The sequence below is a fragment of the Mesorhizobium sp. B2-7-2 genome (genome assembly GCF_006440775.1).
Classification (GTDB): Bacteria; Pseudomonadota; Alphaproteobacteria; order Rhizobiales; family Rhizobiaceae; genus Mesorhizobium.
The window spans coordinates 54008-109355 of sequence record NZ_VFTZ01000013.1; the positions used below are offsets into that span (position 1 = coordinate 54008).

A 55348-nucleotide genomic window follows, 5' to 3' on the forward strand; every position below is an offset into this window, starting at 1 on the left:
AAGCCCCGGCATCCGGCGATGAAATCGCTGGGCGCCCAGGCGACGAAGGCGTCGTCGCCATTGGTGTAGACGGAGACTTTTATGTCGATGGCCATCTGTCGTTCCTCCCATCCGTCGTTGTTCCCGAAGTGTGGCCGGTATGCCCGGCCATCAACGCAGCCAACAAGAATCCGCCCCGGAAGCACGGCCCCGGATCAGCTGAAACAGAATTGTCGAAAGAGTGACGGCGATGATTATGTGGCGGCAGAAGATCGGATGTCAATGTTTTGCAGCGTCAAGTATAATTCTATGAACTGCTTCACATTGTGTTTTGTTTGCCAGCAAAACAAAGGCCCGAAAGTTCGGGCCGGCCTGGAGCAATTCCAGGAAAAGCGAGAGCGGCGAGGTTGCCATTTGTCGGGCAGGACGTTCACCGTTCCCCTTCCGTGAAATCGGCGCAAACGCAGGCGATTGGCTGAAGCCTCCCAACCTCGTCATTCCAGGGCGGAGCAAGGAGCGAAGCGACGCGCGGAGACCCTGGAATCCATTCCGTGACCTTTGCCGTAGGGCACAACGGTGCAGAATTCTGCACCGTGAGCGACGCTCATACGTCACGGAATCCTCGGGTTTGCGCGCGTCGCTGCGCTCCTTGCTCGCCCGCGGATGACGATCGCGATGAGCGTTTCGGCCAATCGCCAAGGCATGCCGCCTGCGGACACAGACCCAGCGATCGAAAGATCCCAGCCTCGTCATTCCAGGGCGGAGCAGCCGCGAAGCGGCGTCGCGCAAACCCTGGAATCCATGCCGCGACCCTTGCCGTAGGGTACAACGGAGCAGAATTCTGCACCGTTGCGGCGCTCATACGTCACGGAATGGATCCTCGGGCCTACGCGCGTCGCTTCGCTCCTTGCTCCGCCCGTGGATGACGACGAGTGGGTGTCTCGTCAGCTCTTGCTGGAGGCCAGCACCAGCGCCGGCTTCTCGCTGTAGAGCTTGGGGAACAGCGTCTTCAAATTCTCGATCTTGGGCAGGTCGTTGTAGACGATATAGGGATAGGTCGGGTTCAGCGTCAGGAAGTCCTGATGGTAATCCTCGGCCGGGTAGAAGGTCTTGCCGGTCTCCAGCGTGGTGACGATCGGCTTGCCGAACACCTTGGCCTTGTCGAGCTGGGCGATATAGCTCTGGGCGACCTTCTTCTGCTCGTCGTTCTCGGCGAAGATCGTCGAGCGGTATTGCGTGCCTTGGTCCGGACCCTGGTAGTTGAGCTGCGTCGGATTGTGCGCGACCGAGAAATAGACCTGCAGCAGCTGGCCGTAGGTGACCTTCGACGGGTCGTAGGTGATCTCGACGGATTCGGCGTGCCCCGTGCGGCCGGTGCCGACGACTTCATAGACGGCGTTTTCGCCGCTGCCGCCGGTATAGCCGGACACCGCCTTGCTGACGCCCTTGACATGCTGGAACACGCCCTGCACGCCCCAGAAACAGCCGCCGGCGAAGATAGCCTTCTCGGTGCCGCTCGCCGCCTTCTCGTCCAGAGCCGGCGGCGGGATCACCACCGCGTCCTCGGCCGAGCGGGCCGGTGTCTGCCACAGAGCCGCTGCCGCCACGGCCGCAAGGCCGAGCACTGCCAACGTGCCGCGGGCGAAGAATGGCGATCGCCGCGCGGCCTTTGCCTTTATGCCGTTCATGTCCTGATCTCCTGTTGTTGCTTCATTATATACGAACGCAGCCGCGAAGTGGTTCTCACTTTGCCGTGCGGCTGTTCTTGTGAGCGGCGGCGCTCCCCCGGCCCTTCGGGCCACCTTCTCTCCGGTGGGGAGAAGAGATTGGCGCCGGCGCCGAAAGCCTCCTCTCCCCATCGGGGAGAGGTCGGATTGCCTCGAATTGCTCTTGGCAATTCGGTTGGCAATCCGGGTGAGCCAAGCTCGCCTTACTGAGCGGTGGTGTCCGCTGGCTTCATGGCATCCGTCACAGGCTTCATCGCATCCGCCGGCTTCATCGCATCCGCCGGCTTCATCGCCTCGGTGCTCATCGCGTCGGGCTTCATGGCGTCGGCCGGCTTCATCGCGTCCGTCGCCGGCTTCATCGCGCCCGCCGGCTTCATGGCGTCGGTCGCCATCGCGTTGGCGGGCTTCATCGCATTGGTCGCGTCGTCGGCGCGGGCGCCGGCGACGAAGACGGACGCTAAAAGCGCGAGGGCCAGCGCCGGCAGCGTGAGGAACTTGGACATAGGTAGTCTCCTTGGGTTTGGCGCGCGGAGGCGGGCCGGGTTATGCGTTGCCGCTGTCTACGGCCCCGCGCGTAGGGGAAAAGATCAGTTGGCGGCCGCGGCCAGGATGGGTCCGCCGCGCGCCGCCTGCACCAGCACCGCGGTGCTCCAGCCCCCGGTGGCTGCCGGCAACGGCAGCGTCGTCGCCGCGCCGTTCCAGCTGCCGAGCTTGGTCAGCGAATGCACGACATTGGCGTGCGGCAGCGTGCGGCCGGTGTTCTCGCCGCGCGCCACCGGCACCTCGACGATGCCTCTTGTGTAGCGCACAAGCCAGATGTCGGCGCTGCCGCCCGGCGCCTTGCCGGCGCCGATGCTGACCTTGCCCTGCCCAAGCGAAAGCTCCGGCCCCTGCGTGCGGCCGCCTTTGGCGATCAGGCCCTGGATCTCGCCCGGCGAGGCGCCCACGCCGTCGCTTCTGCCGTTCACCACCACTTGCGGCGTGAACGGCCCGTCATGGCCGAGCGACGGCTCGTAGGTCACCTGGCGTTCCGTGAATTCCTTGCGGCCGAACGTGTCCTTCCAGCCGAGATAGTCCCAGTAGGTGACGTTGAACGACAGCGCCAGCACGCCGGGCTGGTCCTTGACCTTGATCAGGTTGGCGTTGGCCGGCGGGCAGGACGAGCAGCCCTGGCTGGTGAACAGCTCGACCACGGTGAGCGGCTGCGCGGTCGCCGCGCCCATCGTGGCCGCGAGCATCGCGCCGGCGAGCAGGACGGTCCTTGTTGTCGTTCCGGTCATGGGAAGCAGTCTCCGTTGCGGGGTCATGCTTCATTTCGTCGGGGTGGAGAGGTTCGTTACAGCTTCACCGGTTTGTGATTGGGGCCTTCCCTTCGCCCCTTGTGGGAGAAGGTGGATCGGCGCGCAGCGCCGAGACGGATGAGGGGTGCTCCAGCGGAGTGAGACGTCTACCCGCTCACCGCCACGGCTGCAGGCCGGGATCCTTCACATAGGCGATGATCGTATCGCAGACGCTGTCCAGATCCTTCAGCACATCATCATTCCAAAAGCGCAAGATCCGAAATCCTCTCGCCTTCAATTCAGCTCCGCGAGCCAAATCCGACTCCGAGTCCGCGTGCTGGCTACCATCCAGCTCGACGATGAGCCGCGCCTCGAGACAAGCGAAATCGGCGACGTATTTTCCAATGGGCACCTGTCGGCGAAACTTGATCCGATCGAGCCTGCGGTCGCGCAATTCCTGCCACAGCTTGTGCTCAGCCTCCGTCATCTCACGGCGGAGCGTCCGGGCAAAACTGCGCTTGGCTTGGGTGACGGGCTGGTGCGGCATTGCGCCAGACTAGCTGGCCGCTGAGTTCCGTCCAACACCCCTCATCCGTCTCGGCGCTGCGCGCCGATCCACCACCCGGCCCTTCGCAGGCTCAGGGCGTTCGAAGCTCGAAAAGCCAAGCAATTGGCTTTTCGCCCGCTGACGCGGACCGCTTCTCACCCCACAAGGGGAGAAGGAAAAAGGCGTTCCGCTTGCCCCTCAACCCCGCCCCTGCTAAAGCGCGCCGCATGACCACCCCGCTCGACCACATCCGCAATTTCTCCATCGTCGCCCATATCGACCATGGCAAATCCACGCTTGCCGACCGGCTGATCCAGCTCACCGGCACGCTGGAGGAGCGCGACATGAAGGAGCAGGTGCTGGACTCGATGGATATCGAGCGCGAGCGCGGCATCACCATCAAGGCCCAGACCGTTCGGCTGAACTACCGCGCCAAAAACGGCGAGGACTATGTGCTGAACCTCATCGACACCCCCGGCCATGTCGACTTCGCCTATGAGGTGTCGCGCTCCTTGGCCGCCTGCGAGGGCTCATTGCTGGTGGTCGACGCTTCCCAGGGCGTCGAGGCGCAGACGCTGGCCAATGTCTACCAGGCCATCGACAACAACCACGAGATCGTCGTGGTGCTGAACAAGGTCGACCTGCCGGCGGCCGAGCCCGAGCGCATCCGCGAGCAGGTCGAGGAAGTGATCGGCCTCGACGCCTCCAATGCGGTGCTGATCTCGGCCAAGACCGGGCTTGGCGTGCCGGACGTGCTGGAGGCGATCGTCCACCAGCTGCCGCCGCCGCGCGAGGGCGACATCGCGGCGCCCCTGAAGGCAATGCTGGTCGACAGCTGGTACGACGCCTATCTCGGCGTCATCGTGCTGGTGCGCATCATCGACGGCGTGATGAAGAAGGGCCAGACCATCCGCATGATGGGCACCGGCGCGAAATATCTCGTCGAGAGGACGGGCGTGTTCAAGCCGGCCCGCGTCAATGTCGACGAGCTCGGCCCCGGCGAGTTCGGCTTCTTCACCGGCTCGATCAAGGAAGTGGCCGACACCCGCGTCGGCGACACCATCACCGAGGACCGCCGCCCGACGCAAAAGGCGCTGCCCGGCTTCAAGCCGGCGCAGCCGGTGGTGTTCTGCGGCCTGTTTCCGGTCGACGCCGCCGATTTCGAGGATCTGCGCGCCGCCGTCGGCAAGTTGCGCCTCAACGACGCGAGCTTCTCATACGAGATGGAAACCAGCGCTGCGCTCGGATTCGGCTATCGCTGCGGCTTCCTCGGCCTGCTGCATCTGGAGATCATCCAGGAGCGGCTGGAGCGCGAGTTCAACCTCGACCTCATCGCCACGGCGCCCTCCGTCGTCTACCGCCTGAACCTCAATGACGGCTCGGTCAAGGAGTTGCACAACCCGGCCGACATGCCAGACGTGGTCAAGATCGCTTCGATCGAGGAGCCATGGATCCGCGCCACCATCCTGACCCCCGACGACTATCTCGGCGGCATCCTGAAGCTTTGCCAGGACAGGCGCGGCATCCAGGCCGATCTTTCCTATGTCGGCAAACGCGCAATGCTGACCTACGATTTGCCGCTCAATGAGGTGGTCTTCGATTTCTACGACCGGCTGAAGTCGATCTCCAAGGGTTATGCGTCCTTCGACTATCATCTGACCGATTATCGCGAGGGCGACCTGGTGAAGATGTCGATCCTGGTCAATGAGGAGCCGGTCGACGCGCTGTCCATGCTGGTGCACCGCACGGCGGCGGAAAAGCGCGGCCGCGCCATGTGCGAGAAGCTGAAGGAGCTGATCCCGCACCACCTGTTCAAGATCCCGATCCAGGCGGCAATAGGCGGCAAGGTCATCGCCCGCGAGACCATCTCGGCGCTGCGCAAGGACGTCACCGCCAAATGCTACGGCGGCGACGTGACCCGCAAGCGCAAGCTGCTCGACAAGCAGAAAGAGGGCAAGAAGCGGATGCGCCAGTTCGGCAAGGTGGATATCCCGCAGGAGGCGTTTATCCAGGCGCTGAAGATGGGGGATTGAGGGGGCCACATCCCCTCGTCTGCATCAACTGCTGACCGTAGATCCTAACGTAATTGAAAGATTGTTGACCTGATCTTTCAAATCACACAAACTACCCTCTATGGGGGGTTCCTTGAGTATAAAGCCATTTCTAAAATGGGCCGGCGGCAAACGCTGGCTGGTTGATCGTGCCGAATTTCGTATACCCAGATACGATGGTCGGTATATAGAGCCCTTCCTCGGGGGCGGAGCTGTATTCTTTCATCATAGACCGGCCCAAGCTATCCTTTCGGACATAAATTCTCGACTAGTAGAAACGTATTGTGCGATCCGGGACGACTGGCATTCCGTGTGGGTTGCTCTTTCGGCGCATCAATTAAAACACAGTAAGACACACTACTACACAGAACGCTCCGCTGTGAAAAAAGATATAAGCGAACGCGCGGCTCAATTTCTATATCTAAACAGAGCATGCTGGAACGGGCTATATCGCGAGAATCTCAAAGGTGAGTTTAACGTGCCGATTGGCACAAAGTCGAATATCATCCTGGATTCCGATGATTTCGAAGAGTCCGCCCGCATTCTGTCCAAGGCTGAGATAACCAGCCAAGATTTTGAGCTTACTATAGATCAGGCGAGAAGTGGTGACTTTATATTTGTGGACCCGCCATATACGACTGCTCACAATTATAACGGGTTCGTAAAGTATAATCAGTCAATTTTCGACTGGGATGGTCAGATTCGGCTGCGCGACAGCCTTGTTCGAGCAAATTCGAGGGGCGCTTCGATACTGGTCACCAACGCCAATCATAAGTCGATACACGACCTTTATGGCGATCACGCCGATATATACGAAACGGCGCGTGCATCGGTGATAAGCGGCAAGTCCGCGGGCCGCCAGTCCACGAGCGAAGCCATAATCGTGTTTAGATGAACTGTTTGAAGAACATACTCCGACGCATTCCGCTCTTCGGGCAGCTCGTAGACGCGCGTTGGACATCCATCCGGTCATCATTGTACGAACTCTTGGTTGGAACCGTATTCTCCACCTTGCCGATTTGGTTTTTCCCGATATTTGTCTCTCACGCCATAACGGGTAGCCCGTCCATGGGTGTACTGATGACGAGTTCCATTGAGCGCGCCGACCTATTTATCTACTCGGCGGCGCTGATTGGCCCGCTAATCTACTCGATAACCAAGGACTACGCCGAAATAAAGGACGACGAGGAAGTCAAGAAAAACAACAGATTCAGAGGGATCACGTTTAAGTTTCCGTACGGCTCTCTATTCTTTGTATTTTCTATCGTCGTTTGCATGATAGCTGCATTTTGCTACGGTATTTCCCTGCTATCGACGTTCCCTGCGTCGAACATAACGATATCAGGCGGCTTTCTCGTGAAATCGTCTATTATTGTTTATATCTTTTCACTGGCTTGCTTGTTTGCAGTGTCCGTATACAGAAATGAGCTCGAAGACTTGAATAAAGATCTCTCCAGTGACGAGAGAGAGTTCATGAAGAAATGGGCGCAAAGGGAATGACCGAACAGCTCAATCTGGTTGACCCCGATAAGGTGGAGTTTGTTTTCGACTGTTTGCGAGCCAAACAGCCGGTTGGTGATATTTTTATCGCTTCGATCCCCTTCAATGTTATCACCAAGATCGCCTACTTTGACGTTCGCAGGGTCCTTCAGGAAAACAGAGACGTAGAGCGATATCTTGGCATTCAGCGCCCATTGGATCCGCACCGGGTCGCTGATTTGGAGAAGTATGTCAATTTCTACGATGCTTCATTCCCCACGGCTATAATAATAGCAGTCGATGAACCGTATGCGACTTATGATGAGAAACATAAGCGACTCATCATCTCTAATGTGCCGAAGGGAGAGAAACAGCCGACGATAGCCATTAGTAATTTGGCCCGCGTGATCGACGGGCAGCATCGCATCGCCGGATTGTTCAAGTTTCGCGGAGATCAATTCGATGTCCCCGTATCGATCTTTGTTGGTGCGGATGTTGCGGATCAGGCGCATATTTTTTCGACAGTCAATCTGGAGCAAACCAAGGTCAATAAGAGTCTTGTGTATGATCTCTACTCGTTGGCTAAGTCACGAAGCCCGCAGAAAACCTGTCATAACATAGCTGTAGCTCTTGATCAGGATCAGAATAGTGCATTCTATCACCGTATTAAGCGCCTAGGCACGACTACCATTGAAGGGAGATTCGAGCCTATTTCACAGGCAGGATTCGTTGAGATGCTTATCAGGTATATTTCCGCAGATCCGAAAGGAGATCGGGATGTTATCCTTAAGGGGGGTTCGCTCACTCAGGCCAAGGGCGACGACGTGTGGCGGTATCCATTTAGAAACCTCTTTATCCAACAAAACGATATAAAGATTGGCGAGGCGATATTTGGCTACTTCAACGAGGTAAGGGACCGGTGGCCCGCAGCGTGGCGCAATACCTCTCGAGAGGGGCCAATGCTCAACCGAACGAATGGTTTTAGGGCCCTGATGCGTGCATATAGCGCAATATTTAAATTGCAGGGTGTCCCTGGCGGATCGATTTCAAACGATTTCCTGCGAACATACCTCCGCAGCTTAGCCATAGAGGATGGTCAATTCACCACTGACAGGTTCCCCCCGGGCACAACCGGGGAGAGCCGGCTGTACAAGCTGCTGACAAAGGAACTGTCATTGCGGGAAATCGAAGATATGAGGAGCTGAAGCCCAGGCGTGCATGTAAATCGTCACTTTGAGACATAACCGCTCTGCGATATCCTCTCCCTGGCTTGGGGAGACATCGCATGCGCTCCACTCTCGATCTTGTCGCCGCGATCGGTCTCGCCATCGGCGGCGCCTTTGGCCTTGCGGGCACTTTCGTTGCGAGCGACGCGCTGCGCGAAACGGTCTGGACCATTGACGGCGTGGGAATCGTCGTCGCCACCGCGCTGCTCACGATGAAATACCAGCGGCTGGGCAATGACCTCGTCGCGGCCGGTTTCCTGACTTTCCTCGCCGGCGAGAGCCTGCTTCTGGCCGGCAATGCGGCGGGCTTGCAGGCCAGCGTGCCTTCCTATGCCGGCGGCATTGCGCTGTGGGCGGCGGGGCTGGTGATGGTCAGCGCGCAGGCCACCTTCGCGCTGTGGATGCGGCTCACGGCGTCCGTCGCCGCCGTGCTGTTCGCAGTCTCGGTCCTGATGATCCTGTGGGGGGCGCCGCTTTTGCCCACCTCGGCGCCGCTGCCGGCGCTCGGCTATCCGTTCCTAGTGCTGACCTTCATCGGCTGGATCTGGACTTTGCTGAAGCCGGAGCGCTGAGTGCGAAGGCGATGGCCGCGCCGCTCGAAATCCGCAACAGCCCATCGGGAAAGATCTTGCCCGCCGTCGGACCGTTCCTGCTCGGCGGCATTTTCGGCTTCGGCGCGCTGCAGGGCGTGGCCTCGGGCGCGAACAGCGGGCATGTGCTGTGGATCGCGCTGCTTGGCGCCGCCTGCCTGGGGCTCGGCGTATCAATCGCCCGCGGCGCCTTCGACACTTCGGTCAAGGTGGTGCTGGACAGCCAAGGTTTCCGCGATGCTCGCGCCGGCGACGTGCTGGTGCCGTGGAGCAAGGTCAGGAGCGTGCGGCTCGCCGCCGGCGGCAAGGGCGCGGCGATGCTCAATTTCGAGCTCACCGAGGAGCCGCCCGACGCAATCCGCTATTCCTCCGCCAACGCCTTCGGCCTGATGCCCTTTGGCCGGAACATCGTGCATATGGAAATCTCCTCGCTCGACGTGCGGGGAGAGGAGATGGTCGACGCGGTGAAGACATTCGCGCCGCATGTGGCGGTGAGGCGCTGACTTTCCCTTCTCCCCCTGTGGGAGAAGGTGGCCGCGAAGCGGCCGGATGAGGGGTGTTCCAGCGGAGTGAGACGTCGGCGTTCCCTGGAACACCCCTCATCCGTCTCGGCGCTGCGCGCCGAGCCACCTTCCCCCACAAGGGGGGAAGGGGAGGTCGCGCCGCTTCCGCTCCCGTGCTCTACTTGCCCAGGGGACCTCGCCATGATTCGCGCTCTGCTCGCCTTCCTTCTCCTCAGCACCCCGGCCTTCGCCGCCGACATGTCGGTCTTCGTGCGCAACCAGCGTTCGGACGGCGTCGCGGTCGAGCTGTTCAGCCGCGACAGCCAAAAAGTCTGGCCGGGCGACGACAAGGTGTTCCTCATCCGGCCGAAGGCACGGAAATCCGTGCCGATCTCCTGCGAGCCGGGCGAGCATATTTGCTGGGGCGCCTGGGTGAATGGCGATGATTCCGTCACCGCCGGCGTCGGCCCCGACAACGACCAACCCTGCGACACCTGCTGCTTCATCTGCACCGAGCATTCCACCGAGACGGTGGACCTGGCGGAGTAGCGGGGCGTTCCCCTTCTCCCCTTGTGGGAGAAGGTGGCTCGGCGCATAGCGCCGAGACGGATGAGGGGTGCTCCAGCGGAGTGAGACGCCGGATATTTGAGCGGACACCAACATTGGCTAATCTTCCGCCATGCCGCACCAACCCCTAACCCCGGCCAAACGCAATTTCGCTCGGTCGATGCGCCGTGAGCCGACAGAGGCGGAAGACCGCTTGTGGCACGAATTACGCGGCCGGCGACTCGACAATATCAAGTTCAAGCGGCGGGTGCCGATAAGCAGGTTCGTCGCGGATTTCCTCTGCGCCGAAGCAAAACTCATCGTGGAAATCGACGGCAGCCAGCACGCGGAATCGGATCGCGACCAGGAGCGCGACGCCGAACTGAAGGCAAGGGGCTTTCGCGTGCTGCGGTTCTGGAACGACGATGTCCTGAAAGAGCTGGGTGCGGTCTGCGATACCATTATTGCGTATGTGAAAGATAAGAGTTTGCAGCCCTGGCGTTGATGCCACCGGGCGTCTTCGCCAAGCTGGAGCACCCCTCATCCGTCTCGGCGCTGCGCGCCGAGCCACCTTCTCCCACAAGGGGAGAAGGGGAAGTCGCGCCTTCCCCCAAATTCCGTCAGCCATTTTTCGCCGCCACCCCTTGGCATACGCGCCCGCCATGTCATCATCCGGCCATCGGCCGCAGGGGCCGATTCTACCTTGGGGGTTCTCATGTCTTCCACCTTCGCGCGCCGCGTTGCCGCCGCGCTTTCGCTTGTCGTCCTCATCGCGCCCGCTGCTCGTGCCGGCGACGTCACCTTCCAGATCAAGAACAATCATCCCAACGCCATGCGCGTCGAGCTCTACAGCCAGAACCGCGACTATGTCTGGCCGGGAAATGGCAAGGATTTCTATCTCGACGACGGCGAGACCAAGCAGTTGCCGATCTCGTGCAACGAGGGCGAGAAGATCTGCTACGGCGCCTGGGTCGACGGCGACGAGGGGACTTATTGGGGCGTCGGGCCCAACAACAAGGAGACATGCGAGGACTGCTGCTACACCTGCAGCGGCGGCCAGACCGAGGAGATCGACCTGGAGGAGTAGCTCTTCCCCTTCTCCCCTTGTGGGAGAAGGTGGCTCGGCGCGCAGCGCCGAGACGGATGAGGGGTGTTCCAGCGGAGTGAGGCGCCGGATATTTGAGCGGTCACCTACATGGCTAATCTTCCGCAATGCCGCACCAACCCGTAGCCCCGGCCAAACGCAATTTCGCCCGGTCAATGCGCCGCGAGCCGACAGAGGCGGAAGACCGCTTGTGGCACGAATTGCGCGACCGCCGCCTGGACAACATCAAGTTCAAGCGGCAGATGCCGATGGGCCGATACGTGGCCGACTTTGTCTGTCCCGCGGCGAAACTCATAGTCGAAATCGACGGCAGTCAGCATGCGGAATCGCGCCATGACCAGGAGCGCGACACCGAATTGAAGGCAAGGGATTTCGGGTGCTGCGTTTCTGGAATGCCGACGTTCTGAAAGAGCTCGATGCGGTGTGTGATACCATCATTGCCTATGTGAGGGATGAAAGTCTGCAGCCCTGGCGGTAGTGGGCGCACACGTTCTTGCCAAGCTGGAGCACCCCTCATCCGTCTCGGCGCTGCGCGCCGAGCCACCTTCTCCCACAAGGGGAGAAGGGAAAGTAGTCATCCGGCCAGCTTGACGCCCCTCTCGCCCACGCCCTAGCCTTGCCTCAACACACCAGGAGAGAGCACCATGGCAGGCACGGTCGAAGGCGAGAAGATCGACGTTTCCTTCAGCGGCAAGCGCTGCATCCATTCGCGCAATTGCGTGCTCGGCAACCCGCATGTCTTCGTGCCCAACGCGCCGGGCGAGTGGATCCACCCGGAGGCGGCGAGCGTCGAGCAGGTCGTGGCGCTGGCGCAAAACTGCCCGTCGGGCGCCATCACCTACACCAGAAAAGATGGCGGGCCGCAGGAGAAGCCGCCGGTGGTCAACACCGTGCGGTTGAGGGAAAACGGCCCGCTGGCGGTGCATGCCGAGATCGTGCTGGGCGAGGACACCTTCTTGCGCGCCACGCTCTGCCGCTGCGGGTTGTCGCGGAACAAGCCGTTCTGCGACAACAGCCACATCAAGGCCGGTTTTTCCGCCACAGGCGAGCCGCCGCTGAAGGAAGCACAGGTGCTGGAGGCGCGGGACGGCCCGCTGACGGTGACGCCCACCGTCAACGGCCCGCTCAAGGTCGAAGGCAATGCCGAGATCGTAACCGGCACGGGGCATACCATTGCCCGCACCACCAAGGTGTTCCTCTGCCGCTGCGGGCACTCGGCCAACAAGCCGTTTTGCGATGGGTCGCATAAAAGAGTGGGGTTCGTGGCATGACAAACGCCGCGCCCGCCTTAGCTTAGGGGGAGGACTCTGAGGAGGAATCCACCATGCGCACCATGCTCACCCTTGCCTTGCTTGCCTTCGCAATGCCCGCCTTCGCCGCAAACCACGCGGTTGAGATCAAGGACATGAAATTCCGCCCGGCCAAGATCAGTGTCGCCGTTGGCGACACCGTGACCTTCACCAACGCCGATTCCAAGACGCACACCGCCACGGCGGACGACGGCTCCTTCGACACCGGGCAACTCGCGAAGGGCAAGCGCGCCAAGGTCAAGATATCGGCCGCCGGCGCGCATCCGTTCCATTGTGCGATCCACAGCTCGATGACGGGCACCGTCACGGCGAAGTAGGCGGCGACACGTGAAGGACTGCTGCGCAGGCCGGCGCGAGGCCCCCCTCTCTGCCCTGCCGGCCATCCAATAAACCCCCCGGCACCTCCCCCTTGGCCCATCCCTCCCGTCTTTATCCGTCAGCGCGTATCGGCTAAGGGCTTCCCAACAAAGCCCTCCACCCCGGACCGCCTCACAGAAATGACCGCCAAGCCTCACCCTCTCTTCCTCGGCATCGACACCGGCGGCACCTACACCGATGCGGTGCTGTGGTCGGAGGAAGGCGGCCCGAAGGGCAAGGTGCTGGCCAAGGCGAAGTCGCTGACCACGCGCCACGACCTTGCCGTCGGCATTTCCGGCGCGGTGGACGCGGTGCTGGAACAATCCAGGACCGATCCGGTCTCGATCAAACTGGTCTCGATGTCGACGACCTTGGCCACCAACGCGCTGGTCGAGGGCCAAGGCGGGCGCGTGGCGCTGGTGATGATCGGCTTTTCCGAAGCCGACCTCGCGCGCGACGGGCTGAAGACGGCGCTTGGCACCGATCCGGTGGTATTCTTGCCCGGCGGGCATGACGTGCATGGCAATGCGGCAAAACTCGACCTTTCCGGGCTCGAGGCGGCGCTGCCGGAACTTGGGCGTTCGGTGTCGGGCTTTGCCGTCTGCGCCTATTTCGCCACCCGCAACCCGGCGCATGAGCTGGCGGCCCGCGACCTGATCCGCGACAAGACCGGCCTGCCGGTCACCGCCAGCCACGAGCTTTCGGCCAAGCTCGGCGGCCCACGCCGCGCGCTCACCACCTTGCTCAACGCGCGCCTAATCTCGATGATCGACCGGCTGGTGGCGGCGACCGAAGGTTTTCTGGCCAAGCGTGGCATCGCAGCACCGCTGATGGTGGTACGCGGCGACGGCGCGCTGGTCTCGGCGGCCTTTGCCCGCCAGCGGCCGATCGAGACCATATTGTCCGGCCCGGCCGCCAGCCTGGTCGGCGCCCGCCACATGACCGGGCTGGACGACGCCATGGTCTCGGATATCGGCGGCACCACCACCGATGTCGCGGTGCTCGATGGCGGAAGGCCGCGGCTCGATCCGGAAGGCGCCACCGTCGGCGGCTTCCGCACCATGGTCGAAGCCGTCGCCATGCGCACATTCGGCCTTGGCGGCGATTCGGAAGTGACGCTGGAAGACGGCGCGCTCGACCCAAAAATCCTGCTTGGGCCGCGCCGCCTGGTGCCGCTGGCGCTGTCCGGCATGGTGCATGGCGAGGCGGTGACTGTCGAACTGGAAAGACAGCTCCGCGCACCGAATCCCGGCCGCATGGACGGGCGCTTTGCCCTGCGTACCGGCGTGCCGGAGCGGCTCGCCGCCGGCCTCACCGGTCCGGAAGCGAAGCTCTACGAGACGATCGGCGCCACCCCGCTGGCGCTCGACAGGCTGCTCGCTTCGAATGCGCAGAACGCCACGCTGAACCGGCTGGTCGCGCGCGGCCTTGTCCACATCTCGGGCTTCACGCCTTCGGATGCCGCCCATGTGCTCGGCAAGCAAGCCAATTGGCACGCCGCCACCGCCCGGCTCGGCGCCGAGCTTTTCGCCCGCCGCCGCGACGGCCGCGGCCAGACGATCGCGGCGACGCCAGAAGAGATTTCCGATCGCGTGCTCGTCACGCTGACCCGCTGGTCGGCCGAATACATTTTGGAAACCGCCTTTGCCGAGGACGGGCTGGACGGTGCGGCCACCGTCGCGCATGCGCTGGTGCAGCGCGCGGTCGACGCCCATCCCGGCATCGCCCGCTTCACCGTCGCGCTCGACCGCCCGGTCATCGGTCTCGGCGCCTCGGCGCCGCTGCATTATGCCGGCCTGCCGCCGCTGGTCGGCAATGGCTGCATCGTGCCGGAAGACACCGACGTCGCCAACGCGCTCGGCGCCGTCGTCGGCCAGGTGCGCGTCTCGGCCGAGGCCCGCGTCAGCCAGCCCAAGGAAGGCCTGTTCCGCCTCGCCTCGGGCCAGACGGTGCGCGACTTCACGGAGGAGGACAAGGCGATCGAAGCGGCGCAAGCCGATGTGCGGGCGCTCGCCGCCGATCGCGCCAAGGACGCAGGCACCGACAGCGCCGAGATCCACGTTTCCACCGAGTTCAAGGTCTCGACCATCGAGGGCCAGCGCATGTTCATCGAGGCGCATGTGTTGGCCGTGGCGTCGGGACGGCCGCGGATCGCGGTGTAGCGCCTTTTCCTTCTCCCCTTGTGGGAGAAGGTGGCCGCGAAGCGGCCGGATGAGGGGTGCTCCAGGGAATGCCAGCGTCTCACTCCGCTGGAACACCCCTCATCCGTCTCGGCGCTTGCGCGCCGATCCACCTTCTCCCACAAGGGGAGAAGGAAAGGCCGCGCCCCTCTACACCCTAAGCTGAATTGACCCCGCAACCCCAAACATGCCAAACGCCCGGCAAGCCACCTATCTGGAGACGTGCAGATGACCGACCGCATCGAGATCGCCGGGTTGCGGATTGCCCGGGAGCTCCATGACTTCGTGGCCGCGGAGGCCACGCCCGGCACCGGCATCGACCCGGAAAAATTCTGGACCGGCTTTTCGGCGATCGTCCACGACCTCGCGCCGAAGAACCGCGCGCTGCTGGCAGAACGCGACGCCATGCAGGAGAAGCTCGACGGCTGGTATCGCGAAAACGGCGCGCCGCTCGACATGGAGGCCTACAAGACCTTCCTCAAGGAGATCGGCTACCTTGTGCCGGAAGGGCCGGCCTTCAGCGTCTCGACCGAGCACGTCGATCCCGAGATCGCGGTCGTTGCCGGGCCGCAGCTCGTCGTGCCGGTGATGAATGCGCGCTATGCGCTCAACGCCGCCAATGCGCGCTGGGGGTCGCTCTATGACGCGCTCTATGGCACCGACGCCATTGCCGAGGCCGGCGGCGCCGAGAAGGGCAAGGGCTTCAATCCGGCGCGCGGCGCCAAGGTGATCGCCTGGGCGAAGGATTTCCTCGACCAGTCGGTGCCGCTGACCACCGGCAAATGGGCGGGCGTCAATGGGCTGTCGGTGGCGAATGGCGCGCTGAAAGCCGGCGAGGGCGCCGGCGCCACGACGCTCGCCGATCCAAGGCAGTTCGTCGGCTATCGCGGCGATGCCGCCACGCCGGAAGCGGTGCTTCTGGTCAAGAATGGGTTGCATATCGAAATCGTGATCGACCGCGCCAACCAGATCGGCAGGACCGATCCGGCGGGCATCGCCGACGTCCTCCTCGAAGCCGCGTTGACCACCATCCAGGACTGCGAGGATTCGGTCGCCGCCGTGGATGCGCAGGACAAGGTCGTCGTCTATCGCAACTGGCTCGGCCTGATGAGGGGCGACCTTGCGGAAGAGATCACGAAGGGCGGCAAGACCTTCGTCCGCAAGCTCAATGCCGACCGGAGCTACATTTCACGCGCGGGCGGCACGATCACCTTGCCCGGCCGCTCGCTGATGCTGGTGCGCAATGTCGGCCACCTGATGACCAATCCGGCGATCCTGGATCGTGACGGCAACGAGGTGCCGGAAGGCATCATGGATGCGGCGCTCACCGCGCTGATAGCGCTGCACGATGTCGGCCCGAACGGCCGGCGGATGAATTCCCGCGCCGGCTCGATGTATGTGGTGAAGCCGAAGATGCACGGGCCGGAAGAGGTCGCCTTCGCCGTCGAGATTTTTGATCGCGTCGAAGCGCTGCTGGGCATGGCGAGGAACACCATCAAGATGGGCATCATGGACGAGGAGCGGCGCACCACCGTCAACCTCAAGGAAGCGATCCGCGCCGCAAGAGAGCGCGTGGTGTTCATCAACACTGGCTTTCTCGACCGCACCGGCGACGAGATCCACACCTCGATGGAAGCCGGCCCGATGATCCGCAAGGGCGACATGAAGCAGGCCGCCTGGATTTCCGCCTATGAGGCCTGGAATGTCGATACCGGCCTGGAGTGCGGGCTCGCCGGCCACGCCCAGATCGGCAAAGGCATGTGGGCGATGCCGGATCTGATGGCGGCGATGCTGGTTGAGAAGATCGCGCATCCCAAGGCCGGCGCCAACACCGCCTGGGTGCCGTCGCCGACGGCCGCCACGCTGCACGCCACGCACTACCACAAGGTCGACGTGCACGCCGTGCAGGCGGCGCTGAGGAGCCGGCCGAAGGCGAAGCTCGACGACATCCTGTCGGTGCCGGTAGCGGTGCGGCCGAACTGGACGCCGGACGAGATCCAGCGCGAGCTCGACAACAACGCGCAGGGCATCCTGGGTTACGTCGTGCGCTGGATCGACCAGGGCGTCGGCTGCTCCAAAGTGCCCGATATCAACGATGTCGGCCTGATGGAGGACCGCGCCACGCTGCGCATCTCCTCGCAGCACATCGCCAACTGGCTGCGCCACAAGGTCTGCTCGGAAATCCAGGTGAGGGACTCGCTGCAACGCATGGCGGCCATCGTCGACCGACAGAATGTCGGCGACCCGCTCTACCGGCCGATGGCGCCGGACTTCGATAATTCCATCGCCTTCCAGGCCGCCTGCGACCTGGTGTTCAAGGGGGCGGTGCAGCCGAACGGTTATACGGAGCCGGTGCTGCACGCCCGGCGGCTGGAGTTGAAGGCGCGCGAGCAGTAACGCGTCCGCGGGCGCAATCGGGCCGATCACGTAAACGAGATATCGAGGTGATCGACGACCGGCCTGCAAAGCATTGACGATTTCCAATCTACCTACTAGTTGGTAGGCAGTGAATGAAAGGAACCGTCATGCCTGCACGAATGAACCATGCCCAGTCCTCAAACGGCTGGCTCAAAAGCTATTACTATCTGCGGTTTGCCGTATCGGCGGCCTGGGTCGCGGTAGCCTTCACCATCGCCAGGTCGGTTCCGGCGCTCGCCGCGGTCATGCTGGTTGCCTATCCCCTATGGGACGCGCTCGCGAACTATGTCGACGCGCAGCGCAGCGGCGGCTTGGGCCGCAACAAGTCGCAGCTCCTCAATTTCGCCGTCAGCATTCTCACCGCGATCGCGGTCGCTATCGCGCTTGGCCGCAGCATGAACGCGGTGCTCGCGGTCTATGGGGTCTGGGCGGTCGTCTCCGGCGCGTTTCAGCTCCTCACCGCGGTGCGTCGCTGGAAGAGCAACGGCGCCCAATGGGCGATGATCCTGAGCGGCGCCCAGTCGGCGCTAGCCGGCCTCTTCTTCGTCAAGATGGCGGGCGGCGCCGATGCCATCAGCATCGCCAATGTCGCGCCCTATGCCGCCTTCGGTGCCTTCTACTTCCTGGTGTCCGCCGTGTGGCTTTCTGTCGGCGATATTCTTCGCAAGTCGCGGCGGGTCGCGAGTTGAGGTAGGCATGTCCATGGACAAGCCCTCCAACACCGCCGATGACATACTGGCCGCCGCGCGAAGCTTCATCGTCGCCGGCGGCTATAACGGGTTCAGCTACGCCGATATCGCCGACGTGGTCGGTATCCGCAAAGCCAGCATCCATCATCATTTCCCGAGCAAGGTCGACTTGGTGCGAACCCTGGTCAAGCGCTACCTCGAGGATGCCGTGACAGGCATGACGGAGCTAGAGCGCAATGTGCCTGCGCCGCCTCAGTTGCTGCGCACCTATGCCGGCTTCTGGGCGCAGTGTATCGAGGACGCGAGCAGGCCGATTTGCGTCTGCGCGCTGCTTGCCAGCGAGCTTCCGGCCCTTCCGCCTGAGGTGGCTGCGGAGGTCCGAGCCTATTTTCAATTTCTCTCGGGGTGGCTGACCGGCGTCATCGAGCGCGGCGCCGCGCAGGGCACATTGACGATCGCCGCCGCGCCGCGCGTCGAAGCGGAGGCCTTCATGGCGACCGTGCACGGGGCGATGATTTCGGCGCGGGCCTATGGCGATGTCCTGACCTTCAGCATGATCCTGGCGCCGACGCTGCAGAAGCTGATCCCGGCTCGAGATTGAAGAGGGACGAAAGCCAGGCTCGCTTGCGGTCACGCCGCCTGCGCCATCCGCTCCGCGCTCATGCGATAGGAGATCGCCTCGGCAAGATGGATGCGGCCGACGGTTTCGCTGGCGTCGAGGTCGGCCAGCGTGCGGGCCACCTTCAGCACGCGGTGATAGGCCCGCGCCGAAAAGCCGAGCTTTTCGCTGGCGTCCTTGAGCAGCGTCAGCCCGGCGCTATCGGGCTTGGCGATCTCCTCGACGATCGAGGGCGGGCAGTGCGCGTTGGTGGTGGCGCCCGCGCCCAGTCTTTCCAACCGCTCGCGCTGCATGGCGCGCGCACGCGCCACGCGCTGCGCCACCGCCGCACTCGTCTCGGCCTTGTCCGGCCGGATGAGGTCGCTCGCCGAGACCGCCGGCACCTCGATCCTGAGGTCGATACGGTCGAGCAGCGGGCCGGAAATGCGCGCCTGATATTCGGTGCGGCAGCGGTCGCCGCGCAGGCAGCGATAGCCGGGTTCGCCCGACATGCCGCAGCGGCACGGATTCATTGCCGCCACCAGCTGGATGCGCGCCGGATAGGTGACGCGGTGGTTGGCGCGCGCGATCATGCAGTCGCCGGTTTCCAGCGGCTGGCGCAGCGCATCCAAGGTCTGCGGCGTGAATTCCGGCAACTCGTCGAGGAACAGCACACCGTGATGGGCGAGCGAGACCTCACCCGGACGTGCGCGCAGCCCGCCGCCCACCATCGCCGCCATCGAGGCCGAATGATGCGGGGCGCGAAACGGCCGCCGGTCGGTCAGCTTGCCTTCGCCGAGCTCGCCGGCGACGGAAGCGATCATCGACACTTCGAGCAGCTCTTTCGGCGCCAGCGGCGGCAGGATCGAGGGCAGGCGCTGCGCCAGCATCGACTTGCCCGAGCCGGGCGGCCCGACCATGAGAAGGTTGTGGCCGCCGGCGGCAGCCACTTCGACCGCCCGCTTGGCGCTCTCCTGGCCCTTGATGTCGGCGAGATCCGGCAGGTCGCGCGCGGCAAGCTGGATGCCGGCTTCGGGCCGCGACAGCACCTGCGTGCCGCGAAAATGGTTGGCGACGGCAATCAGGCTGCGCGGCGCAAGGATATCGAAATCCTTGCCCGCCCAGGCCGCTTCCGGGCCGCAGGCGAAGGGGCAGATCAGGCCCTTGCCTTCGGCATTGGCGCCGATCGCCGCCGGCAGCGCGCCGGCGACGCCCGTGATCGTGCCGTCGAGCGACAATTCGCCAAGCACCACGTAACCAGCGAGCATATCGCCCGGGATGGCGCCGAGCGCCGCCATCAGGCCGAGCGCGATCGGCAGGTCGTAATGGCTGCCTTCCTTGGGCAGGTCGGCCGGCGCGAGGTTCACCGTCACCTTCTTCGACGGCATCGACAGGCCCGACGCATGGAGTGCGGCCTGCACGCGCTCGCGGCTTTCGGCCACCGCCTTGTCCGGCAGGCCGACGATCTGCATGCCGACCTTGCCCGGCCCAACCATCACCTGGACATCGACCGGCAAAGCCTCGATGCCCTGGAAAGCCACCGTGCGAACCCGCGCCACCATCTTTTCAAGCCCCCGGATGCCGGCTCCCGCGCGGCGCTGCGATCAGGCCGCGCAAGACCTCACGCCAGACAACCACAGATTTGCGGCTTAGGCAAGAACATTACGGGAACATCGCACGTCGCGCGTTTCCGACGGCGCCGCCGCGAAGAATTACCCTCGCTTCCCTTCAACGCAATCCCAGAACAGGCTGGCGATGTCGGCGCCGCCGAAGCGCTGCACTTCGCGCACGCCGGTCGGCGAGGTCACGTTGATCTCGGTCATGTAGTCGCCGATCACGTCGATGCCGACGAGGATGAAGCCCCGCTCCCTGAGCGCCGGTCCTATGCGGGCGCAGATCTCGCGCTCGCGCTCGGTCAGCTCGGTCTTCTCGGCGCGGCCGCCGACATGCATGTTGGAGCGCGAATCGTGCTCGGCCGGCACGCGGTTGATGGCGCCGACAGGCTCGCCGTCGATCAGGATGATGCGCTTGTCGCCCTTGCGCACGTCCTTCAGGTAACGCTGCACGATATAGGGCTCGCGGAACAGCTGGCCGAACATTTCGAGCAGCGAGGCGAGATTGCGGTCGGCCTCGTGCAGATGGAAGATGCCGGCGCCGCCATTGCCGTAGAGCGGCTTGACGATGATGTCGCCGAACTCCTTGCGGAAGGCCGCTACTTCCTGCGGGTCCTTGGTGATCAGCGTCTCCGGCATCAGGTCCGGGAATTCGGTGACGAAGATCTTCTCCGGGCTGTTGCGCACCCAGGCTGGGTCGTTGACCACCAGCGTCTTCGGATGGATGCGCTCCAATATGTGCGTGGTGGTGATGTAGTTCATGTCGAAGGGCGGGTCCTGCCTGAGCAGCACGACGTCCATCTCTGAGAGGTCGGTGCGCACTTTCTCGCCCAGCGCGTAATGGTTGCCCTTCTCGTCGCGCACCTGCATCCCCTCGAGGCGCGCGAACACCTTGCCGCCCAGCATCGACAGCCGGTCGGGCGTGTAGTGGAAAAGCTTGTGGCCGCGCCGCTGCGCCTCCAGCGACAGCGCGAAGCTGGTATCGCCGGCAATCGACACGGTGGAGACATGGTCCATCTGGACGGCGATCTTCAGCGGCATTTTCGGTCTCCGGGGAACTCAGACGCCCGATATAAGGAAATCGGCGGCGCCTGCCAATCGTGCTCGCTTGGTGCAGACGCTCAGCGGTCGAATACCAGCCTGGAGTAGCCGAGGAAGGACAGCGCCATCGCGACGATCGAGGCAAAGGCCAGCGCCGCCAGCGGCGGCAGCCCCGGCAGGGCGAACAGGACGGCGCAATAGATCAGATAGTTGACGATGCCGGTGGCGACGCCGACACCGCCATAGCGCGCGCCTTCCTGCGCGATGCCCCGGCTCGACGGCGCGAAGGTCAGATGGCGGTTGATCTGCCAGGTGACGCAGAGCGCGAAGCCGATCGACAGCACGCGCGCCGCCATCGGGCCGAGCGGCGAGGCGGCAAGCAGCAGCCAGAGCGCCGCGGCGTCGGCGACGAAGCCGATGCCGCCGGTAAGGATGAAGCGGACGAGGCGGTCCACTATGCCGCCCCCTAGGCCGCCCGTGGGGCCTTGCCCGGCTCGCCCTTGGGCGAGGCCTGCCCGGATATCCCGCGCTCGGCCCGGCCGGACGAAATCGACAGATAGAAGATGCGCTTCTGCTCGGCCCGGCCGCGCGAGACGGAATCGAGGATCAGCCCGGTCATCATCGACAGCATGGCCAGAAGCAGCATGCCGATCGACAGCACCCAGGTCGGCATGCGCGGCACCAGTCCCGTCTGCGCGAACTCGACCAGCACCGGGATCATCAGGCCGATGCTGGCCGCCAGGAAGAATAGCGCGAACGTGCCGAAGAAGCGCAGCGGCTGCGTCTCCTTCACCAGCATGGCGAACATCCACAGGATCCTGGCGCCGTCGCGGAAGGTCGACAGCTTCGACGACGAGCCTTCCGGGCGGCGGCCGTAATCGAGCGCGATCTCGCTCACCGGCAGCTTGAGCTGCGAGGCATGCACCGACATCTCGGTCTCGATCTCGAAGCCGCCGGAAACGGCCGGAAAGCTTTTGACGAAGCGGCGCGAAAACACCCGGTAGCCGGAGAAGATATCGGTGAAGTCGGTCCCGAACAAACCCTTGTAGAGGCGGTTGAAGATACGGTTGCCGAAAGCGTGGCCGTTGCGGCCGGCATCGTCGGTCACGCCGCGCCTGGTGCCCACCACCATGTCGGAGCGCTCGGTCTGCAGGACGTTGATCAGCTGCGGCGCATCCTCCGGCGCATAGGTGCCGTCGCCATCGGCCATCACATAGATATCCGCGTCGATGTCGGCGAACATGCGCCGCACCACATTGCCCTTGCCCTGGCGCGGCTCGCGCACGACGACGGCGCCGGCGGCGCGGGCTTTCAGCGCCGTGAGGTCCTTGGAATTGTTGTCGTAGACATAGATCGCGGCCGAGGGCAGCGTCTCGCGGAAGCGCCGCACGACCTCGCCGATCGTCAGCTCCTCGTTGTAGCAAGGCAGGAGCACGGCGATGATCGGCTCGTGGCGGACTGCATGCGGCATGTCTGTCTCCGGACGCCCGATCCAGCCTCCGGCCGTCCTCATGGCGGCCCCGTCGAGCCGTTTTACTATTTATTGAAGCCGTTAAGGCTAGGTTTAAAACCGATCCTCTCCCTTCAAAGGCCACCGCAATGGGCACAGCCGAGACCGGCGCCGCCGCCTGGAAGTCCGATCTGGCGCTGGCGCTGCTTGCCGCCCTGCTCGCATTCGCTATCGATGCGTGGGCCGGCTTTGGCCAACTGACCGATGCCGGCGGCGACAATGACAATCTGCTGCGCCTCGTCGAGGCCCGCGACCTGCTCGCCGGCCAGGGCTGGTTCGACCTGCACCAGTACCGGATGGGGCTAGAAGGCGGCTTCGTCATGCACTGGTCGCGGCTGGTCGACGCGCCGATCGCCGCCATCGCGCTTGCCGCCTCGGCGCTCACCGGCAGCAGGCCGCTCGGCGAAGACGTGGCGCAGGTGCTGTGGCCGGCGCTGCTCTTTTGGTCGACCTTGTTCTTCACCGCCCGCGCCGCGCGCAGCTTCGGCGGCGGCGGCGCGGTGCTGCCGGCCATCCTGATCGGCGCAGCCGGCTATTATTTCATCGGCATCTACGATCCCGGTGCGCTCGACCACCACAACGCCCAGCTGATGCTCACCATGGCGAGCCTCGCTTTGCTGCTCGAGGCACCTTCCCGGCGCTGGGCCGCGTTTTTGTCCGGCCTCTGCGCCGCGCTGACGCTCGCCGTCGGCATGGAAACCCTGCCCTACGTCGCCACCATCGGTGTTTGCGTGGCGCTGCTGTTCGTCGCCGATCCAGGCGGCGAACGGGTGATCGGCCGGGATTTCGGCCTTGGCTTTGCCGGTGTCGCGGCGCTTGTCTTCACCGTCACCGTTCCGCCTTCCGCATGGGGCGTGGCGCAGTGCGACGCCTTCTCGGTCGCGCAGTTCGTCGTCGCGGCCATTGCCGGCGTGGGGCTTGCCGCAATCGCCTCCGTCGAGCCCGCCGCCGGCAGCTGGCGGCGCAGGCTGGGATTGCTTGCCCTTCTGGGGGTCGTGCTCGGCGTGGTCGTGGCGGTGCTGTTCCCGCAATGCCTCTCCGCGCCTTATGCCTCCCTCGATCCGCGCCTCAAGGAACTGTGGCTCGACCATATCGACGAGGCCCAGTCGCTGTTCGCGCTGCTTGTCCGCGATCCGGCGCGCGTGGCGGCGCGTTACGCGACGCCGCTGGTCGCGATCGTCCTGATGGCAGGGCACTTGCGCCGCGGCGGCTGGCGGCGGCAGGACAGCCTCGTTGCCGCACTGCTCGTCGTCGCCTTCGCGGTCGGCGCCTGGCAGGTGCGCGGCACCACCTTCTCGATCGCCTTTGCCGTCGTTCCGCTGTCGGCCTGGATCGCCAAATGGCGGGCGCGGGCCGAAACCAGCTCCTCGCTCGGCGTGGCGCTGCGCCTTGCGGCCGTCTGGCTGGTCTCGATCAACCCGGTCTGGACGGGCGTCGCCGCGGCCGCCTCGGTGGCGTTCGAGAAAGGCAAGGCCGCCGCCGACGGCGGCGCCTCGGACAGGACTTGCCAGAAGAAAGCCAGTTTTGCGCCGCTCGGCGGCATGGCCGATACCACCGTGCTGACGATCTCCAATCTCGGAGCGCCGGTCCTCGCTTATAGCGGCCATCGCGTCTTCGCCGGCCCCTATCACCGCAACGTCGCCGGCAATCTCCTGGCGCTGGACGCCTTTCTCGGCTCGGCCGATGACGCACGGGCAATCGTCGAGGCGCATCGCGTCGGCCTCGTCGCCATCTGCCCCGGCAATGTCGAGACCCTGATCCTGACCCGGAAGGCGCCGCAGGGTTTCCTTGCCGGCCTGCTGCGCGACTCCGTGCCGGACTGGCTCGAGCCGGTCGGCGAGAAGGGCAGCCCGATCGAGCTCTATCGCATTAAGCAAGCTGGCTAAAGCAATTCCCGAAGGTGCGAAACGGCCTTCGCTGCGCAATTGCATTCCAGAGGACACCGTTCGGTACTTCTATTAGAAGTTATGCATAAACGAATATTGGAGGTTGAGTTACCATTTCTTGTCCAAAGCTGAGCCGCCGGCGAGCCAAGCAGCTTCTGGAAGATGGAAAATCGATTTTCCGATACTTTTCCTAAACGCTTTGCTGCCAGTCTGGCCATAAATACCGACATCAGAACAGAGGCATGATGCAAACGACGTTTGGCACCGGCCAGCCAGGCAAGGAAAACACGGATCTGGCCTTTACGGATTCGTTGACCGGGCTCGGCAACCATCGTCGCTTCTTCGACAAGGTCGATCGCCTGATCAGCGACCGCGCCGACGATCCCGCGCCCTTTACCGTCGGCATCCTCGACCTCGACGGCTTCAAGCCGATCAACGACCTGTTCGGCCACAAGGCCGGCGACGACATCCTGATCCAGGTGGCGATGCGGCTGCGCGCTTCGATGGACGGCTATTCCACGGTCTGCCGCATCGGCGCCGACGAGTTCGCCTACCTCTATCCGATGGTGTTCTCGGAGGAGCAGGCGGCCGAGACGTCGCGCATGCTGATCGAGATATTGTCGGCGCCCTATGATGTCGGCGAGCGCACCGCAAGGCTTTCGGCCTCGGTCGGCTGCTCGCTGTTTTATTCCGGCGACGAGACCACCGAGATCCTTCTCAACAAGGCCGAGACTGCGCTCTATCACGCCAAGCGTTCGGGCCGCGGCCGCGTCGTCGTCTACACCCGCGAGATGGAAGAGGCGGCCAAGCGCGTCACCCGCATCGAGCAGGCGCTGCGCCGCGCCGTCTCGGCCGGCGAGGTCGAACCGCATTTCCAGCCGATCGTCGATCTGAGCAGCCGCCGCACCATCGGCTTCGAGACGCTGGCGCGCTGGACCGACCGCGACCTCGGCGTCGTGCCGCCATCCGTCTTCATCCCGATCGCCGAGGAACGCGGCATTATCGGCCCGCTGTCGCAGCTGGTGCTGCGCAAGGCGGCCGAGGCGGCGCGCAGCTGGCCGAAGGAGCTGTTCTTGTCCTTCAACCTGTCGCCCTCGCAGCTCGTCGACCAGAACACCGGCCTGCATATCCTGGCCATCCTCGACCGCACCGGCTTCGATCCGCGCCGGCTGGAGATCGAGATCACCGAGACTGGCCTGATGAATGATCCGGCCTCGGCCGAGAAGATCGTCGAGGACCTGCGCCGCGTCGGCATCCGCGTCTCGCTCGACGATTTCGGCACCGGCCAGTCGTCGCTCGGCCGCCTGCGCGAGTTCCATTTCGACAAGCTCAAGATCGACCGCGCCTTCGTCTCCTCCATCCTCGACGACCGGCCCTCGGAGCACATCATCCGCGCCATTCTCGCAATGTGCGAGGGGCTCGGCATGGATGTCGTCGCCGAAGGCATCGAGGACGAAGCGCAGGCCGACCGTCTCGTCCAGTTCGGCTGCGCCGGCGGGCAGGGCTACCTGTTCGGCAAGCCGGCCGATGCCGACGCCACGCTCGGCTATCTGCGCGATTCCTATCGCGGAGCGCTGCATGCCAAGGCAATCTGACTAGTTCCCCGGTACAGGGATTTTGGCCGTCGGCTCTGTTTGCGTTGGCAGGCGGCATGCGTTGGAGATTGGCCGAAACGCCAACCGCGATCGTCATTCCAGGGCGGAGCAGGAGCGAAGCTCCGTCGCGAAGACCCTAGAATCCATGCCGTTACCTTCGCCAAGGAATGCAACGGAACAGAATTCTGCACCGTGGCGGCGCTTCCAAGTCACGGAATGGATTCTATGGTCTGCGCTGCGTCGCTTCGCTCCTTGCTCCGCCATAGAATGACGACGTTGGGGGCGATCCCGGCGTTTGCGCTGATTTCACGCAAATGAACGGAGAATCTTGCACCAAGACAAACGGCAACCTTTCAAAATCCCTGTGTCGGGGAACTAGAGCTTTCCGGCTGTTCGGAAGACCGGCCGGCGCCGCTTCGGCGGTGTGCCGGTCATTTGTCAGACATAACGCCGGAAATCCGACGTTTCCCGCTTGCTCCCGCGCTTTGTCTGGCTAGGATGCGCGCCGGCCAAACGGGAGAACAGATCATGATGCCATCGGCGCGTTTCGCCGACCTCGACGGCGCCTCGGTGCTGATCACCGGCGGCGGTTCCGGCATTGGTGCCGCGCTCACCGAAGGCTTTATGCGGCAGGGCGCCAACGTCGCTTTCATCGACATCGCCGACAAGCCAAGCACCGCCCTTGCCGACCGGCTGGAGAAGGAGCTCGCCCGCCGCCCGCTCTACCTCAGCGCCGACCTGCGCGATATCGAGGCGCTGCGCGCCGCCGCCGCGAAGGCGGCCGAGGCGCATGGGGACATCACGGTGCTAGTCAACAATGCCGCGCTCGACGAGCGTCACGCAGTGGAAGACGTCACTGTCGAATTCTGGGACAACAATCTTGCGATCAACCTGCGGCCGCATTTCTTCACCGCTCAGGCCGTGGCGCCCGGCATGAAGCGGGCCGGCGGCGGCTCGATCATCAACTTCACCTCCACCTCCTATCTGATCAACCACCCCGATATGCCGGCCTACACCGCGGCCAAGGCAGGCATACTCGGCCTGACCAAGGGCCTCGCCGGCAAGCTCGGCGCCGACCGCATCCGCGTCAACGCGGTGGCGCCAGGCTGGGTCATCACCGAACGCCAGCGCGAGCTCTGGGTCACCGACGAGGCGCTCGCCGCCCATGTCGCCAAGCAATGCATCAGGGATGTCATGCAGCCCGACGACATGGTGGGCACGGTGCTGTTCCTGGCGTCGGACGCCTCGCGCATGCTGACAGCCCAGATGCTGATCGTCGATGGAGGCTTCCTGTGAGCCCGGCACCAGCGGTCGCTGCGCTCGACTGGGGCACGACCAGGCTCAGGGCCTGGCTGCTCGACGGCTCGGGCAAGGTGCTTGCCGAGCGGCGCGGCGACGACGGGCTGATCACCGCCCGCGAAAAGGGCTTCTCGAACGTGTTGGAAGGCCATCTTGCCGCCATGGGCGCGCCGGAGGCGCTGCCGGTCATCGTCTGCGGCATGGCCGGTTCGCGGCAGGGCTGGATCGAGGCGCCCTACGTCACCGTGCCGGCGCCGATCGGCGCGATTTTGCGCGGCGCCGCCCGCATCGAGGGCTCGGGCCGCGACATCCGCATCGTGCCCGGTCTCGCCCAGCGCCTGGCCGACGCGCCCGACGTGATGCGCGGCGAGGAAACCCAGCTTGCAGGCGCCGGTTTGCCGGCAAAGGGGCGCCACCTCGTCTGCATGCCCGGCACGCATTCGAAATGGGTCGCGGTCGCGGACGGCGCGGTCACAGGCTTCGGCACCTGGCCGACCGGCGAATTGTTCTCCGTGCTGGCCACGCACTCGATCCTGAAGCATTCGCTGGGCGAGCATCCCACTCCGGTTGCCGCGGGCAGCCCGTTCTTCCGGCAATGGTGCGAGCGGGCTTTGGGCGAAGGCGGCGACGTCACCTCGAAACTGTTTGCCATCCGCGCCGCCGGGCTTCTGCAGGATCTGCAGCCCAATGACGCGGCGGCCTGCCTGTCCGGCCTGCTGATCGGCGGCGAGATCGCCTCGGCAAGGCGCCGCTATGGCGCCAGCGATGCGCCGGTGGCGCTGATCGCCTCCGGCGCGCTGGCCGAGCTTTATGGCGCGGCGCTGGGCCTAGCCGGCCTTGCCTTTCGCGCCGTGGACGCCGATGAAGCGGTGCGCGTCGGCCTTGTCGAGGCCGCGCGCGAGAACGGCATGATTGGAGGCGCTTCATGAGCCAGACCGCACCCTTCCCGAAGCTCAGGCGCGGCCTTGTCGCCATCCTGCGCGGTCTGAAACCATCCGACGCGGTGGCGATCGGCCGGGCGGTTCACGACGCCGGCATCGAGGCGATCGAAGTGCCGCTCAATTCGCCGGAGCCGTTCGTCTCCATCGCCGATCTGGTCGAGGCGCTGCCGAAAAGCGCGCTGGTCGGCGCCGGCACGGTGCTGACGGCGACGGACGTCGATGCCTTGCACAAGGCCGGCGGCAAGTTGCTGGTCAGCCCCAACATCGATGCCGAGGTCATGGGCCGCGCCATGCAACACGGCATGGTGACGATGCCTGGCGTGTTCACGCCGACCGAAGCCTTCCAGGCGATCCGGCTCGGCGCCTCGGCGCTGAAATTCTTCCCGGCAAGCGTGCTTGGATCGAGCGGCATCGCGGCGATCCGCGCGGTGCTGCCGGCAACGACGCTTGTCGGCGCCGTCGGCGGCATTTCCGACAAGGATTTCGCCGGCTACAAGGCGGTCGGCGTCAGCGTCTTCGGGCTGGGATCGAGCCTCTACAAGCCGGGTGCGAGCGTCGAGGACGTGGCGCAGCGCGCCCGCGCCGCGGTCGCCGCCTGGGATGAAGCCTTCGGAGGATGACGATGGACGGCGTTTCGGTTTTTTCCGACCATATCTGCGAGCTCGGCGAGGGCCCGAGCTACGATCCCGCCACCGACACGCTGTTCTGGTTCGACATCGTCAATGGCAAGCTTCTGGAAAAGCCGCTCGCCGGCGCGCTGAAAGTGCATGATCTCGGCATCATGGCCAGCGCCATTGCGGTCATCGACGCCGACCGCCAGCTGATCGCCACCGAGATCGGCCTGCAGGTCCGGGACGTCAAGACCGGCAGGCTGACGCTGCACACGCCGGTCGAGGCCGACAATCCGCTGACGCGCTCCAACGATTCGCGCGTTCATCCCTGCGGCGCCTTGTGGACCGGCACGATGGGCAAGGACGAGCAGAAGGGCGCCGGGTCGATCTACTGGTTCTTCAAGGGCGAATTGCGCCGGCTGTTTTCGGGCATCACAGTCTCGAATTCCATCTGCTTCTCGGAGGACGGCAAAATCGCCTACTACACAGACACGGCGACCGGGCTTCTGATGCGTGTCGCCTGCGATCCGGCGACCGGCCTGCCGGCCGGCGAAGTGAAAGTGTTCGTCGATCATCGTTCCTCGAAGGGCTATGTCGACGGTTCGGTCGTCGACCGCGACGGCGTGCTGTGGAATGCCGTCTGGGGCGGCAACGCGGTGAAGGCCTATGCGCCAGACGGCACGCTGCTGCGCGAGATCGCCATGCCGGTGACGCAGGCCTCCTGCCCGGCCTTTGTCGGCCAGAAAGCCGACCGGCTGGCAGTGACCTCCGCCTGGAAAGGCAAGGACGAGAAGCAGCGCGCTCTCGACCCGCAGGCCGGCATGACCTTCCTGCTCGACATTCCAGTCCGGGGCCGCTTTGAGCCGCGCGTGCTGATCGCATAATTCCTCGACACAGGGGTTTTGAAAGATCGCCGTTTGACGAGGGGCGAGGCTTTCCCGCTCGTTCCATGAAATCAGCGCAAACCCTGGAGATTGGCCGAAGGCTCCCAACCTCGTCATTCCAGGGCGGAGCAGCCGCGAAGCGGCGTCGCGCAGACCCTGGAATCCATTCCGTGACCTGAGCTGTGGAGTACAGCGGAGCAGAATTCTGCACCGTGAGCGGCGCTTCGACGTAACGGAATGGATCCTCGGGTCTGCGCGCGTCGCTTCGCTCCTTGCTCCGCCCGTGGATGACGATCGTGATGGGGGTTTCGGCTAATCTCCAAGGCCGCTCCCCAAGGCAAACATAGCCCGCGGTCAAATCCGTGCTGGGGTATTGGGAACAATCTTCGCCGGAGTGTTCCATCCGGAATTGCATCAAGACAAGAGATGCGGCGGCCGGCTTACTGTCGCGCAATCGTCTCGGTTCGGTCGGTTTCCCGCAAGCCGGCCACTTCGGGCATGCGATGGTACGCGCCTGATTTCCCGGAGCTTTCGATGCCGCAGCCGACCTTGATTCTTGTCTACGAACCGGAAAAGGCCTGTTTCGACCGGCTGATCGCACAGGGCTACCCGGCAGAGCGCGCCATCGAGATCTCATCCTATCTGGCGCAATCGACCGACCTTAAGCCGGAGTTCGGCCAGCTTGCCGAGGCTTGCGAAAGGCGCGGCCTCGCCTTCAAGCCTGTCGAGCTCGACAAAGCGGCGCCGGTTCTGGCGAAGGCCGATCCGGCAACGACGCTGGTCTGGACGCTCACCGACGGCATCGCCTACTTCCGCGGCGGCGCTTCGCCGGCGCTGGCGCGGCTGAACGGGCTGCGCACCATCGGCGCGGACGATTCGCTGTTCGCACTCTGCCAGGACAAATTGCGTTCCGGCGCCGTGCTCGGCGCGCTCGGCCTGCCAGCGCCGCAGGCCGGCCTGGCGCGCAACGGCGAATGGCTGGTCGAGCCGCCGGCCTCGCCCAAGGGCTGGTTCGTGAAACCCAACCGGCTCGGCGCCAAGATCGGCATCTGGCCGGATTCGCGCGTCAGCGATCTCGGCCATGCGCTGGAGCTTAGCCGGCGCGTTTTTTCGCATTACCGCGACGATGTCGTCGTCCAGCCCTATGTCGCCGGCCGCAACGTGCGGGCGAGCTTCCTTGGGCTCAAACAGGAAACCGGCATGGAAGCGCTCGGCATCGTCTTCGTCGATTCCGGCGGCGATTTCCAGACCATGGTCGATTCGATGGCGCTCTATGGCGAGACCGGCCAGGCGGCGAAGGATGCCGGCACCTATGCCGAGCCGGAGCTCGAGGCCGTCGGCGCGAGTCAGCCGGGGGCGGACCGAAAAATTCGCGCCATCGCGCAGAAACTGGTAAGCGGTCTCGGCCTGAAAGATGTCTTTTCCGTCGATTTCAGGGTCGAGGCCGACGGCACCGTCCATCTCATCGAATTCGAAGTCTGCCCCGGCCTGCCTTGCTTCGATTTCCGCGACTATTGCCGCAAGCAGTGGGGCCTGAGCCTCGCGGACGCTATGGCGGAGACGGCTGCCAATAGATTGATGTCGTGACCTCCAGAGCGGCCGAGGCCTAACGACTTCGTCATTCCAGGGCGGAGCAAGGAGCGAAGCGACGCGCGCAGACCCTGGAATCCATGCCGTTACCTTGGCCACGGAGTGCAGCGGAGCTGAATTCTGGATCGTAGCGGCGCGTTGAAGTCACGGCATGGATCCTCGGGTCTGCGCGCGTCGCTACGCTCCTTGCTCCGCCCGTGGATGACGACAGATGGGCGTTTTCGGCAATCTCCAATGTATGCCGCGCAGCAACAGCCGATCTACCTGCTTCGGCGAACTAGACGCCCTCGACCAGTACGATCTCGCCGTCGGCCACTTTCTGGCGGATGGCGGCGGCGCGTTGGTATTCCGGCGAATGGTAGCAATCATGCGCGGTCGCCAGCGATTCGAACTCGATGATGACGTTGCGGGCGCGCCCCGGCCCTTCGGCCTTTTCATGCTCGCCGCCGCGCGCTAGGAATTTCGCGCCGAAGCGGTCGAAGGCGAGCTTCGCGGCGGCGACATAGTCCTTGTAGCCCTCGGCGTCGCGCACATCGACACGGGCGATCCAATATCCCTTTGGCATTCTTTTTCTCCTGTTTGTTTTTCGCGAAAGAGGGCCGGTCCTCAGGCGGATTGCATCTCTGCGAGGATCGCCTCGGCCGCAGCGCGCCGGTCCGGCGCCGCGACGATCGGCCGGCCGACGACCAGGTGACTGGAGCCGTTACGGATCGCCTGCGCCGGCGTCACCACGCGTTTCTGGTCGCCATGGGCGCTGCCCGCCGGCCGGATGCCCGGCGTCACGACCGCCAGGTCGGGTCCGACGATGCGGCGCACCGCCTCGGCCTCCTCAGCCGAGCAGACGATGCCGCCCATGCCGGCATGCAGCGCCTGTTCGGAGCGCCTGAGCACCAGCGTGTGCGGGTCGTATTCATAGCCGGCGTCGATCACGTCCTGCTCGTCCATCGACGTCAGCACCGTCACGCCAAGCAGGCAGAGCTCGCTGCCCCTGGCCGCCTCGACCGCCGCTCTCATCGTCTTGGGATAGGCATGCAGCGTCAGCATCGTCACGCCCATCTTGACGATGTTCTCGACGCCTTTGGCGACCGTGTTGTCGATGTCGAGCAGCTTCATGTCGAGAAACACTTTCGTGCCGCCGCTGGCCAACTCCCGCGCGAAGTCCAGTCCGCCGGCGAAGGCGAGCTGGTAGCCGATCTTGTAGAAGGAAACGGCGCCTTCGAGTTCGCGCACCGCCTTCTCGGCCTCCTTCAGCGTCGGCAGGTCGAGCCCAACGATCAGCCTGTCCCGCATGGTGTCGGCCTCCGCGAAATTGATCACGCCTCGATCCGGGTGGACAGCATGCGCGAGGTTTCGATCAGTGTACGGCATAGGCGCTCCATCGATTGCTGTAGTCTGGCGTCCCTGAATTGTCCGTCCTCGGCGAAGGCTTCGCCGGCCTCGGAGACCGAGCATTCGGGCGTGATCACCTCCATCTGGCAGCGCACCAGCACCGCGCGCAGATGGTTGATGCAGCGTATGCCGGCGAACTTGCCCCCGGAGGAGGAGCAGAGCCCGACCGGCTTGCCGGCCAGCGGCCTGAACGTATGGCTGCCCTCGCGCCGTACCCGGCTCACCCAGTCGATCGAGTTCTTGAGCAATGGCGGGATCGAGCCGTTATATTCGGGCGTCGCGATGAGCAGCCCGTCATGCGCGGCGATCTGCCGGCCGAGCTTGATGGCGTTTTCGGGAATGCCTTTTTCCTTTTCCAGGTCCTCGTCCATGATCGGCAGAGGATAGTCGCCGAGCGAGATGCGCGTCACCTCCGCGCCCTGCATGGCGAGTTCCTTCTGCGCCACATCGGCGGTCCGGCCGCTGAACGCGCCGCTGCGGGCCGAGCCGGCGAAGACGAGGATTCTTGGGATCACGGACATTGCTTCGCAAAAGGCAGTAGGCAGTAGGCAGTGGGGAATAGGCATTAGGCATTAGGCGAGTGGTTTCCTGACTATTCCCTACTGCCTACTGCCTTATCCCTCCCTTCGGTAGATCCACAGCTGCGTCGGCGGGATGTTGCGGAAGATGAAATCGAAATGCTCGACCGTATAGTCGCCGCGCCCGGCCGGGATCGGCGACAGCGGGCCGTAGGTCAGCTGCACGATCGGCCGTCCGGCGGGAATGCGGTCGAGCAGGCTTTCGATATAGGCGATGCGCTGGGCGACCGGAAAATTGAGCAGCGGCACGCCGGAGACGACCGAATCGAACACCATGTCGCGCTTGTCGCCGAGCGTGGCATTGAGATTGAAGGCGTCGCCCTCGATCACGTTGACACCGGGATAGAGCCCGCGCAGATGGCGCACGAAGTCCGTCGAATATTCGACCGCATAGAGATTTTCGGGCTTCACGCCCTGGGCGAGGATAGCGCGGGTGATGACCCCGGTGCCGGGCCCGACCTCGAGCACCGGCAGGCCCGATCTCGGATTGACGATCGACGCCATCTTGCGGGCGGTGATGGAACTGGTGGGAACGATCGAGCCGACCGTTTTCGGTTTGTCGATCCAGCCTTTGAAGAACTTCAGCTCGTCGTCAAATTTTTCGGCCAGCGCTTTGCGCAACCCGGGACTACGTGCCATCACGAGCTCTCCTCAATGCTCAGCCCCCCGATCCGCTACTTAGCAGGTGGGTGGAACAAGGCAAGGCGTCAAGCTGGCATAAGGTGTTGATGACGCTTGGGCACCGGATCGCCCCCGATGCCGCGCGAAATGCGCGTCTGCGGCAATCAGTTTTCGCCGAACGACTCGAAGAAGTCCTTCATGCGCGCGAAAAAGCCGCTCGACTGGGGCGAATTGTCCTTCGAGGAGATCTGCTCGAACTCTTCCAGCAATTCGCGCTGGCGGCGCGTCAGGTTCTGCGGCGTCTCGACCGCCGTCTGGATGTAGAGGTCGCCGACATTGGGCTGGCGCAGCACCGGCATGCCCTTGCCCTTCAAGCGGAACTGGCGGCCGTTCTGCGTGCCTTCCGTCACCTTGACCTTGGTCTGGGTGCCATCGAGCGTGGTCACCTCGAAGGAGCCGCCAAGGGCTGCCGTCGTCATCGAGATCGGCACCTTGCAATAGAGATCGGCGCCGTCGCGCTGGAAGAATTCGTGCGGCTTGACCGCCAGGAAGATGTAGAGGTCGCCCGACGGTCCGCCGCGCAGGCCGGCCTCGCCCTCATTGGCAAGCCGGATGCGGGTGCCGTCCTCGATGCCGGCCGGGATGTTGACCGACAGCGAGCGTTCCTCGGTGACGCGGCCCTGGCCGGCGCATTTCGGGCAAGGGTCCTTGATCGTCTGGCCGCGGCCCTGGCATTGCGGGCAGGTGCGTTCGATCGAGAAGAAGCCCTGCGTGGCGCGCACCTTGCCGTGGCCGTGGCACATCGAGCATGTCACCGGCTGCGTGCCGGGCTTGGCGCCGCTGCCGGAGCATTCCGAGCAGGAGATCGAGGCCGGCACGCGGATTTGCGCCGTCTTACCGGCAAAGGCTTCTTCCAGCGTGATTTCCATGTTGTAGCGCAGGTCGGCGCCGCGTTCGCGGCCGCCCGACGAACGGCGCTGACGGCCGCCCATCATGTCGCCGAAAATATCCTCGAAGATGTCGGCGAAGCCGCCGGCGCCGAAACCGTGCGCTGCGCCGTTCATACCGCCCTCGAAGGCGGCGTGGCCGAAACGGTCATAGGCGGCGCGCTTCTGCGGGTCCTTCAGCGTCTCGTAGGCTTCGTTGATCTCCTTGAACTTGTGCTCGCAGGCATGGTCGCCGGGATTGCGGTCAGGATGGAACTGCATGGCGAGCTTGCGGAAAGCGCTCTTGAGTTCCTTGTCGTCGGCGCCTTTTTGCACGCCCAGCGTTTCGTAGAAATCAGCTTTCATTTTTTCCCGCTGTCCGGATGCTCAATGTCTTCAAGCATTGTTGGCGACGTTTGCCGGCACGTTCTTGGATTTAGGAGCGATGTTTCCCGGATGCTAGTACTAAGCCGGGCCGCTTCGGGCTTTTCTGTCACTTTTTCGACTGGGGTTGCAAAAAAGCCCGGCCTTCCGCCGGGCTTTTCGCATGATCCGCCGTCAGCCGGCTCAGGCCGACTTCTTCTTCTCGTCGTCTTCGTCGATTTCCTCGAAATCGGCATCGACCACGTCCGAATCCTTGGCGGCGTCCGCCTTGGCGTCGGCTTCGGCCGCTTCCTTCTGCGAGGCCTCGTACATGGCCTGGCCGAGCTTCATCGATACTTCGGCGAGCGACTGCGATTTGGCCTCGATATCGGCCGGGTCGTCGCCCTCGGCTGCGGTCTTCAGCGCGGCGATCGCGTCCGAGATCGCGGTGCGGTCAGCCTCCGAGACCTTGTCGCCATAGTCCTTCAGCGACTTCTCGGACGAATGCACGAGCGCCTCGGCCTGGTTGCGGGCCTCGACGAGGGCTCGACGCTTCTTGTCCGCGTCGGCATTGGCCTCGGCGTCCTTCACCATCTTCTCGATGTCGGCGTCGGACAGGCCGCCCGAAGCCTGGATGCGGATCTGGTGCTCCTTGCCGGTGCCCTTGTCCTTGGCCGAGACGTTGACGATGCCGTTGGCGTCGATGTCGAACGTGACCTCGATCTGCGGCACGCCGCGCGGGGCCGGCGGGATGCCGACGAGGTCGAACTGACCGAGCATCTTGTTGTCGGCCGCCATCTCGCGCTCGCCCTGGAAGACGCGGATCGTCACCGCTGACTGCGAATCCTCGGCGGTCGAGAAAGTCTGGCTCTTCTTGGTCGGGATCGTGGTGTTGCGCTCGATCAGCCTGGTGAACACGCCACCCAGCGTCTCGATGCCCAGCGACAGCGGCGTCACGTCGAGCAGGAGCACGTCCTTGACGTCGCCCTGCAGCACGCCGGCCTGGATGGCGGCGCCAAGCGCAACGACCTCATCCGGGTTGACGCCCTTGTGCGGCTCCTTGCCGAAGAACTGCTTCACGATCTCCTGGATCTTGGGCATGCGGGTCATGCCGCCGACCAGGACCACTTCGTCGATCTCGCCGGCCTTCAGGCCGGCATCCTTGAGCGCCGCCTTGCAGGGCTCGATCGTGCGCTGCACGAGATCCTCGACCAGGCTTTCGAACTTCGCCCGGGTGAGCTTCATCGTCAGGTGCTTCGGGCCGCTGGCGTCGGCGGTGATGAAGGGCAGGTTGATCTCGGTCTGCGTCGTCGACGACAGCTCGATCTTGGCCTTTTCCGCGGCTTCCTTGAGGCGCTGCAGCGCGAGCTTGTCGGCCTTGAGGTCGATGCCCTGTTCCTTCTTGAACTCGGCCGCCAGATACTCGACCAGGCGCATGTCGAAGTCCTCGCCGCCGAGGAAGGTGTCGCCATTGGTCGACTTCACCTCGAAGACGCCGTCGCCGATTTCGAGCACGGAAATATCGAAGGTGCCGCCGCCAAGGTCATAGACGGCGATGGTCTTGCCGTCCTTCTTTTCCAGGCCATAGGCAAGTGCGGCGGCCGTCGGCTCGTTGATGATGCGCAGCACCTCGAGGCCGGCGATCCTGCCGGCGTCCTTGGTCGCCTGGCGCTGGGCGTCGTTGAAATAGGCCGGAACGGTGATGACCGCCTTCTCGACCTTCTCGCCGAGATAGGCTTCCGCCGTCTCCTTCATCTTCTGCAGGATCATGGCCGAGATCTGGCTGGGCGACTGCTTCTTGCCGCCGGCCTCGACCCAGGCGTCGCCATTGTCGCCCTTGACGATCTTGTAGGGGACAAGCTTCTTGTCCTTCTCCGTCACCGGGTCGTCATAGCGGCGGCCGATCAGGCGCTTGACCGCGAAGATGGTGTTTTCCGGATTGGTGACCGCCTGGCGCTTGGCCGGCTGGCCGACGAGACGTTCGCCGTCGCTCGAAATGGCGACGATGGAAGGCGTCGTGCGCGCACCTTCAGCATTCTCGATCACCTTGGGGTCCTTGCCATCCATGATGGCGATACACGAGTTGGTGGTGCCGAGATCGATACCGATAACTTTTGCCATTGTTCTAATCTCTCCTCTAAGCAGGCTCTCTGGACCCTTCAAAAGGCGTTCCGACGAAAGCCCCTGTTCACAAGAAATCCCGTCATGGTCCCCGCTTTTTAGGGCTGGACGGCTGGCGCGTATATAAGAACAGGCGACACAAGGCGCAAGCATCCTGCGCAAGCTGTCCGTCGTCTCGGCAGCGACCCGGAAGAGACCCGCCGCGCTCTGCGCCCGAGCCGGTCTGAAGTCGATCTATCTCACTGTTCCGGCTTGGTTTTTTTAAAGCGGCGCCGCTTAGGGCACGCAAATCTGCTGACCGCCAAGGTCAGGACTTGCTGTTTCGGGCGTGACTTTCGGTCGCGAAAGAGCGGAAAAACAGCATTGCGGCGTGCATTTGGCGCCCGGCGGCAAGCTGTGGGGAGCGCCTGGCGCTCGGGCAAAGCCCTGCCGGGCGCGTGGCCCGGCAGGGGGTTGCGGACTTCAAGCAATTCCAGGAAAAGCCGCAGCGGTTTTCCGTTTGGAATTGCGTCAAAACAGAACCTAAAGCCCGTTGTCCTTCAGGATTTTGGCGGCGTTGTCCTTGGTGATCTTTTCCGTCGGCAGGGTGATGGTCTTCTCGACCTTCTCCCCTTTCAGGAACTTGATCGCCTGGCGCAGGCCCTCGGCGCCCGGCGTGACATAGGTGAAGGTCGCCGTCAGCTCGCCCTTGTTCACCATCTGCACGCCTTCGTTGGGCAGGCCGTCGATGCCGATGAACTTGATGTCCTTCTCGCGCCCGACGTCCTTGGCAGCGAGATAGGCGCCGTAGGCCATCGGATCGTTGTGGCCGTAGACGAGATCGATCTTCTCGTTGGTCTTCAGCGCGTTGGCCATGATGTTATAGGCCTGGTCCTGCTTCCAGTCGCCCGACTGCTGGTCGAGCAGGTACTTGATGCCCGGCTCCTTGTCGGTGAATTCATGGAAGCCGTCATGGCGGTCATGCGCCGGCTGCGTGCCCATGCCGCCCCAGATCTCGACGACGTTGCCGGCCGCCTTGCCCTTGCCGCCCAGGAGCTCGACGGCATATTCGCCAGCCGCCCGGCCGATCAGCTTGTTGTCGCCGCCGACGAACTGCGTGTAGTCCTTGGTTTCGACATTGCGGTCGAGCACGAAGACCGGGATCTTGGCATCGATCGCCTGCTGCACCACGCCGGTCAGGCCGGCCGATTCCTTCGGCGAGACCAGCAGCGCGTCGACCTCCTGGCGGATCAGGTTCTCGACGTCGGCGACCTGCTTTTCGGTCTTGTCCTCGCCGTCGGTGATGATCAGCTCGACGTCCGGGTGCTTGGCGGCTTCCGCGATGATGTCCTTGTTGAACTGGGCGCGCCAGGGTTCGATGGTCGTCACCTGCGAGAAGCCGATCTTCCACTTCTTGTCTTGGGCAAAGGCATGGTTGCCGGAAAAGAGCGCGGTGGTCGTCACAAGCGCCGCCGCGAAGGTGGCGAGCTTCAGCATATCACGTCGTTTCATGGTCCTGTTTCCTCCGGATTATAGAGACGAGGTCTCCTGTGACGGCCGCTTGGCTGCGGCCGTTTCCTTTTGCGCCGCCCGTCCGCCGGGCAGGCGCAGATAGCTGAGAAGATCGCCGGCGTTGCGCTCCTGCACGAGCACGGTGCCGATGATGATCGCCCCCTTCAGCACCAGCTGAAGGTTCGAATTGATGTTGTGCAGCTGCAAGATGTTGGACAACAGGCCGAAGATCAGCACGCCGCAGAAGGTGCCGACCAGGCTGCCGCGCCCGCCCATCAGGCTGGTGCCGCCGATGACCACGGCGGCGATGGCGTCGAGCTCCAGCCCGGCGCCGGCATCGGGCTTGCCTTGGCGGTATTGGGCCACGTAGAGCACCGCCGCGATGCCGGCGAGCAGGCCCGACACCGCATAGGTGGCTATCTTGACGCGCCCGGCGGCGATGCCGGAAAGCCGCGCCGCCTCCTCATTGCCGCCGATGGCGTAGACATAGCGGCCGAAGGGCGTGAAGCGCAGCACCGCGCCGTAGATCACGATCGCGCCGAGGAAGAACAGACCTGGCATCGGCACGATGCCGAACACCAGCGAGCGCAGGATCTCGAAATCGGCGGTGGCGTTGGAGCCGGTATAGACCGGCAGCACCGCGTTGTTCTGGCCGGCGGTGAGCCTGGCGATGCCGAGCGCCGTCACCATCATCGCCAGCGTGACGATGAACGGCTGCAGCCGGCCGGCGACGATGATGAAGCCGTTGATGGTGCCGAACAGAAGGCCGACGCAAGGCGCCACCAGCAGCACGCCGAGCACACCAAACTTGGTCTCGACCTGCGGCAGCAGGTACCACAGCGAAAGGCAGCACAGCACCACGCCGACGACGCCCGGAATGATCAGCCCGCGCGCCTTGTCCAGCCGCGCGTCGCGCCCGGCTTCCGCCCCGGCGCGGGATTTCTCGATGTTGAGCAGGATGAAGCGGGTGGCCAGCACGCCGAGGCAAAGCGCTGCCAGCGCCGTCGTCGGCACGCCGAGCGCCGCCGACGGCGTGACGCCCGGCACGGTGAGCAGCATGGCGCAGACGACCGAGCAGATCGCCATCAGCGAGCCAACGGAAAGATCGATGCCGCCGGTCAGGATCACCGCCGTCATGCCGGTGGCGATGAGGCCGGTGGTCGACACCTGGCGCAGCACGTCGAGCAGGTTGCCGTAGGACAGGAAGATGTTGTTGCCCTTGGAGCTGATCGGCGAGCCGAAGACGCCGATGAGGAAGATGGCGATCAGCCCCCAGTAAAGCTTGGTGCGGGAGACAAGGCTGATGAGACTCATGCGGCGGGTCTCGCGGTCGGTCTTGGTGTGGTAAGTCTGGGCGCGGCAAGCCGCATGATCGCCTCCTCGCTGGCGTCAGTGCGGGACAGGATTCCGCGCTGACGGCCCTCGGCCATGACCAGAATGCGGTCGGCCAGATGCAGAAGCTCGGGCAGTTCGGAGCTGATCACGGCAATCGCCAGCCCGTCGCCGGCCAGCTTGAAGACGAGGTCGTAGATTTCGCGCTTGGCGCCGACATCGATGCCGCGCGTCGGCTCGTCGAGCAGAAGCACGCGCGGCCGAGTCGCCAGCCACTTGCCGATCACCACCTTCTGCTGGTTGCCGCCGGACAGCGTGCCGGCGGCCTGCTCGATGCTTTCGCAGCGTATGCCGAGCGCGCCGACCGCGTCGCGTGCCAGGCCCCGCTCGCCGGAGCGCGAGCGCAGGCCGAAGCGCGCCAGCGCGCCGACCAGGGGCAGCGCGACATTGTCGGTGATCGAGGCTTGGAGATGCAGGCCTTGCGTCTTGCGGTCCTCGGTCACCAAAGCGATGCCGAGCCGGCGGGCCTCGCGCGGCGAGCCGATCTCGACCGGCACGCCGTCGAGCCGAATCTCGCCGCCGGTGCGGCCGTCGCTGGAGCCGAAGATCGCCTCCAGGATCTCGGTGCGGCCGGAACCCAGCAGCCCGCCGATGCCGAGGATCTCGCCGGCGGCAAGGTCGAAGCTGACGCCGTCGATCATCGTGCGCCAGCCATGCCGGTCGGGCTTCGACAGCGACAGGTCCCTGACCGAGAGCACCGCTTCGCCGCCGGGGCCGCGCTCATGATCGGAGGAGGCGAGAAGGTCGCGCCCGACCATGGCGGAGATGATGGCGTCTTCGTCCAGCCTTGCCATGTCCCGCGTCAGCACGTGGCGTCCGTCGCGCAGCACCGTCACCCGGCTGGCCAGATGCATGACCTCGTCGATGCGATGCGAGATGTAGACGATCGCAACGCCGCTTGCCGCGAGCTGGCCGATGATGCGGAACAGTCTCTGGCACTCGGCCGGCGACAGCGCCGAGGTCGGCTCGTCCATGATCAGGATGCGCGCCGACTTCGACAGCGCCTTGGCGATCTCCACCAGCTGCTGCTCGCCGACCCTGAGCGTGCCGACACGCGCCTCGGGATCGAGCTCGATGCCGAGACGCTGCAGCAGCGCGCTGGCAGTGCGGCTGCTCGCCTTGCGGTCGACGACCAGCCCGGCGATCAGCTTTTCGCGGCCGAGGAAGATGTTGTCGGCGACGCTGAGCTCGGGGACGAGGTTGAGCTCCTGGTGGATGATGGCGATGCCGGCGTCCTCGGCGTCGCGGACGCCGGTGAAGCGGACCGCCTGACCGTCGATCGCCACGGCGCCTTCGTAGTCGGTATAGACGCCCGACAGGATCTTCATCAGCGTCGACTTGCCGGCGCCGTTCTCGCCCATCAGCGCATGCACCTCGCCGGGCCGGAGGTCCAGGCTCACATCCGACAGCGCGGCGATGCCGCCGAAGCGCTTGGAAATGCCCGTCGCGCTCAGGACGACGGCGGGACCGTCGGCGGCCGCATTGCCAGTCGTGGTGGAATCAATGCGCTGCATGGCAAAGGACGGCCTCCCTCCGTCGTCTTCGATTGTTTGAACGCTAATCTAAACGTTTCGAATGTGTCAAGCGCATATCTGGTTTCTGAGGATTGTTGCATTTCAATTCTTGCGGAAAATGCCGGGTTTGCGTAGGTTTGGCCAAATAGGGGTGACTAAACGTTTCGAAAATGACGGTGTCAGAGCGGAAAAAACAGCGGAAATCCACAGCGCCGACCATGCTGCATGTGGCTGAGGCGGCGCGTGTGTCCGTGGCCACCGTGTCGGCAGTGCTCAACGGCACCGCCACCGTCAGTCCGGAGCTTACCCAGCGCATCGAGCAGGCGATCCGCGACATCGGCTACAAGCGCAACGCCATTGCCCGCAGCCTCAAGATGGGCACCACGCGGACCATCGGCCTGACCGTGCCGCATATCACCAACCCGTTCTTCACCGATGTCGTTTCGGTCATCCAGCAGGCGTTCGACCGCGCCGGCTATGCCGTCATGCTGTGCTGCACGGACGAGGACCTGAACACGCAGGACGACCAGATCCGGCTGCTGCTCGACCGCATGGTCGACGGGCTGATCGTGGCGCGTGTCGGCGACGGCGGCATCCTGAAGGGCATCGTCGGGGACGCCAACGTGCCGGTGGTGCTGCTCGATCGCCTCTGCGACGGCGTCGACACCGATGCGGTGGTGCTGGACAACCAGCGCGCCGTGTTCGACGCCGTTACCTATCTGATCCATCTCGGCCATCGCCGCATCGGCTATATCACCGGCGCATCCGACATATCCCCCATGCATGACCGCATGATCGGCTACCGCGAGGCGCTGCAGGCCGCCGGCCTGCCCGTGGCGGAGGAGCTCATACGCTCCGGCAATTTCCACGAGATCGACGGCTATAACGCCACCATGCAGCTGCTTTCGCTGCACGACCGGCCGAGCGCGATCTTCTCGGCCAACAATCCGATGGTGATCGGCACCATGAAGGCGATCCGCGACATCGGTCTCAGCTGTCCCGAGGACATTTCGGTCGCCTGCTTCGACGATTTTCCCTGGTCGGACGTGTTCGTGCCGCAGCTGACGACCGTGGCGCAGCCGGTGCAGGCGATCGGCGAGCAGGCGGCGAACCTCCTGCTCGACCGGCTGGCCGGCAACCGCGAGGCGCCGCCGCGCAAGCTCGTGCTGAAAGGCCGGCTGATGATCCGCAATTCCTGCCGGCCGCTCGGCGCGCTCGCGCAGAGCGTCAGCGCGTAAATCCGAAGGAGCTCTCGCCGAGCAGTTGCAGCCTCGGAAAGATGCGCCGGCCGCCGGCGACCACCCGGGCACCTTTGCCGATCACCGTCTTGGGGTCCGCTTTCAGCACCGTGCCGCCGGCCTCTTCGACCAGCAGCATGCCGGCCAGGCAATCCCAGGCGTTCATGTGCTCCTCGAGATAGCCGAGCAGCCGGCCGGCCGCCGCATAGGCAAGCATGAGCGCTCCGGAAGCATTGCGGTAGAAGACGCCGCCCTCGCCCATGATCAGGCCGATGAGAATGACGACATTCGTGGTCGAGGCGCGGTTGGAGAGCCCGGTGCCGACCGAGCCTTCGGAAAGCGATGACGCGTTGCTGGCCCTGATCGGCTTGCCGTTGAGGAAGGCGCCGCCGCCAAGACGGGCGTAGAACGTCTCGTCGGTCGAGGGTTCGTGGATGACGCCCACGATCGTCTCGCCGTTCCTGGCGCAGGCGATCACCACGCACCAGGCGGGAATGCCGCGCACGAAATTGGCGGTGCCGTCGATCGGGTCGATCACCCAGACATGACCGGTTGTTCCGGTGATCGCCGCGTGCTCCTCACCGACGATGCCGTCTTGCGGGTAGGCCTCGGCGATGGCCGCACGGATGAACAGCTCGACCTCGCGGTCGGCTTCTGAAACCAGGTCCTGATGGCCCTTGCTCTCGATCGTCAGACTGTCGAGGTCGCGAAAATATTTCAGCCCCAGCTCGCCGGCGCGCCGCGCCAGGTCGATGGCAAAATGCATGCGGTCGTCGAGATCATGGGTCATGGGCAGGCTCGCGCTTTGGCGGGGAGCCTGCCCTTAACAGATGAGCATGTCAGAAGCCATGGCGCCGTCAGGCCGCCTTCGACATCGATTTGTGCACGTCGGCGAGGATCTCAAAGGAGCGCACGCGCGCCGCATGGTCGAAGCACTGCGCCGTCACCATCAATTCATCGGCGCCGGTGCGGCTTATGAAGGCGTCGATGCCCTGGCGCACCGTCTCCGGCGAGCCGACGACGGCGCAGGACAGCGCCTGGGCAAGCATGGTTTTCGCCGCGGGGTCGAGGTCGCGGTCGTAATTCTCGACCGGCGGCGGCAATTGGCCGGGGCGGCCGCTGCGCAGATTGACGAAGGCCTGTTGCAGCGAGCTGAACAGAAGCTTCGCCTCGGCGTCCGACGGCGCGGCGAAGACATTGAGGCCGAGCATGACATACGGTTTTTCGAGTTGCGCCGACGGCTGGAAGCGCGTGCGATAAACCTCCAGCGCATGATCGAGCTCAGCCGGGGCGAAATGCGAGGCGAAGGCGTAAGGCAGGCCGAGAAGGGCTGCGAGCTGCGCACCATAGAGGCTGGAGCCCAGGATCCAGACCGGCACGCTCTGGCCCTCGCCGGGCACGGCGCGAATGCGCTGGCCTTCCTCGGCCGGCTGGAAATAGCCCATCAGCTCGACGACGTCCTGCGGGAAATTGTCGGCTCTTTCGAGATTCCGCCGCAGCGCCCGCGCGGTCAGCATGTCGGTGCCCGGCGCGCGGCCGAGGCCGAGATCGATGCGGCCAGGGAAAAGCGCCGCCAGTGTGCCGAACTGCTCGGCGATCACCAGCGGCGCATGGTTGGGCAGCATGATGCCGCCGGCGCCGACGCGGATCGACTTGGTGCCGCCAGCGACATGCGCGATCACGACGGAGGTCGCGGCGCTCGCGATGCCCGGCATGTTGTGGTGCTCGGCCAGCCAGTAGCGCCTGTAGCCCAGCCGCTCGGCATGGCGGGCAAGGTCGAGCGAATTGGCAAGCGACTGCGAGGCCGTGCTGCCTTGCGTGATCGGCGACAGGTCGAGAACCGAAAGGGCCGTCATTGGTCAGGTCTCCACGATGCGTTTTTCCCGCAGCCTCGCCTCGAAGGCGGCGCGGTCGGGAATGACGATGGCGAGCTGGTTCTCCAGCACGCCGGCGAGCTCGGTGGCGGTCGCGATCTCGCGCTGCTCGCTGCGACCGCCGGCATGATGTGTCGACAGCCGGTTGTTGCGCAGCGCATAGCGCCGGTCGGGCAAGGCGAGCGCGGCAACCAGCGTGGTCAGGAAATGCGAGCTCGGATGCGTCGACAGGAAATGGCTGCCGACCTGATAATCGACCTCATAGGCCTGGCTTATGTCGAAGCGGTAGAGCGTGCGCCAATCGCCGCCAATGCCGGCTTGGAGGCGAAGATGGTCGCCGGTTTCGACGATGCGGAAGGCCTCGTGCGGCGTCTGCTGCTCAAGCCCAGGTTGCAAAAGCAGCGGCGCCGTCAGCGTCAGGCCGCCGAAGCCGACATCGGCAATGTAGGTGCGGCCGCCGAGCTCGACGCGCAGCAGCATGTGGCTGCGCGCGGTGACGGCATCATCCGGCTGGCCCCACAACACGCGCGCCGCCAGCCCGCTGGCGGTGAAGCCGAGCGCCTTCAGCGCATGCATGAAGATGAGATTGTGCTCGAAGCAATAGCCGCCGCGGCTCTGGCCAAGAATCTTGTCCTGCAGCGAGGCGATGTCGAGCCCGACGGAAACGCCCATCAAGGCGTCGATATTCTCGAACGGGATCGCCTGCGGATGGGTTGCGTGCAGCGCCTGCAGCGTGGCCAGCGAAACGTCGGTTGGCCCGTCATAGCCTGTGCGGGCGAAATAGCCATCGAGATCGAAGTCGCTCATTCAGGGGCAGGTCCCGCTTGACCGGCCCGATATAGGCACTGCCCGCCAACGCTGCAAATAACGGCCACGCTTTGCGATTGGACCACATGCCAATGCATGTCGCCCAGAAATGTGCATGGTTCTGGGACAACGACATGCATCAAAACAGGAGCATGTCGCCCAGAAGTGCGCACGGTTCTGGGACCACGGCGAAACAAAGCCCCTGGAGCGCGTCGTCTGAATCCAATTCAGGGCGACGCGCCTTAGTTCCCCGACACAGGGATTTTGAAAGGTTGCCGTTGGTGCAAGATTTTCCATTCATTTCCGTGCAATCAACGCAAACGCCGGGGATTGGTTGAAGCCGCCCCAACCTCGTCATTCTATGGCGGAGCAAGGAGCGAAGCGACGCGCGCAGACCATAGAATGCATTCCGCGACTTGGAAGCGTCGCCACGGTGCAGAATTCTGCTCCGTTGCACACCTTGGCGAAGGTAACGGCATGGATTCCAGGGTCTTCGCGACGGAGCTTCGCTCCTGCTCCGCCCAGGAATGACGACGGGGTTGCGCGTTTCGGCCAATCTCCAAAGTATACCGCCTGAGCCGACCGGTCAAAATCCCTGTGCAGTGCACTTAGGCCGGTTTGTGATTGTTTTCGGCGGGCTCTTCCTCGATGGCCATGGACTGCTGCGCCGCCAGGAAGTTGCCGACATGGCTCAAGCCCTCGAAATGGTCGCAGAAGACCTTGATGACGACCAGCAACGGCACCGCCATCAGCGCGCCGACGAAGCCCCATAGCCATGACCAGAAGGCGATGGCGATCAAGATTGCCACGGCGTTGATCTCGAGGCGCCGTCCGACCACCGTCGGCGTCACGAACTGGCCTTCGACGATATCGCACAACACCACGAAAGCCGGCGCCAGCAGCGCATAGGCGATCGTGTCGAAGCTGATCAGCGCGATGATGGCGACGAGCAGGACGGTCATCAGCGCGCCGACATAGGGCAGGAAATTGAGCAGCGCCGCCGCCGCGCCCCACACCAACGGGGTGGGCATGCCGAGCCCCCAGAGGCCCAGCCCGATCATCGTGCCGAGGCCGGCATTGATCAGGGCAACGGTAAGCAGATAGTGCGAGATTTCGTGCTCGACGTCATAGACCACGCGCAGCGCCCGCTTCTTCTGGGTCATGCTGGTGAACGACTGCACGATCTTCTCGTAGAACAGCGTGCCCGAGGCGAGCAGAAACAGCGACAGCACGAAGACGATGGTGATCGAGGTGCCGGCTTCCAGGAGATTGCTGGCCGCCGTGGACAGAACGCCGGAAGGCGCCACCGCGACCCGCTGCACCCCCGGCTCCTGCGAGGTCTCGGTCAGAGCTTCCAGCTGATGCGCGAGATCCATCACCCGTTCGAGCGGCCGCTTGAACGGCGCCAGCCGCTCGGTGAGCTGCTGGCCGATCGAATAGCTGTTGTTGATGAGGTCGATGACCGGACCGCTGAGCAGATAGCCTGCGACGACGAAAACAAAGATTGAAAGCAGCACCAGCAACGTCGCCGAAACCACTTCCGGTACGCCGTGCTTGCGCAGGAAGCGCACGATCGGCGTCAACGTCAGCGCCAGCAGGAAGGCGAGGATTACCGGCATGAAGAAATCGCGCGCGAAATAGAGCGCTGCGATCGTCAGCAGAATGAAAATCCCGATCACCAGCGATCGCGTCAAGCGCATGTCCGCCCGGGCGCTGGCACGCGGATCAGGGCTTTCGACAACGCTCGCGCCCGAAACGATCGGCTCGGCTTTCATCGGTTCCCCTTGCAAGCCCACCACCCAAACAATGAATGCATGGCAGGCTTCTGGGCGAAACGCGGGAGTTCCGGGCAAGGTTCCATGAGCCGGCTTTCCGCGGCATCGCGCCTGCGGTCGCGCTGCGGGTCGGTCAGTCTTGGCTAACGGGCTTCCGCTCAGCCGGCCGGCGCCACGATGGCGGGCGCGGTTTTGGCCGTCTCCTTGCGCACGATCGGCGCCACCCTGGTGCCGTAAAGCTCGATCGCCTTCATGATCTTGGCGTGCGGCATGGTGCCGATCGCCATTTGCAGTAGGAAGCGGTCGTTGCCGAAGATCTTGTGCTGCGCGACGATCTTTTCCGCCACGGCCTCGGGATTGCCGACGAAGAGGGCCCCACTGGGACCCCGTGCGTGATCGAAATGCGCGCGCGAGGTCGGGCCCCAGCCGCGCTCGCGGCCGATGCGGTTCATCACCTCGGCCTGCGGTCCGTAGAAATCGTCGGCCGCCTGTTCGGGCGTCTCGGCGATGAAGCCGTGCACGTTGATGCTGGTGGCGAGGCTGGCCGGATCGTTGCCGCCGCGCCGCGCCGCCTCGCGGTAGATCTCGAACAAAGGCGCGAAACGGGCCGGCTCGCCGCCGATGATGGCCAGCGTCAGTGGCAGGCCGAGCACGCCGGCACGGGCGGCCGACTGCGGCGTGCCGCCGATGGCGATCCAGACCGGCAGTTTCTCCTGCAACGGACGCGGATAGACGCCGCGGCCGTTGACCGGCGCGCGCAGCTTGCCCTGCCACGTCACTGTCACCTGGTCGCGGATAGCCAGCAACAGGTCGAGCTTCTCGGCGAAGAGCTCGTCATAGCCCTCCAGATTGTAGCCGAACAGCGGGAAGGATTCGATGAAGGAGCCGCGCCCGGCCATGATCTCGGCGCGGCCGCCGGACAGAAGGTCGAGCGTCGCGAATTGCTGGAAGACGCGCACCGGATCATCGGAGGAAAGCACCGTGACCGCGCTGGTCAGGCGGATGCGCTTCGTGCGCTCGGCCGCCGCGGCCAGCGCCACCACCGGCGCCGAGGCGGCATAGTCGGGACGGTGATGCTCGCCGAGGCCGAACACGTCGAGGCCGACCTGGTCGGCCAGCTCGATTTCCTCGATGAGGTTGCGCAGCCGTTCATGCGGGCCGATCGCGCCGGGGCCCGGCTCCGGGCTGACATCGGCGAAAGTGTAGAGACCGAGTTCCATCTGGTTGCGTCCTCAATGTTCATGTCGGCGTTTGTTGTCGGCGCTAGAGGTAACCATCCGCCGTTCTGCCGGCCAGACGCGCGATCTGTGAACAGTGCATCGCGCTGCCGGGCCGTATCCCTGCGGCAACAAGCCCGAATTTTTCATGGCTGCCATACCGTTTTGGCGCTTGAACTTGCCGCTTTCACGCGTATGTAAGCGTCGCGAATACACTGCAGGGAAGTGCACTTGGCTATCTACAGGGAAAAAGACATTTTCGAGCGGCGCAATGCCGCGAACGAGGCAAAGAAGGCGCTGCTCGAGCGCTTCAAGGCAAAACCAGCGGCGGATGATCCGACAGTGCTGGCTCGCCAGGCCGAACGCAAGGCTATCCTTGAGGCCCGTGCCATCCGCGAGGCGGAAAAGGCTCGGCTAAAGCAGGAAAAGCTGGCGCGCGAAGCGGCTGAGAAGGCCGAGCGCGAGGCGATTGCCGAAGCGGCGCGTCTTGCGGCGGAAGCGGCGGCGGCCGAAGAGGCCAAGCGCCGCGAGGCCGAGGAATCCGAGCGCATCGCTTTCGAGCTTGCCGATGAGGCCGCGCGCAAGGCCAAGCGTGACGCACGCTACGCCGCCCGCAAGTCTCGCGTCGGGCGCACGCCTCCGGGCTTCTCCGCCCGCTAGAGCAATTCCAGGAAAAATGGTTCAGGGTCGCCGAAAGCGGCCCTGAACGCGTTTGTGCTACGGATACCGAGCTAGTAGCACTGCACAGGGATTTTGACCGGTCGGCTCTGTTTGCGTTGGTGGCATGCGTGGAGATTGCCGAAACGCCATCGCGATCGTCATTCCAGGGCGGAGCAGGAGCGAAGCTCCGTCGCGAAGACCCTGGAATCCATGCCGTTACCTTCGTCAAGGCGTGCAACGGAGCAGAATTCTGCACCGTGGCAACGCTCGGAAGTCACGGAATGGATTCTATGGTCTGCGCGCGTCGCTTCGCTCCTTGCTCCGCCATAGAATGACGACGTTGGGGCGGCTTCAACCAATCCCCGGCGACTTCACGGAAATGAATGGAAAATCTTGCACCAAGACAAATGGCAACCTTTCAAAATCCCTGTGTCGGGGAGCTAGGCGACCAGTTTCAGCCCGACGATGCCGCAGACGATCAGGCCGATACAGGCGAGCCGGACGATCGTCGCCGGCTCGCCGAGCAGCCAGATGCCGAGCAGCGCCGTGCCGACGGTGCCGATGCCGGTCCACACCGCATAGGCCGTGCCGACAGGCAGCGTCTTCAGCGCCAGCCCGAGCAGGCCGAGGCTGACGATCATCGAGGCAATGGTGAGAAGGGTCGGCAGCGGCTTGGAGAAGCCGTCGGTATATTTGAGGCCGATCGCCCAGCCGATCTCGAACAGGCCGGCGAAGAGAAGAAAAATCCAGGACATCGAAGACACTCCGTCATTCCAGCACCGCTTGAGATGCTTGGTGGCGGGTCGTCCCGGCCGGTTTTCGGGGAAGCGAGGTCGTCCTCGCCCTTTGATATGGGGTGGCCTCGATCAACAAAACGCCGGCAGCATTGTCATGCCGCCGGTTCAAAGTCAGCATTGAGCCGGATCGACCGAATACGGCCGCTTACTTTTCCTTGATGCGCAACGCCTTGACTGGCGGCGCCTTCGGAGCCGGGGCCGCCGCGGGCTTCTTGGCGTCCTTCTTCGGCTTGCGGGCTTCCTTGCCCGCCTTCATCGCACCTTTAGCCATGATTCGCTCCTCCGATTGTGGACGTGCGAGTGAAACAAGAGAAATGCCCGGCTGCAAGAGGCTGTGCCGCTTTGCGAAGCCGGTCGACCGGCTGTCAACCGATTTCCGAAACCTCGCGCGGGCTGGTGCATTGTCTGTGAGGCGGGCCGTCAAGCTCGGGCGCGGGGCAGCTCGGAGATCGGATGGCAGGACATAGCGGCTCGAGAAGGGTTATCTACGCAGCGCTCGCCGGCAATTTGGCGATCGCGGCGACCAAGTTCACGGCGGCAGCGCTCACCGGTTCGTCCGCCATGCTGTCGGAAGGTGTGCATTCGCTGGTCGACACCGGCAACGGCGCGCTGCTCCTCTACGGCATGCACCGCGCCGCGCGGCCGCCCGACCGCACCCACCCGCTCGGCCACGGACGCGAGCTCTATTTCTGGAGCTTTATCGTGGCGCTTCTGGTGTTCGCGCTCGGCGCCGGCGTCTCATTCTATGAAGGCGTCATCCACATCATGGCGCCCGAGCCGTTCGTCAACGCCAAGGTCAACTACATCGTGCTTGCCCTTTCATTCCTGTTCGAGGGCAGCTCATGGCTGTTAGCGCTGAAGGAGTTCCGGCAGCAGAAGGGCAAGCAAGGCTGGCTGCAGGCCGTGCAATCGAGCAAGGATCCCAGCATCTATACGGTACTGTTCGAGGACAGCGCCGCGCTGCTCGGGCTGGCAGTCGCTTTCGCCGGCATCCTGTCGGCCCAGCTTCTGGGAATCCCCGAGCTCGACGGCCTCGGCTCGATCGGCATCGCCATCATCCTCGGCGCGACCGCCATCTTCCTGGCGCGCGAGAGCAAAGGGCTGCTGCTGGGCGAACCTGCCTCACCCGAAGTGCAGAAGAGGGTGCTGGCGATCGTCCAGGATGATCCGGCGGTGCAGCGCGCGAACGGAATCCTGAGCGTCCATATCGGGCCGGAGGAAATCGTCGCGGGCTTGAGCATCGAATTCGAGGATCATCTCAGCGCGCCCGATATCGAGGCCTGCGTCGAGCGCCTGGAAGCCAGGCTCAAGAAGGAAATGCCGCAAATATCGAGGCTCTTCGTCAAGCCGCAGGCCACTGGCACATGGCAGCGGCGGCGCAAGGCCATGGCCGAGGCCTCGGAGGAGGGATAGACTTTGATAAAGCGAACTTGTCAGGAGGAAGACCGATGAAGATCGACGGCGGATGCCATTGCGGCGCGATCGCCTACGAGGCGAAGGTCGATCCGGAAAAGACCTCGATCTGCCACTGCACCGACTGCCAGCAGCTGACCGGCACGGCCTTTCGCGTGACGGTTCCGGCGCCGGAAAGCGACTACCGGATCACCAGGGGCGCGCCGAAGGTCTATATCAAGACCGGGTCGAGCGGCGCCAGGCGGGCGCAGGGCTTTTGCGGCGAGTGCGGATCGCACCTCTATGCCACGTCGGTGGGAGATGGGCCCAAGATCTACGGCATCAGGGTCGGCACGGCGCGTCAGCGCGAGGAACTCATCCCGAAAAAACAGGTCTGGCACCGTTCGGCCTTGCACTGGCTGCCGGAGTTTGAAGGCATGGCGACCATCGAGGAGCAGTAGCACTGTCGGATCGGCCCCGTTGGCGGAAGCCTCGGCGATTGGCTGAATCTTTCGCGCCTTCGTCATCCCTCGGGCTTGACCCGAGGATCCTGCCGTGAACGATGTGAGGGGGCTCGGCGGAGCAGAATTCTTAACCGTCTCAATGCCTTAGCGTCACGGCATGGATTCCAGGGTCTGCGCGCGTCGCTTCGCTCCTTGCTCCGCCCTGGAATGACGACGGGACGGGCGCTTCGCCAAATTCCGGCGGCTACCTACTCGTCGCCCTCCACGACGCGCAGCCTGAGCTGACCCGTCTTGGAGTCCGCTACCCGCGAACCGCCTTCGGCCTTTGGCGCTGCGCTTCGCGCGGCCTCGGCCTCGCCTTCCGCGAATTCCAGCGCCTCGATCTTCTGGCCGCGCTTGGTCACCTTCGACGTCGACACCAGAATGTCGTCGATGTCCCGCGCCGCCTGGCCGAAATGTGTCTGCAGCCGACGTACCCGCTCGTCGACCCGACCCACATCCTCCATCAGGCGGATGACCTCGCCCTGGATCAGATGCGCCTGCTCGCGCATGCGGGCGTCCTTGAGGATCGCCTGGATCACCTGGATCGACAGCATCAGCAGCGAGGGCGAGACGATGACGACGCGGGCGCGATGCGCCTTCTGCACCACCGCCTCGAAATTCTCGTGTATCTCGGCGAACACCGATTCCGACGGCACGAACATGAAGGCGGTGTCCTGTGTCTCGCCCTGGATCAGGTATTTTTCGGCGATATCGCGGATATGCACCTCGATGTCGCGCCGGAAAGCCTGAGCCGCCGCCTTCTGCATGGCCTCACCCTCGGCGGCGCGGATGGCATTCCATGCTTCCAGCGGGAATTTTGCGTCGATGGCGAGCATCGGCGCGCCATTGGGCATCCGCACCAGGCAGTCGGGCCGGCTGCCGTTGGAGAGACTGGCCTGGAACTCGTAGGCGCCGTGCGGCAGGCCGTCGGCGACGATCGCTTCCATGCGCGACTGGCCGAAGGCGCCGCGCGTCTGCTTGTTGGAGAGGATCGCCTGCAGCTGCACGACCTGGCCGGCCAAGGACTGGATGTTGCCTTGCGCGGTGTCGATCACCGCCAGCCGCTCCTGCAGCTTGGCCAGGCTCTCATGCGTCGACCTGGTCTGTTCGGCCATGGTCTGGCCGAGGCGCCCGGTCATGGCGTCGAGCCGTTGTCCGAGCGACTGGGTGAGCTCGGCCTGCCGCGCCCCGAACACCTCGGCGATCGCCCCCATGCGCCCCTGCATCTCTGCCTGCGCCTGCATGATGTCGGCCATCCTCGCCTCGGCATCGCGGGCATGGTCGGCGGCTTCGGCGGCCGCCGCTGCGCGCGCCCCGGCCGCGCGCCACAAGGCGACGACGAGCGCCACGGACAGCGCAAGCAGAAGGATTGCGCCGAAAGCCAGCGCCTGGCCAAGCGTGATGGTCGTGGCGCCGAGCCGCGCGATGGGCTCGGAAAGGACGGAGGTCATGTCGTTCATTTGAGCAGCATAACCGATTCGGCCTCCTGGCACAGATCAAAACGTGAACAGGTCGAAGATGCCCCGGTTGACGCTTTTCAAGCGAGGTCTTAGGTGAGACGCCATGTCGATCAAGCCGCTCATCATCCTTCCCGATCCCGTCCTGCGCCAGGTTTCCAAGCCGGTCGAGCGCGTCGATGCCGATTTGCGCAAGCTCGCCGACGACATGCTGGAGACCATGTATGACGCGCCGGGCATCGGCCTTGCGGCGATCCAGGTCGGCGAGCCGCGGCGGCTGCTGGTCATCGACCTTGCCAAGGAAGGCGAGCCGCCGGCGCCGCATGTCTTCATCAATCCGGAAGTGCTCGAAAGTTCCGACCAGCGGTCCGTCTATGAGGAAGGCTGCCTGTCGATCCCCGACTATTACGCCGAGGTCGAGCGCCCGGCTTCGGTGCGGGTGAAGTATCTCGACCGCGACGGCAAGCTGCAGGAGATCAAGGCGGAAGGCCTGATGGCCACCTGCCTGCAGCATGAGATCGACCATCTCAACGGCGTTTTGTTCATCGACCACATCTCGAAGCTCAAGCGCGACATGGTGGTGCGGAAGTTCAGGAAGCTCGCCAAGGACAAGGTGCCGGGCAAGATGGTGGGCTGACGTCCGCCTTGGAACCCACTGCCTTGAGCGCAGGCTCCCATTATGATATCGATGATATCAGAGTGGAGAAACGCCGATGGGCGATATGTTAATTCGAGGCATTCCCGAGCCTTTGAAGCATGAAATTGAGCAAGCTGCTCGCAGGGGTGGCCACAGCCTGTCGAGCAAAGCCATCGATCTTCTGCGCAAAGGTATCGTTGCGGAAAAAGAGGCCAAGCCGGAGCGGGGCGTTTCGGCCTGGGATGCGATTCGCTCGGCATTCGTTGCTGAAAACGCTACTGACGAGACGTTCGCAGAGATAATGGACGAAATCGAAGCGGAAAGGAAACGTGACTTTGGTCGTCCGGTCGAGGATTTCGAGTGATCGTCCTCGACACCAACGTCATTTCCGAAGCCGGCAAGCCGGTGCCAAATCCGATCGTTGCCGAATGGTTTAACAAACAGGATGTTCTGGAACTCTACCTCTGCGGCCCGGTTATCATGGAGCAATCCTTTGGCGCGGAAAGATTTTTGAACAGGACTGGGTCGGACCGCTATATCCGTGCCCTGGATCATCTGATCTCACATCAGTTTGCCGGTCGCGTGGTGGAGTTTGCGGGCTCAACCCCTCGTCTTGCCGGCAAGTTGCGGGCCATGCGTGAGCGAATGGGCCGTCCAATGAGCCTGCCCGACGCCATGATCGCCGCGATTTGTCTCGCGCAAGATGCAACCCTGGCGACCCGCAATATCCCTGACTTCGACGGGCTTGACCTGAAGCTCGTAAACCCTTTTGAAGCGGGCGCCTGAGCCAGCTGGCATTCGGGCCTCAAAACAGGATCGCAGGACGTCATGCCGCTTCGCGTCATCTTCATGGGCACGCCGGATTTTTCCGTGCCGACCTTGCGCGCCGTCGCCGAGGCCGGCCATGAGATCGCGGCCGTCTACACGCAGCCGCCGCGCGCCGCCGGCCGGCGCGGGCTGGAATTGACGCGCTCGCCGGTGCAGCGCGAGGCGGAGCGGCTGGCGCTCGACGTTCGGACGCCGGCATCGCTGAAAAGC

56 protein-coding genes and 1 pseudogene (2 of these 57 cut by a window edge) are annotated in these 55348 nt (G+C 64.1%); 31 read left to right on the forward strand and 26 right to left on the reverse strand.

What is annotated here, in order from left to right; all coding sequences use genetic code 11:
• The 5 genes from FJ425_RS18510 to FJ425_RS18530 all read right to left on the reverse strand — a co-directional run.
• A protein-coding gene (locus FJ425_RS18510) for a phospholipase D-like domain-containing protein (RefSeq protein WP_140633311.1) crosses the window boundary here: on the reverse strand, positions 1-95 show its 5' end (the start). 1606 nt of this gene lie to the left of the window's left edge; 95 of the gene's 1701 nt are visible here — the first part of the coding sequence; it begins with the start codon at positions 93-95; the stop codon falls past the left edge of the window.
• A gap of 828 nt (positions 96-923) precedes the next feature.
• A complete protein-coding gene (gene msrA, locus FJ425_RS18515) occupies positions 924-1667 on the reverse strand; it encodes a peptide-methionine (S)-S-oxide reductase MsrA (protein ID WP_140633308.1) in 744 nt (247 codons plus the stop codon).
• 242 nt (positions 1668-1909) lie between these two features.
• Positions 1910-2209 carry a hypothetical protein gene (locus FJ425_RS18520; RefSeq protein WP_140633305.1) on the reverse strand — a complete coding sequence of 100 codons (300 nt, stop codon included), beginning with the start codon at positions 2207-2209 and terminating at the stop codon, positions 1910-1912.
• A gap of 84 nt (positions 2210-2293) precedes the next feature.
• On the reverse strand, positions 2294-2986 hold the full coding sequence (locus tag FJ425_RS18525) for a DUF1223 domain-containing protein (protein WP_140633302.1): 693 nt from the start codon (positions 2984-2986) through the stop codon (positions 2294-2296).
• Positions 2987-3161: 175 nt separating this feature from the next.
• The gene (locus tag FJ425_RS18530) at positions 3162-3533 is read right to left on the reverse strand and encodes a DUF559 domain-containing protein (protein ID WP_140725198.1); all 372 of its coding nucleotides are present in this window, start codon (positions 3531-3533) and stop codon (positions 3162-3164) included.
• A gap of 227 nt (positions 3534-3760) precedes the next feature.
• Between FJ425_RS18530 and lepA the strand changes: the two genes are divergently transcribed.
• From lepA to FJ425_RS18610, 16 genes and pseudogenes are all read left to right on the forward strand, one after another.
• Positions 3761-5566, forward strand: coding sequence for a translation elongation factor 4 (gene lepA, locus FJ425_RS18535; protein WP_095769428.1), 1806 nt, complete (start codon positions 3761-3763; stop codon positions 5564-5566).
• Positions 5567-5678: 112 nt separating this feature from the next.
• Complete coding sequence (locus FJ425_RS18540; protein WP_246677957.1) at positions 5679-6479, forward strand: Dam family site-specific DNA-(adenine-N6)-methyltransferase; 801 nt, start codon at positions 5679-5681, stop codon at positions 6477-6479.
• 5 nt (positions 6480-6484) lie between these two features.
• On the forward strand, positions 6485-7084 hold the full coding sequence (locus FJ425_RS18545) for a hypothetical protein (RefSeq protein WP_140725204.1): 600 nt from the start codon (positions 6485-6487) through the stop codon (positions 7082-7084).
• Positions 7081-8268, forward strand: a complete 1188-nt coding sequence (locus FJ425_RS18550) for a DGQHR domain-containing protein (protein WP_140725207.1) — start codon at positions 7081-7083, stop codon at positions 8266-8268. Before FJ425_RS18545 ends, FJ425_RS18550 begins: the two co-directional genes overlap by 4 nt.
• A gap of 80 nt (positions 8269-8348) precedes the next feature.
• Positions 8349-8861: a hypothetical protein gene (locus tag FJ425_RS31585; protein ID WP_181175965.1), complete on the forward strand. Its 513-nt coding sequence runs from the start codon at positions 8349-8351 to the stop codon at positions 8859-8861.
• 11 nt (positions 8862-8872) lie between these two features.
• Complete coding sequence (locus FJ425_RS18560) at positions 8873-9382, forward strand: hypothetical protein (RefSeq protein WP_140725210.1); 510 nt, start codon at positions 8873-8875, stop codon at positions 9380-9382.
• Positions 9383-9583: 201 nt separating this feature from the next.
• Positions 9584-9931 carry a hypothetical protein gene (locus FJ425_RS18565; RefSeq protein ID WP_140700776.1) on the forward strand — a complete coding sequence of 116 codons (348 nt, stop codon included), beginning with the start codon at positions 9584-9586 and terminating at the stop codon, positions 9929-9931.
• Positions 9932-10061: 130 nt separating this feature from the next.
• Complete coding sequence (locus tag FJ425_RS18570; RefSeq protein WP_140725213.1) at positions 10062-10433, forward strand: DUF559 domain-containing protein; 372 nt, start codon at positions 10062-10064, stop codon at positions 10431-10433.
• 210 nt (positions 10434-10643) lie between these two features.
• A complete protein-coding gene (locus FJ425_RS18575; RefSeq protein ID WP_140725215.1) occupies positions 10644-11015 on the forward strand; it encodes a hypothetical protein in 372 nt (123 codons plus the stop codon).
• A gap of 173 nt (positions 11016-11188) precedes the next feature.
• Positions 11189-11511: pseudogene (locus tag FJ425_RS18580) on the forward strand (endonuclease domain-containing protein).
• A gap of 166 nt (positions 11512-11677) precedes the next feature.
• Positions 11678-12304, forward strand: a complete 627-nt coding sequence (locus tag FJ425_RS18585) for a CDGSH iron-sulfur domain-containing protein (protein ID WP_140725218.1) — start codon at positions 11678-11680, stop codon at positions 12302-12304.
• Positions 12305-12357: 53 nt separating this feature from the next.
• On the forward strand, positions 12358-12660 hold the full coding sequence (locus tag FJ425_RS18590; RefSeq protein ID WP_140725221.1) for a cupredoxin family copper-binding protein: 303 nt from the start codon (positions 12358-12360) through the stop codon (positions 12658-12660).
• A 180-nt stretch (positions 12661-12840) separates the two neighbouring features.
• The gene (locus tag FJ425_RS18595) at positions 12841-14862 is read left to right on the forward strand and encodes a hydantoinase/oxoprolinase family protein (protein ID WP_140725224.1); all 2022 of its coding nucleotides are present in this window, start codon (positions 12841-12843) and stop codon (positions 14860-14862) included.
• Positions 14863-15108: 246 nt separating this feature from the next.
• Entirely contained in the window at positions 15109-17277 is a 2169-nt protein-coding gene (locus tag FJ425_RS18600; RefSeq protein WP_140725227.1) for a malate synthase G, read from the forward strand.
• 128 nt (positions 17278-17405) lie between these two features.
• Positions 17406-17987: a DUF308 domain-containing protein gene (locus FJ425_RS18605; RefSeq protein ID WP_140635934.1), complete on the forward strand. Its 582-nt coding sequence runs from the start codon at positions 17406-17408 to the stop codon at positions 17985-17987.
• Positions 17988-18000: 13 nt separating this feature from the next.
• Positions 18001-18588, forward strand: coding sequence for a TetR/AcrR family transcriptional regulator (locus tag FJ425_RS18610; RefSeq protein WP_140543910.1), 588 nt, complete (start codon positions 18001-18003; stop codon positions 18586-18588).
• Positions 18589-18617: 29 nt separating this feature from the next.
• Here FJ425_RS18610 and FJ425_RS18615 read toward each other — a convergent pair whose 3' ends face one another.
• The 4 genes from FJ425_RS18615 to FJ425_RS18630 form a co-directional block, all read right to left on the reverse strand.
• Positions 18618-20147: a YifB family Mg chelatase-like AAA ATPase gene (locus FJ425_RS18615; protein WP_140725228.1), complete on the reverse strand. Its 1530-nt coding sequence runs from the start codon at positions 20145-20147 to the stop codon at positions 18618-18620.
• A 150-nt stretch (positions 20148-20297) separates the two neighbouring features.
• A complete protein-coding gene (gshB, locus tag FJ425_RS18620) occupies positions 20298-21239 on the reverse strand; it encodes a glutathione synthase (protein WP_140635925.1) in 942 nt (313 codons plus the stop codon).
• Between the two features lie 80 nt (positions 21240-21319).
• Positions 21320-21694 carry a GtrA family protein gene (locus tag FJ425_RS18625; protein ID WP_140725229.1) on the reverse strand — a complete coding sequence of 125 codons (375 nt, stop codon included), beginning with the start codon at positions 21692-21694 and terminating at the stop codon, positions 21320-21322.
• Positions 21695-21705: 11 nt separating this feature from the next.
• Positions 21706-22710: a glycosyltransferase gene (locus FJ425_RS18630; protein ID WP_140725230.1), complete on the reverse strand. Its 1005-nt coding sequence runs from the start codon at positions 22708-22710 to the stop codon at positions 21706-21708.
• Between the two features lie 128 nt (positions 22711-22838).
• Here FJ425_RS18630 and FJ425_RS18635 point away from each other — a divergent pair, with 128 nt between their 5' ends.
• From FJ425_RS18635 to FJ425_RS18665, 7 genes are all read left to right on the forward strand, one after another.
• Positions 22839-24635, forward strand: a complete 1797-nt coding sequence (locus FJ425_RS18635) for a GtrA family protein (RefSeq protein WP_140725231.1) — start codon at positions 22839-22841, stop codon at positions 24633-24635.
• Between the two features lie 245 nt (positions 24636-24880).
• On the forward strand, positions 24881-26230 hold the full coding sequence (locus FJ425_RS18640; protein WP_140635945.1) for an EAL domain-containing protein: 1350 nt from the start codon (positions 24881-24883) through the stop codon (positions 26228-26230).
• Between the two features lie 528 nt (positions 26231-26758).
• Positions 26759-27526 carry an SDR family oxidoreductase gene (locus tag FJ425_RS18645; protein WP_140725232.1) on the forward strand — a complete coding sequence of 256 codons (768 nt, stop codon included), beginning with the start codon at positions 26759-26761 and terminating at the stop codon, positions 27524-27526.
• Positions 27523-28458 carry a 2-dehydro-3-deoxygalactonokinase gene (locus FJ425_RS18650; RefSeq protein WP_246677958.1) on the forward strand — a complete coding sequence of 312 codons (936 nt, stop codon included), beginning with the start codon at positions 27523-27525 and terminating at the stop codon, positions 28456-28458. Before FJ425_RS18645 ends, FJ425_RS18650 begins: the two co-directional genes overlap by 4 nt.
• Positions 28455-29090 (forward strand): 2-dehydro-3-deoxy-6-phosphogalactonate aldolase, encoded by a 636-nt coding sequence (locus tag FJ425_RS18655; protein WP_140725235.1) that lies wholly within the window; start codon positions 28455-28457, stop codon positions 29088-29090. The genes FJ425_RS18650 and FJ425_RS18655 overlap by 4 nt, the downstream gene beginning before the upstream one ends.
• Positions 29087-29965 (forward strand): SMP-30/gluconolactonase/LRE family protein, encoded by an 879-nt coding sequence (locus tag FJ425_RS18660; RefSeq protein WP_140725237.1) that lies wholly within the window; start codon positions 29087-29089, stop codon positions 29963-29965. Before FJ425_RS18655 ends, FJ425_RS18660 begins: the two co-directional genes overlap by 4 nt.
• A gap of 534 nt (positions 29966-30499) precedes the next feature.
• Positions 30500-31552 (forward strand): D-alanine:D-lactate ligase-like protein, encoded by a 1053-nt coding sequence (locus FJ425_RS18665; RefSeq protein ID WP_140725239.1) that lies wholly within the window; start codon positions 30500-30502, stop codon positions 31550-31552.
• A gap of 280 nt (positions 31553-31832) precedes the next feature.
• On the opposite strand, the gene FJ425_RS18670 is transcribed toward FJ425_RS18665, so the two are convergent.
• From FJ425_RS18670 to FJ425_RS18710, 9 genes are all read right to left on the reverse strand, one after another.
• Positions 31833-32120: a DUF1330 domain-containing protein gene (locus FJ425_RS18670; protein ID WP_140725241.1), complete on the reverse strand. Its 288-nt coding sequence runs from the start codon at positions 32118-32120 to the stop codon at positions 31833-31835.
• A gap of 41 nt (positions 32121-32161) precedes the next feature.
• Entirely contained in the window at positions 32162-32845 is a 684-nt protein-coding gene (gene pyrF / locus FJ425_RS18675) for an orotidine-5'-phosphate decarboxylase (protein ID WP_140725388.1), read from the reverse strand.
• Between the two features lie 23 nt (positions 32846-32868).
• On the reverse strand, positions 32869-33465 hold the full coding sequence (locus tag FJ425_RS18680) for an NADPH-dependent FMN reductase (protein ID WP_140725243.1): 597 nt from the start codon (positions 33463-33465) through the stop codon (positions 32869-32871).
• Between the two features lie 93 nt (positions 33466-33558).
• Positions 33559-34161: a phospholipid N-methyltransferase PmtA gene (gene pmtA / locus FJ425_RS18685; protein WP_140635903.1), complete on the reverse strand. Its 603-nt coding sequence runs from the start codon at positions 34159-34161 to the stop codon at positions 33559-33561.
• Positions 34162-34307: 146 nt separating this feature from the next.
• A complete protein-coding gene (dnaJ, locus tag FJ425_RS18690) occupies positions 34308-35435 on the reverse strand; it encodes a molecular chaperone DnaJ (protein WP_140725245.1) in 1128 nt (375 codons plus the stop codon).
• 201 nt (positions 35436-35636) lie between these two features.
• The gene (gene dnaK, locus FJ425_RS18695) at positions 35637-37553 is read right to left on the reverse strand and encodes a molecular chaperone DnaK (RefSeq protein WP_140544804.1); all 1917 of its coding nucleotides are present in this window, start codon (positions 37551-37553) and stop codon (positions 35637-35639) included.
• A 522-nt stretch (positions 37554-38075) separates the two neighbouring features.
• Positions 38076-39044: a substrate-binding domain-containing protein gene (locus tag FJ425_RS18700; protein WP_140635901.1), complete on the reverse strand. Its 969-nt coding sequence runs from the start codon at positions 39042-39044 to the stop codon at positions 38076-38078.
• An 18-nt stretch (positions 39045-39062) separates the two neighbouring features.
• Entirely contained in the window at positions 39063-40358 is a 1296-nt protein-coding gene (locus tag FJ425_RS18705) for an ABC transporter permease (protein ID WP_140725247.1), read from the reverse strand.
• Positions 40355-41950: a sugar ABC transporter ATP-binding protein gene (locus FJ425_RS18710; protein WP_140725249.1), complete on the reverse strand. Its 1596-nt coding sequence runs from the start codon at positions 41948-41950 to the stop codon at positions 40355-40357. The genes FJ425_RS18705 and FJ425_RS18710 overlap by 4 nt, the downstream gene beginning before the upstream one ends.
• Before the next feature lie 218 nt (positions 41951-42168).
• Here FJ425_RS18710 and FJ425_RS18715 point away from each other — a divergent pair, with 218 nt between their 5' ends.
• A complete protein-coding gene (locus tag FJ425_RS18715; protein ID WP_140635895.1) occupies positions 42169-43188 on the forward strand; it encodes a LacI family DNA-binding transcriptional regulator in 1020 nt (339 codons plus the stop codon).
• On the opposite strand, the gene FJ425_RS18720 is transcribed toward FJ425_RS18715, so the two are convergent.
• The 5 genes from FJ425_RS18720 to FJ425_RS18740 form a co-directional block, all read right to left on the reverse strand.
• A complete protein-coding gene (locus tag FJ425_RS18720; protein ID WP_140635893.1) occupies positions 43178-43978 on the reverse strand; it encodes an inositol monophosphatase family protein in 801 nt (266 codons plus the stop codon). The genes FJ425_RS18715 and FJ425_RS18720 overlap by 11 nt on opposite strands.
• Positions 43979-44045: 67 nt before the next feature.
• Positions 44046-45044, reverse strand: a complete 999-nt coding sequence (locus FJ425_RS18725) for an LLM class flavin-dependent oxidoreductase (protein ID WP_140635891.1) — start codon at positions 45042-45044, stop codon at positions 44046-44048.
• 3 nt (positions 45045-45047) lie between these two features.
• Positions 45048-45869 (reverse strand): arylamine N-acetyltransferase, encoded by an 822-nt coding sequence (locus FJ425_RS18730; protein WP_140725251.1) that lies wholly within the window; start codon positions 45867-45869, stop codon positions 45048-45050.
• Positions 45870-46477: 608 nt separating this feature from the next.
• On the reverse strand, positions 46478-47644 hold the full coding sequence (locus FJ425_RS18735; protein WP_140700572.1) for an AI-2E family transporter: 1167 nt from the start codon (positions 47642-47644) through the stop codon (positions 46478-46480).
• A gap of 158 nt (positions 47645-47802) precedes the next feature.
• On the reverse strand, positions 47803-48864 hold the full coding sequence (locus tag FJ425_RS18740) for an LLM class flavin-dependent oxidoreductase (RefSeq protein WP_140725254.1): 1062 nt from the start codon (positions 48862-48864) through the stop codon (positions 47803-47805).
• Positions 48865-49092: 228 nt separating this feature from the next.
• Here FJ425_RS18740 and FJ425_RS18745 point away from each other — a divergent pair, with 228 nt between their 5' ends.
• Positions 49093-49521, forward strand: coding sequence for a DUF6481 family protein (locus FJ425_RS18745; RefSeq protein ID WP_140635884.1), 429 nt, complete (start codon positions 49093-49095; stop codon positions 49519-49521).
• Between the two features lie 440 nt (positions 49522-49961).
• Here the strand turns inward: FJ425_RS18745 and sugE are convergent, their stop codons facing one another.
• Both sugE and FJ425_RS32355 read right to left on the reverse strand, forming a co-directional pair.
• On the reverse strand, positions 49962-50276 hold the full coding sequence (gene sugE, locus FJ425_RS18750; RefSeq protein WP_140725257.1) for a quaternary ammonium compound efflux SMR transporter SugE: 315 nt from the start codon (positions 50274-50276) through the stop codon (positions 49962-49964).
• 187 nt (positions 50277-50463) lie between these two features.
• A complete protein-coding gene (locus tag FJ425_RS32355) occupies positions 50464-50589 on the reverse strand; it encodes a hypothetical protein (protein WP_095769470.1) in 126 nt (41 codons plus the stop codon).
• A 182-nt stretch (positions 50590-50771) separates the two neighbouring features.
• Between FJ425_RS32355 and FJ425_RS18760 the strand changes: the two genes are divergently transcribed.
• Both FJ425_RS18760 and FJ425_RS18765 read left to right on the forward strand, forming a co-directional pair.
• On the forward strand, positions 50772-51731 hold the full coding sequence (locus FJ425_RS18760) for a cation diffusion facilitator family transporter (protein WP_140725260.1): 960 nt from the start codon (positions 50772-50774) through the stop codon (positions 51729-51731).
• A 35-nt stretch (positions 51732-51766) separates the two neighbouring features.
• Positions 51767-52171, forward strand: a complete 405-nt coding sequence (locus tag FJ425_RS18765) for a GFA family protein (protein WP_140725263.1) — start codon at positions 51767-51769, stop codon at positions 52169-52171.
• A gap of 251 nt (positions 52172-52422) precedes the next feature.
• Here the strand turns inward: FJ425_RS18765 and FJ425_RS18770 are convergent, their stop codons facing one another.
• On the reverse strand, positions 52423-53676 hold the full coding sequence (locus FJ425_RS18770) for a DNA recombination protein RmuC (RefSeq protein WP_140725266.1): 1254 nt from the start codon (positions 53674-53676) through the stop codon (positions 52423-52425).
• A gap of 103 nt (positions 53677-53779) precedes the next feature.
• Here FJ425_RS18770 and def point away from each other — a divergent pair, with 103 nt between their 5' ends.
• From def to fmt, 4 genes are all read left to right on the forward strand, one after another.
• Positions 53780-54310 (forward strand): peptide deformylase, encoded by a 531-nt coding sequence (gene def / locus FJ425_RS18775; RefSeq protein WP_140725269.1) that lies wholly within the window; start codon positions 53780-53782, stop codon positions 54308-54310.
• Positions 54311-54386: 76 nt separating this feature from the next.
• A complete protein-coding gene (locus FJ425_RS18780; RefSeq protein WP_140544836.1) occupies positions 54387-54674 on the forward strand; it encodes a plasmid stabilization protein in 288 nt (95 codons plus the stop codon).
• Positions 54671-55096, forward strand: coding sequence for a type II toxin-antitoxin system VapC family toxin (locus FJ425_RS18785; RefSeq protein ID WP_140725271.1), 426 nt, complete (start codon positions 54671-54673; stop codon positions 55094-55096). The genes FJ425_RS18780 and FJ425_RS18785 overlap by 4 nt, the downstream gene beginning before the upstream one ends.
• A gap of 42 nt (positions 55097-55138) precedes the next feature.
• Positions 55139-55348, forward strand: partial view of a methionyl-tRNA formyltransferase gene (fmt, locus tag FJ425_RS18790; RefSeq protein ID WP_140725274.1) — the start only. The gene runs 726 nt beyond the window's last position; 210 of the gene's 936 nt are visible here — the first part of the coding sequence; it begins with the start codon at positions 55139-55141; its stop codon lies beyond the right edge, outside the window.

What these genes read in the sequence shown, in the direction of transcription:
- FJ425_RS18610 (WP_140543910.1), top strand. Translation starts at nt 18,001, where the DNA reads ATGGACAAGCCCTCCAACACCGCCGATGACATACTGGCCGCCGCGCGA.
- FJ425_RS18575 (WP_140725215.1), top strand. Translation starts at nt 10,644, where the DNA reads ATGTCTTCCACCTTCGCGCGCCGCGTTGCCGCCGCGCTTTCGCTTGTC.
- FJ425_RS18530 (WP_140725198.1), bottom strand. Translation starts at nt 3,533, where the DNA reads ATGCCGCACCAGCCCGTCACCCAAGCCAAGCGCAGTTTTGCCCGGACG.
- FJ425_RS18640 (WP_140635945.1), top strand. Translation starts at nt 24,881, where the DNA reads ATGCAAACGACGTTTGGCACCGGCCAGCCAGGCAAGGAAAACACGGAT.
- FJ425_RS18665 (WP_140725239.1), top strand. Translation starts at nt 30,500, where the DNA reads ATGCCGCAGCCGACCTTGATTCTTGTCTACGAACCGGAAAAGGCCTGT.
- def (WP_140725269.1), top strand. Translation starts at nt 53,780, where the DNA reads ATGTCGATCAAGCCGCTCATCATCCTTCCCGATCCCGTCCTGCGCCAG.
- FJ425_RS18720 (WP_140635893.1), bottom strand. Translation starts at nt 43,978, where the DNA reads ATGACCCATGATCTCGACGACCGCATGCATTTTGCCATCGACCTGGCG.
- FJ425_RS18700 (WP_140635901.1), bottom strand. Translation starts at nt 39,044, where the DNA reads ATGAAACGACGTGATATGCTGAAGCTCGCCACCTTCGCGGCGGCGCTT.
- FJ425_RS18730 (WP_140725251.1), bottom strand. Translation starts at nt 45,869, where the DNA reads ATGAGCGACTTCGATCTCGATGGCTATTTCGCCCGCACAGGCTATGAC.
- FJ425_RS18660 (WP_140725237.1), top strand. Translation starts at nt 29,087, where the DNA reads ATGACGATGGACGGCGTTTCGGTTTTTTCCGACCATATCTGCGAGCTC.
- FJ425_RS18570 (WP_140725213.1), top strand. Translation starts at nt 10,062, where the DNA reads ATGCCGCACCAACCCCTAACCCCGGCCAAACGCAATTTCGCTCGGTCG.
- msrA (WP_140633308.1), bottom strand. Translation starts at nt 1,667, where the DNA reads ATGAACGGCATAAAGGCAAAGGCCGCGCGGCGATCGCCATTCTTCGCC.
- FJ425_RS18635 (WP_140725231.1), top strand. Translation starts at nt 22,839, where the DNA reads ATGGGCACAGCCGAGACCGGCGCCGCCGCCTGGAAGTCCGATCTGGCG.
- FJ425_RS18655 (WP_140725235.1), top strand. Translation starts at nt 28,455, where the DNA reads ATGAGCCAGACCGCACCCTTCCCGAAGCTCAGGCGCGGCCTTGTCGCC.
- FJ425_RS18645 (WP_140725232.1), top strand. Translation starts at nt 26,759, where the DNA reads ATGATGCCATCGGCGCGTTTCGCCGACCTCGACGGCGCCTCGGTGCTG.
- FJ425_RS18710 (WP_140725249.1), bottom strand. Translation starts at nt 41,950, where the DNA reads ATGCAGCGCATTGATTCCACCACGACTGGCAATGCGGCCGCCGACGGT.
- FJ425_RS18715 (WP_140635895.1), top strand. Translation starts at nt 42,169, where the DNA reads ATGCTGCATGTGGCTGAGGCGGCGCGTGTGTCCGTGGCCACCGTGTCG.
- FJ425_RS32355 (WP_095769470.1), bottom strand. Translation starts at nt 50,589, where the DNA reads ATGGCTAAAGGTGCGATGAAGGCGGGCAAGGAAGCCCGCAAGCCGAAG.
- FJ425_RS18600 (WP_140725227.1), top strand. Translation starts at nt 15,109, where the DNA reads ATGACCGACCGCATCGAGATCGCCGGGTTGCGGATTGCCCGGGAGCTC.
- FJ425_RS18605 (WP_140635934.1), top strand. Translation starts at nt 17,406, where the DNA reads ATGCCTGCACGAATGAACCATGCCCAGTCCTCAAACGGCTGGCTCAAA.
- FJ425_RS18780 (WP_140544836.1), top strand. Translation starts at nt 54,387, where the DNA reads ATGGGCGATATGTTAATTCGAGGCATTCCCGAGCCTTTGAAGCATGAA.
- FJ425_RS18550 (WP_140725207.1), top strand. Translation starts at nt 7,081, where the DNA reads ATGACCGAACAGCTCAATCTGGTTGACCCCGATAAGGTGGAGTTTGTT.
- FJ425_RS18770 (WP_140725266.1), bottom strand. Translation starts at nt 53,676, where the DNA reads ATGAACGACATGACCTCCGTCCTTTCCGAGCCCATCGCGCGGCTCGGC.
- FJ425_RS31585 (WP_181175965.1), top strand. Translation starts at nt 8,349, where the DNA reads ATGCGCTCCACTCTCGATCTTGTCGCCGCGATCGGTCTCGCCATCGGC.
- FJ425_RS18565 (WP_140700776.1), top strand. Translation starts at nt 9,584, where the DNA reads ATGATTCGCGCTCTGCTCGCCTTCCTTCTCCTCAGCACCCCGGCCTTC.
- FJ425_RS18630 (WP_140725230.1), bottom strand. Translation starts at nt 22,710, where the DNA reads ATGCCGCATGCAGTCCGCCACGAGCCGATCATCGCCGTGCTCCTGCCT.
- FJ425_RS18705 (WP_140725247.1), bottom strand. Translation starts at nt 40,358, where the DNA reads ATGAGTCTCATCAGCCTTGTCTCCCGCACCAAGCTTTACTGGGGGCTG.
- FJ425_RS18560 (WP_140725210.1), top strand. Translation starts at nt 8,873, where the DNA reads ATGGCCGCGCCGCTCGAAATCCGCAACAGCCCATCGGGAAAGATCTTG.
- FJ425_RS18680 (WP_140725243.1), bottom strand. Translation starts at nt 33,465, where the DNA reads ATGTCCGTGATCCCAAGAATCCTCGTCTTCGCCGGCTCGGCCCGCAGC.
- FJ425_RS18595 (WP_140725224.1), top strand. Translation starts at nt 12,841, where the DNA reads ATGACCGCCAAGCCTCACCCTCTCTTCCTCGGCATCGACACCGGCGGC.
- FJ425_RS18765 (WP_140725263.1), top strand. Translation starts at nt 51,767, where the DNA reads ATGAAGATCGACGGCGGATGCCATTGCGGCGCGATCGCCTACGAGGCG.
- FJ425_RS18615 (WP_140725228.1), bottom strand. Translation starts at nt 20,147, where the DNA reads ATGGTGGCGCGGGTTCGCACGGTGGCTTTCCAGGGCATCGAGGCTTTG.
- pmtA (WP_140635903.1), bottom strand. Translation starts at nt 34,161, where the DNA reads ATGGCACGTAGTCCCGGGTTGCGCAAAGCGCTGGCCGAAAAATTTGAC.
- lepA (WP_095769428.1), top strand. Translation starts at nt 3,761, where the DNA reads ATGACCACCCCGCTCGACCACATCCGCAATTTCTCCATCGTCGCCCAT.
- FJ425_RS18735 (WP_140700572.1), bottom strand. Translation starts at nt 47,644, where the DNA reads ATGAAAGCCGAGCCGATCGTTTCGGGCGCGAGCGTTGTCGAAAGCCCT.
- FJ425_RS18520 (WP_140633305.1), bottom strand. Translation starts at nt 2,209, where the DNA reads ATGTCCAAGTTCCTCACGCTGCCGGCGCTGGCCCTCGCGCTTTTAGCG.
- FJ425_RS18670 (WP_140725241.1), bottom strand. Translation starts at nt 32,120, where the DNA reads ATGCCAAAGGGATATTGGATCGCCCGTGTCGATGTGCGCGACGCCGAG.
- FJ425_RS18525 (WP_140633302.1), bottom strand. Translation starts at nt 2,986, where the DNA reads ATGACCGGAACGACAACAAGGACCGTCCTGCTCGCCGGCGCGATGCTC.
- sugE (WP_140725257.1), bottom strand. Translation starts at nt 50,276, where the DNA reads ATGTCCTGGATTTTTCTTCTCTTCGCCGGCCTGTTCGAGATCGGCTGG.
- FJ425_RS18760 (WP_140725260.1), top strand. Translation starts at nt 50,772, where the DNA reads ATGGCAGGACATAGCGGCTCGAGAAGGGTTATCTACGCAGCGCTCGCC.
- FJ425_RS18740 (WP_140725254.1), bottom strand. Translation starts at nt 48,864, where the DNA reads ATGGAACTCGGTCTCTACACTTTCGCCGATGTCAGCCCGGAGCCGGGC.
- FJ425_RS18585 (WP_140725218.1), top strand. Translation starts at nt 11,678, where the DNA reads ATGGCAGGCACGGTCGAAGGCGAGAAGATCGACGTTTCCTTCAGCGGC.
- dnaJ (WP_140725245.1), bottom strand. Translation starts at nt 35,435, where the DNA reads ATGAAAGCTGATTTCTACGAAACGCTGGGCGTGCAAAAAGGCGCCGAC.
- dnaK (WP_140544804.1), bottom strand. Translation starts at nt 37,553, where the DNA reads ATGGCAAAAGTTATCGGTATCGATCTCGGCACCACCAACTCGTGTATC.
- FJ425_RS18725 (WP_140635891.1), bottom strand. Translation starts at nt 45,044, where the DNA reads ATGACGGCCCTTTCGGTTCTCGACCTGTCGCCGATCACGCAAGGCAGC.
- FJ425_RS18590 (WP_140725221.1), top strand. Translation starts at nt 12,358, where the DNA reads ATGCGCACCATGCTCACCCTTGCCTTGCTTGCCTTCGCAATGCCCGCC.
- gshB (WP_140635925.1), bottom strand. Translation starts at nt 21,239, where the DNA reads ATGCCGCTGAAGATCGCCGTCCAGATGGACCATGTCTCCACCGTGTCG.
- pyrF (WP_140725388.1), bottom strand. Translation starts at nt 32,845, where the DNA reads ATGCGGGACAGGCTGATCGTTGGGCTCGACCTGCCGACGCTGAAGGAG.